At 65.2% G+C, this 56,326-nt stretch carries 55 protein-coding genes (2 of these 55 only partly in view); 17 read left to right on the top strand and 38 right to left on the bottom strand.

Going from position 1 to position 56,326, the window contains the following annotated elements:
• From G6N38_RS02350 to G6N38_RS02410, 13 genes are all read right to left on the bottom strand, one after another.
• Positions 1-282 carry the 5' end (the start) of an Rv1363c family protein gene (locus tag G6N38_RS02350; protein WP_163746075.1) on the bottom strand. It extends 438 nt beyond the left edge of the window, so 282 of the gene's 720 nt are visible here — the first part of the coding sequence; it begins with the start codon at positions 280-282; its stop codon lies off the left edge, out of view.
• Positions 279-986, bottom strand: coding sequence for an Rv1363c family protein (locus tag G6N38_RS02355; protein ID WP_163746076.1), 708 nt, complete (start codon positions 984-986; stop codon positions 279-281). The genes G6N38_RS02350 and G6N38_RS02355 overlap by 4 nt, the downstream gene beginning before the upstream one ends.
• 252 nt (positions 987-1,238) lie before the next feature.
• On the bottom strand, positions 1,239-2,660 hold the full coding sequence (locus tag G6N38_RS02360) for a FadD3 family acyl-CoA ligase (RefSeq protein WP_246228135.1): 1,422 nt from the start codon (positions 2,658-2,660) through the stop codon (positions 1,239-1,241).
• 32 nt (positions 2,661-2,692) lie between these two features.
• Complete coding sequence (locus G6N38_RS02365; protein ID WP_163746078.1) at positions 2,693-3,883, bottom strand: amidohydrolase family protein; 1,191 nt, start codon at positions 3,881-3,883, stop codon at positions 2,693-2,695.
• A gap of 45 nt (positions 3,884-3,928) precedes the next feature.
• Positions 3,929-6,328 (bottom strand): CaiB/BaiF CoA transferase family protein, encoded by a 2,400-nt coding sequence (locus tag G6N38_RS02370; protein ID WP_163746079.1) that lies wholly within the window; start codon positions 6,326-6,328, stop codon positions 3,929-3,931.
• 2 nt (positions 6,329-6,330) lie between these two features.
• The gene (locus G6N38_RS02375; protein ID WP_163746080.1) at positions 6,331-7,332 is read right to left on the bottom strand and encodes an enoyl-CoA hydratase/isomerase family protein; all 1,002 of its coding nucleotides are present in this window, start codon (positions 7,330-7,332) and stop codon (positions 6,331-6,333) included.
• Entirely contained in the window at positions 7,325-8,470 is a 1,146-nt protein-coding gene (locus tag G6N38_RS02380) for a M24 family metallopeptidase (RefSeq protein ID WP_163746081.1), read from the bottom strand. Before G6N38_RS02380 ends, G6N38_RS02375 begins: the two co-directional genes overlap by 8 nt.
• A complete protein-coding gene (locus G6N38_RS02385; RefSeq protein ID WP_163751750.1) occupies positions 8,460-9,629 on the bottom strand; it encodes a M24 family metallopeptidase in 1,170 nt (389 codons plus the stop codon). The genes G6N38_RS02380 and G6N38_RS02385 overlap by 11 nt, the downstream gene beginning before the upstream one ends.
• A 65-nt stretch (positions 9,630-9,694) precedes the next feature.
• Positions 9,695-10,861 (bottom strand): amidohydrolase family protein, encoded by a 1,167-nt coding sequence (locus tag G6N38_RS02390; RefSeq protein WP_163746082.1) that lies wholly within the window; start codon positions 10,859-10,861, stop codon positions 9,695-9,697.
• Positions 10,862-10,895: 34 nt separating this feature from the next.
• Positions 10,896-12,137: a cytochrome P450 gene (locus tag G6N38_RS02395; RefSeq protein WP_163746083.1), complete on the bottom strand. Its 1,242-nt coding sequence runs from the start codon at positions 12,135-12,137 to the stop codon at positions 10,896-10,898.
• 3 nt (positions 12,138-12,140) lie between these two features.
• Positions 12,141-12,335 carry a ferredoxin gene (locus G6N38_RS02400; protein ID WP_163746084.1) on the bottom strand — a complete coding sequence of 65 codons (195 nt, stop codon included), beginning with the start codon at positions 12,333-12,335 and terminating at the stop codon, positions 12,141-12,143.
• 3 nt (positions 12,336-12,338) lie between these two features.
• Positions 12,339-12,995 carry a TetR/AcrR family transcriptional regulator gene (locus tag G6N38_RS02405; RefSeq protein ID WP_163746085.1) on the bottom strand — a complete coding sequence of 219 codons (657 nt, stop codon included), beginning with the start codon at positions 12,993-12,995 and terminating at the stop codon, positions 12,339-12,341.
• Between the two features lie 46 nt (positions 12,996-13,041).
• Complete coding sequence (locus tag G6N38_RS02410) at positions 13,042-13,857, bottom strand: SDR family NAD(P)-dependent oxidoreductase (protein WP_163746086.1); 816 nt, start codon at positions 13,855-13,857, stop codon at positions 13,042-13,044.
• Positions 13,858-14,011: 154 nt separating this feature from the next.
• On the opposite strand from G6N38_RS02410, the gene G6N38_RS02415 reads away from it, so the two are divergent.
• The 4 genes from G6N38_RS02415 to alr all read left to right on the top strand — a co-directional run bounded on the left by G6N38_RS02415 (position 14,012) and on the right by alr (position 18,737).
• Entirely contained in the window at positions 14,012-14,923 is a 912-nt protein-coding gene (locus G6N38_RS02415) for a LysR family transcriptional regulator (protein ID WP_163746087.1), read from the top strand.
• Between the two features lie 105 nt (positions 14,924-15,028).
• Complete coding sequence (locus G6N38_RS02420) at positions 15,029-16,549, top strand: APC family permease (protein WP_163746088.1); 1,521 nt, start codon at positions 15,029-15,031, stop codon at positions 16,547-16,549.
• 24 nt (positions 16,550-16,573) lie between these two features.
• The gene (locus G6N38_RS02425; RefSeq protein WP_163746089.1) at positions 16,574-17,593 is read left to right on the top strand and encodes an aminotransferase class IV; all 1,020 of its coding nucleotides are present in this window, start codon (positions 16,574-16,576) and stop codon (positions 17,591-17,593) included.
• A 1-nt stretch (position 17,594) separates the two neighbouring features.
• Entirely contained in the window at positions 17,595-18,737 is a 1,143-nt protein-coding gene (gene alr / locus G6N38_RS02430; protein ID WP_163746090.1) for an alanine racemase, read from the top strand.
• Here the strand turns inward: alr and xylB are convergent.
• Positions 18,698-20,101, bottom strand: a complete 1,404-nt coding sequence (xylB, locus tag G6N38_RS02435) for a xylulokinase (RefSeq protein WP_163746091.1) — start codon at positions 20,099-20,101, stop codon at positions 18,698-18,700. The genes alr and xylB overlap by 40 nt on opposite strands.
• Before the next feature lie 219 nt (positions 20,102-20,320).
• Between xylB and G6N38_RS02440 the strand changes: the two genes are divergently transcribed.
• A complete protein-coding gene (locus G6N38_RS02440; RefSeq protein WP_163746092.1) occupies positions 20,321-21,502 on the top strand; it encodes a cytochrome P450 in 1,182 nt (393 codons plus the stop codon).
• Between the two features lie 34 nt (positions 21,503-21,536).
• Positions 21,537-22,376: a mycofactocin-coupled SDR family oxidoreductase gene (locus tag G6N38_RS02445; RefSeq protein WP_163746093.1), complete on the top strand. Its 840-nt coding sequence runs from the start codon at positions 21,537-21,539 to the stop codon at positions 22,374-22,376.
• Between the two features lie 54 nt (positions 22,377-22,430).
• On the opposite strand, the gene G6N38_RS02450 is transcribed toward G6N38_RS02445, so the two are convergent.
• The 8 genes from G6N38_RS02450 to G6N38_RS02485 are packed head-to-tail and all read right to left on the bottom strand — an operon-like array spanning position 22,431 to position 31,551.
• Positions 22,431-23,258, bottom strand: coding sequence for an alpha/beta fold hydrolase (locus G6N38_RS02450; RefSeq protein WP_163746094.1), 828 nt, complete (start codon positions 23,256-23,258; stop codon positions 22,431-22,433).
• Positions 23,255-24,253: a cyclase family protein gene (locus G6N38_RS02455; protein WP_407662903.1), complete on the bottom strand. Its 999-nt coding sequence runs from the start codon at positions 24,251-24,253 to the stop codon at positions 23,255-23,257. Before G6N38_RS02455 ends, G6N38_RS02450 begins: the two co-directional genes overlap by 4 nt.
• Positions 24,250-25,071 carry a coniferyl-alcohol dehydrogenase gene (locus G6N38_RS02460; protein ID WP_163751751.1) on the bottom strand — a complete coding sequence of 274 codons (822 nt, stop codon included), beginning with the start codon at positions 25,069-25,071 and terminating at the stop codon, positions 24,250-24,252. The genes G6N38_RS02455 and G6N38_RS02460 overlap by 4 nt, the downstream gene beginning before the upstream one ends.
• Before the next feature lie 2 nt (positions 25,072-25,073).
• Positions 25,074-26,381: an LLM class flavin-dependent oxidoreductase gene (locus tag G6N38_RS02465; RefSeq protein ID WP_163746095.1), complete on the bottom strand. Its 1,308-nt coding sequence runs from the start codon at positions 26,379-26,381 to the stop codon at positions 25,074-25,076.
• Positions 26,378-28,132 (bottom strand): FAD-binding protein, encoded by a 1,755-nt coding sequence (locus tag G6N38_RS02470; protein ID WP_163746096.1) that lies wholly within the window; start codon positions 28,130-28,132, stop codon positions 26,378-26,380. Before G6N38_RS02470 ends, G6N38_RS02465 begins: the two co-directional genes overlap by 4 nt.
• Positions 28,129-29,058, bottom strand: coding sequence for a 3-carboxyethylcatechol 2,3-dioxygenase (locus G6N38_RS02475; protein WP_246227640.1), 930 nt, complete (start codon positions 29,056-29,058; stop codon positions 28,129-28,131). Before G6N38_RS02475 ends, G6N38_RS02470 begins: the two co-directional genes overlap by 4 nt.
• Positions 29,006-30,685, bottom strand: a complete 1,680-nt coding sequence (locus G6N38_RS02480; RefSeq protein ID WP_163751753.1) for a bifunctional 3-(3-hydroxy-phenyl)propionate/3-hydroxycinnamic acid hydroxylase — start codon at positions 30,683-30,685, stop codon at positions 29,006-29,008. The genes G6N38_RS02475 and G6N38_RS02480 overlap by 53 nt, the downstream gene beginning before the upstream one ends.
• Positions 30,686-30,687: 2 nt before the next feature.
• A complete protein-coding gene (locus G6N38_RS02485) occupies positions 30,688-31,551 on the bottom strand; it encodes an alpha/beta fold hydrolase (RefSeq protein WP_163746098.1) in 864 nt (287 codons plus the stop codon).
• A 170-nt stretch (positions 31,552-31,721) separates the two neighbouring features.
• Here G6N38_RS02485 and G6N38_RS02490 point away from each other — a divergent pair, with 170 nt between their 5' ends.
• Entirely contained in the window at positions 31,722-32,423 is a 702-nt protein-coding gene (locus G6N38_RS02490) for an IclR family transcriptional regulator (RefSeq protein ID WP_163746099.1), read from the top strand.
• Between the two features lie 148 nt (positions 32,424-32,571).
• Positions 32,572-34,188 carry an FAD-dependent oxidoreductase gene (locus G6N38_RS02495; RefSeq protein ID WP_163746100.1) on the top strand — a complete coding sequence of 539 codons (1,617 nt, stop codon included), beginning with the start codon at positions 32,572-32,574 and terminating at the stop codon, positions 34,186-34,188.
• 50 nt (positions 34,189-34,238) lie between these two features.
• On the opposite strand, the gene G6N38_RS02500 is transcribed toward G6N38_RS02495, so the two are convergent.
• Positions 34,239-35,765: an AMP-binding protein gene (locus tag G6N38_RS02500; protein WP_163746101.1), complete on the bottom strand. Its 1,527-nt coding sequence runs from the start codon at positions 35,763-35,765 to the stop codon at positions 34,239-34,241.
• Between the two features lie 71 nt (positions 35,766-35,836).
• On the opposite strand from G6N38_RS02500, the gene G6N38_RS02505 reads away from it, so the two are divergent.
• Positions 35,837-36,553, top strand: a complete 717-nt coding sequence (locus tag G6N38_RS02505; RefSeq protein WP_163751754.1) for an enoyl-CoA hydratase/isomerase family protein — start codon at positions 35,837-35,839, stop codon at positions 36,551-36,553.
• A gap of 231 nt (positions 36,554-36,784) precedes the next feature.
• Positions 36,785-37,207, top strand: a complete 423-nt coding sequence (locus tag G6N38_RS02510; protein WP_246227642.1) for a hypothetical protein — start codon at positions 36,785-36,787, stop codon at positions 37,205-37,207.
• 25 nt (positions 37,208-37,232) lie between these two features.
• On the opposite strand, the gene G6N38_RS02515 is transcribed toward G6N38_RS02510, so the two are convergent.
• The 6 genes from G6N38_RS02515 to G6N38_RS02540 are packed head-to-tail and all read right to left on the bottom strand — an operon-like array spanning position 37,233 to position 43,058.
• Positions 37,233-38,441, bottom strand: coding sequence for a DUF1214 domain-containing protein (locus G6N38_RS02515; RefSeq protein ID WP_163746102.1), 1,209 nt, complete (start codon positions 38,439-38,441; stop codon positions 37,233-37,235).
• 10 nt (positions 38,442-38,451) lie between these two features.
• The gene (locus tag G6N38_RS02520; RefSeq protein WP_163746103.1) at positions 38,452-39,261 is read right to left on the bottom strand and encodes a sugar phosphate isomerase/epimerase family protein; all 810 of its coding nucleotides are present in this window, start codon (positions 39,259-39,261) and stop codon (positions 38,452-38,454) included.
• Positions 39,262-39,263: 2 nt separating this feature from the next.
• Positions 39,264-40,433 carry a sulfotransferase family protein gene (locus tag G6N38_RS02525; protein WP_163746104.1) on the bottom strand — a complete coding sequence of 390 codons (1,170 nt, stop codon included), beginning with the start codon at positions 40,431-40,433 and terminating at the stop codon, positions 39,264-39,266.
• Positions 40,430-41,557 (bottom strand): LLM class flavin-dependent oxidoreductase, encoded by a 1,128-nt coding sequence (locus G6N38_RS02530; RefSeq protein ID WP_163746105.1) that lies wholly within the window; start codon positions 41,555-41,557, stop codon positions 40,430-40,432. The genes G6N38_RS02525 and G6N38_RS02530 overlap by 4 nt, the downstream gene beginning before the upstream one ends.
• Positions 41,557-42,375: a TauD/TfdA dioxygenase family protein gene (locus G6N38_RS02535; protein WP_163751756.1), complete on the bottom strand. Its 819-nt coding sequence runs from the start codon at positions 42,373-42,375 to the stop codon at positions 41,557-41,559. Before G6N38_RS02535 ends, G6N38_RS02530 begins: the two co-directional genes overlap by 1 nt.
• A 41-nt stretch (positions 42,376-42,416) precedes the next feature.
• Positions 42,417-43,058, bottom strand: a complete 642-nt coding sequence (locus tag G6N38_RS02540) for a TetR/AcrR family transcriptional regulator (RefSeq protein WP_163746106.1) — start codon at positions 43,056-43,058, stop codon at positions 42,417-42,419.
• 89 nt (positions 43,059-43,147) lie between these two features.
• Here G6N38_RS02540 and G6N38_RS02545 point away from each other — a divergent pair, with 89 nt between their 5' ends.
• Together G6N38_RS02545 and G6N38_RS02550 are read left to right on the top strand one after the other, a co-directional pair.
• A complete protein-coding gene (locus G6N38_RS02545) occupies positions 43,148-43,648 on the top strand; it encodes a nuclear transport factor 2 family protein (RefSeq protein ID WP_246227644.1) in 501 nt (166 codons plus the stop codon).
• Complete coding sequence (locus G6N38_RS02550; protein WP_163746108.1) at positions 43,648-44,751, top strand: NAD-dependent epimerase/dehydratase family protein; 1,104 nt, start codon at positions 43,648-43,650, stop codon at positions 44,749-44,751. The genes G6N38_RS02545 and G6N38_RS02550 overlap by 1 nt, the downstream gene beginning before the upstream one ends.
• Positions 44,752-44,755: 4 nt before the next feature.
• On the opposite strand, the gene G6N38_RS02555 is transcribed toward G6N38_RS02550, so the two are convergent.
• Positions 44,756-44,992, bottom strand: a complete 237-nt coding sequence (locus G6N38_RS02555; RefSeq protein ID WP_163746109.1) for a hypothetical protein — start codon at positions 44,990-44,992, stop codon at positions 44,756-44,758.
• Positions 44,993-45,214: 222 nt separating this feature from the next.
• Here G6N38_RS02555 and G6N38_RS02560 point away from each other — a divergent pair, with 222 nt between their 5' ends.
• The gene (locus G6N38_RS02560) at positions 45,215-45,631 is read left to right on the top strand and encodes an Rv2576c family protein (RefSeq protein WP_163746110.1); all 417 of its coding nucleotides are present in this window, start codon (positions 45,215-45,217) and stop codon (positions 45,629-45,631) included.
• Here the strand turns inward: G6N38_RS02560 and G6N38_RS02565 are convergent.
• Positions 45,622-46,233 (bottom strand): TetR/AcrR family transcriptional regulator, encoded by a 612-nt coding sequence (locus G6N38_RS02565; protein WP_163746111.1) that lies wholly within the window; start codon positions 46,231-46,233, stop codon positions 45,622-45,624. The genes G6N38_RS02560 and G6N38_RS02565 overlap by 10 nt on opposite strands.
• Positions 46,234-46,372: 139 nt before the next feature.
• Between G6N38_RS02565 and G6N38_RS02570 the strand changes: the two genes are divergently transcribed.
• Positions 46,373-47,650 carry a cytochrome P450 gene (locus G6N38_RS02570; RefSeq protein ID WP_163746112.1) on the top strand — a complete coding sequence of 426 codons (1,278 nt, stop codon included), beginning with the start codon at positions 46,373-46,375 and terminating at the stop codon, positions 47,648-47,650.
• An 85-nt stretch (positions 47,651-47,735) separates the two neighbouring features.
• Here G6N38_RS02570 and G6N38_RS02575 read toward each other — a convergent pair whose 3' ends face one another.
• Entirely contained in the window at positions 47,736-48,143 is a 408-nt protein-coding gene (locus tag G6N38_RS02575) for a hypothetical protein (RefSeq protein ID WP_163746113.1), read from the bottom strand.
• A gap of 190 nt (positions 48,144-48,333) precedes the next feature.
• On the opposite strand from G6N38_RS02575, the gene G6N38_RS02580 reads away from it, so the two are divergent.
• From G6N38_RS02580 to G6N38_RS02590, 3 genes are all read left to right on the top strand, one after another.
• Positions 48,334-49,122: an Rv1363c family protein gene (locus G6N38_RS02580; RefSeq protein WP_163746114.1), complete on the top strand. Its 789-nt coding sequence runs from the start codon at positions 48,334-48,336 to the stop codon at positions 49,120-49,122.
• A 131-nt stretch (positions 49,123-49,253) separates the two neighbouring features.
• On the top strand, positions 49,254-49,700 hold the full coding sequence (locus G6N38_RS02585) for a hypothetical protein (RefSeq protein WP_246227646.1): 447 nt from the start codon (positions 49,254-49,256) through the stop codon (positions 49,698-49,700).
• 2 nt (positions 49,701-49,702) lie between these two features.
• Positions 49,703-50,149 carry an Rv2576c family protein gene (locus G6N38_RS02590; RefSeq protein ID WP_163746116.1) on the top strand — a complete coding sequence of 149 codons (447 nt, stop codon included), beginning with the start codon at positions 49,703-49,705 and terminating at the stop codon, positions 50,147-50,149.
• A gap of 3 nt (positions 50,150-50,152) precedes the next feature.
• Here the strand turns inward: G6N38_RS02590 and G6N38_RS02595 are convergent, their stop codons facing one another.
• The 6 genes in view from G6N38_RS02595 to G6N38_RS02620 are tightly spaced (at most 14 nt apart) and all read right to left on the bottom strand, a layout consistent with a single transcriptional unit that may run on beyond the window.
• Complete coding sequence (locus G6N38_RS02595) at positions 50,153-50,662, bottom strand: Rv2253/PknI dimerization domain-containing protein (RefSeq protein WP_407662905.1); 510 nt, start codon at positions 50,660-50,662, stop codon at positions 50,153-50,155.
• A gap of 14 nt (positions 50,663-50,676) precedes the next feature.
• Positions 50,677-52,371, bottom strand: coding sequence for an MCE family protein (locus G6N38_RS02600; RefSeq protein WP_163746117.1), 1,695 nt, complete (start codon positions 52,369-52,371; stop codon positions 50,677-50,679).
• On the bottom strand, positions 52,371-53,723 hold the full coding sequence (locus G6N38_RS02605) for an MCE family protein (RefSeq protein ID WP_163746118.1): 1,353 nt from the start codon (positions 53,721-53,723) through the stop codon (positions 52,371-52,373). The genes G6N38_RS02600 and G6N38_RS02605 overlap by 1 nt, the downstream gene beginning before the upstream one ends.
• On the bottom strand, positions 53,720-55,147 hold the full coding sequence (locus G6N38_RS02610; protein ID WP_163746119.1) for an MCE family protein: 1,428 nt from the start codon (positions 55,145-55,147) through the stop codon (positions 53,720-53,722). The genes G6N38_RS02605 and G6N38_RS02610 overlap by 4 nt, the downstream gene beginning before the upstream one ends.
• Positions 55,147-56,229, bottom strand: a complete 1,083-nt coding sequence (locus tag G6N38_RS02615) for an MCE family protein (RefSeq protein WP_163751758.1) — start codon at positions 56,227-56,229, stop codon at positions 55,147-55,149. The genes G6N38_RS02610 and G6N38_RS02615 overlap by 1 nt, the downstream gene beginning before the upstream one ends.
• A protein-coding gene (locus tag G6N38_RS02620; RefSeq protein ID WP_163751759.1) for an MCE family protein crosses the window boundary here: on the bottom strand, positions 56,229-56,326 show its 3' portion. 928 nt of this gene lie beyond the right edge of the window; only the last 98 of its 1,026 coding nucleotides appear in the window; the start codon falls outside the window, past its right edge; the stop codon is at positions 56,229-56,231. The genes G6N38_RS02615 and G6N38_RS02620 overlap by 1 nt, the downstream gene beginning before the upstream one ends.

Consider the following 56,326-nt stretch of genomic DNA (forward strand, 5'->3'; position numbering starts at 1 on the left):
ACGGTAGATCCACCAGTAGACGGAGGCGGTGCCAACGGCCGATCCCACCAGCAGCACCGCGAGCACCACTGCCGCGACCAAACGCCCGACACTGCGCCGCTCCTGGAACGCTTCGCCCGGTATCTCGACCGCGGCGTCGGACTCGTCGCCGTCGACGACCTCGTCGCCGTCGGCCGCCTTTTCGAGGTTGACCTTGTCGGCTTCGGTGGCGCCGATTTCCGTCGCGCCACTCTCGGTGATCTCGACCTCGGTTGCGTCGGCGTCCTTGTTTTCACTGCTCATGGCACGAACTCCACATTCGACATCTTGTATTTGTCCCCGTCGCGCGCCACTGTGACGCTCATCCGCCAGGCGCGCGGATCCTGATGTGCCCCATTAGCATTGGTCACTGTCGAGGACGCCGCCAACAACACCACCCCGGTGTCGCCGCCATCCTTCTCCAGCGCGGCCGACTTGATCGTCCCGACGGTCACCGCCTTGGACTGCTGGGCGGTCTGCACGAAATCGTCGGCACCCCTGGAGAAATCATTCTTAAAGGTGCCCGTCGACAGGTCGATCACGCGCTGGACGTCGTCCTTGGCACGGTTGTAGTCGATCGACAACAGCGCCGTCACCCCGGCACGCGCGGCGGCGATGAGCCGGTCCTGGTGCGCCCGTTGCGCCGCGACCTTCTGGTGCGCGACGATCATCATGCCCGTCACCACCAGAGAGCCGATGGCCACAACCGCGACGACCGCCACCGTGACCGCCACCCAACCTATCCTCGACCACCACCCACGGGGGGCAACCTCGACGTCATCGGCGAGGTCCCCGTCATCGGTGAGCTCGACATCCTCGGCTTCGTCTGCCGGAACCGGACCACGTAGCCGTGCCGCGGTGGCCTTGGCCCGGGCAGCTTCGGCTTCAGCTTCGGCCTGGGCAGCCTCGGCCTCGGCGAGCTCGGCCAGCACCTCCGAGACGGCTTCCTCGTTAAGGTCAGCCGCCATTGCACTCACACATGTCGTTCGCGTTCGGCACACGGCGCGTGACAACGTCTAGACGTCGCATGTCGAACTCCTCTCTGGTCCAAACATCCCGCCAGCGTACGGGCGGGGGCTGAGTCGTCCGTCACATGCACGGCCGCGGCGCAAAATCGAGTGAGAATGAGATTATCACCAAGCGATAAGCGACTCGGCCACACCGGCGCTAACCCCTCCTGAATTCCGCTCTTATAGTGCGGAAATGATATTTCCGTCTATTCACCGCAGCTGATCTTTCATGACCTTGCCCGTCGCATTGAGCGGCAGCGCGTCGACGAACACCACGAGCCGGGGCACCTTGAATCCGGCCATCCGGTCCTTAGCCCAGCTGATCAGCTCCTCCGCCGAGACATCGGCCTCGCCGGTCTCGGGCCTCTTGAGCACCACGAATGCCTTACCCACCTGACCGAGCCGTTCGTCGGGCACGCCGATGACCGCCGCCTGCGCAACGGCGGGATGCTCCATCAGGAAGCCTTCGATCTCGGCGGGGTAGGCATTGAAGCCGCCGACGATGAACATGTCCTTCTTCCGTCCGACGATCCTCAGCCGTCCGGACTCGGTGAAGCTGCCCAGGTCACCGGTGTGCAGCCAGCCGTCTGCGTCGATCGCTTCGGCGGTACCGACCGGATCGTCGAAATAGCCCTGCATCACGCTGTAACCACGCACCAGTACTTCGGCGTCATCGGCGATGCGCACCTCGACCCCATCGCACGGCAGACCGGCCGTAGTGGCGACATCTTCGAACGAATCCCCCGGCCGCGACAGCGTCGCCGTGCCCGCCTCGGTCAGGCCGTAGCCGGTGGCCAGCGTTTGGAACGGCAGCTCTTCGTGCACCCGCCGGACAAGTTCGACCGGGATGTCGGCGGCACCGGTCACTCCGGCGCGCAGCGTTGCCAGCTTGCTCTTGTCCGGCACCGCCAGCAGCGAGTGATACAGCGTCGGCGGGCCCGGCAGCATGGTGATCCGCTCGGCGGCGATCAGGTCGACGACGCGCTCGACGTCGAACACCGGTACCGGCAGCATCGTCGCGCCGCGCATGAACGACGCGAGACAGCCGGCCTTATAGCCGAAGGTGTGGAAGAACGGGTTCACGATCAGGTAGCGGTCACCGCGGCGCAGGTCCGCCAGGTCGCACCACTCGGCATACATCCGCAGGTTCTGCAGATGGTTCATCATCACGCCCTTGGGCCGACCGGTGGTGCCGGAGGTGTAGATGATGTCGGCGATATCGGTTCCGCTCACCGCTCGCTCGAACGGTCGGGCCGCCTCCAGGAACCCGGACTTCAGATCGATGGCGGGCACACTGGGCGGAGCAACGAAATCCTGCCCCAGGAAACCCTTCTCGATCAGCACCGCCTTGGCACCGCTGCGCGTGATGATATCGGCGGCCTCGGTCTGCTTGTAGCGCGTGCTGACCGGGACCACGACGCCGCCGGCAGTGAGCGCGCCGAACGCCGCGATCATCCAGTGCGCGGAGTTGGGTGCCCAGATCGCAACCCGGTCACCTTTGTCGACGCCACGCTCCGCGAATGCGCCTGCCGCGCAGCGCACCCGGTCAGCGACCTCGCTGAACGTGAGACGCAGCGGACCGTCGACGACTGCTTCAGAGTCGCCGAACCGGTCCGCCGCGCTCAGGACCATCTCGGGGATGGTCTCCCAATTACTTGCTGGCGTCACACCGTGACGAGGCGAGACAGGTTGCCGCCCATGATCTTTGCCTGATCATCACTGGAGAGATGCTCGAGGGCCTTGATGTAGAAGGTCGGCTCCGCCAACCCCTCCGGGTGCGGCCAATCGGAGCCGTACAGCACCTGGTCCACCCCGACGAGGTTGACCAGGTCGTCGATGCCGTCCTCGAAGAACGGGCTGACGTGGATCCGGCTCTTGACCATCTCGACCGGATCGCTCGGGAAAGCTTCGGGGGCCTTGCGGAACACCTCGGCCAGGCCGTCCAGCAGCGGGGTCATCCACTTCGACCCGGCCTCGACGATCGCGACCTTCAGCTTCGGATGGCGGTACAGCGCACCGTGAATCACCCACGACCCCACCGAGTCCTGGATCGGCCGCCACTCGTTGAGGATGCCCATCGCGTTGGTCTGGAACGGCAGCATCTCGGCGCTGGCACCGTCCCACTCGGAGGTGTACCGGGAGTAGCCACTGTCGCTGGAGTGCATGCCGACCAGCAGGTCGTACTCGACGACCCGCTCCCAGAACGGGTCGAACTCGGGCAGTGCGAACGAGCGCGGGCCACGGAAGCCGGGCACCGGCGCGGGCCGGACCAGGATGCAACGAGCGCCGCGCTTGACCACCCACTCCAGCTCCTCGATCGCCTTCTCGACGATGGGGAGGGTGATCACCGGGGTGGTGAAGATGCGGTTCTGGTAGTTGAAGCCCCAGACCTCATCGAGCCACTGGTTGAGTGAGTGGACGAGGACGTGGATCGCAACGGGGTCGTCCGACAGCCGCTCCTCGAGCAGGCTGGCCAGCGTCGGGAACATCAGCGTGCGGTCCAAACCCAGCTCGTTCATCACCTCGAGGCGGGGGCCGGGCTCGAAGAACGCCGGGATCGCGCGCATCGGCTCACCGAACAGTTCACGCTTGGTCTTGCCGTCCGGGTTGCCGTACTTGAAGTACTCCTCCCAGGCGCCAGGGCGGGCGACGACCTCGAAGGTCGGGTTGGGGATGTAATTGCTGATCTGACCGCGCAACGCAATCTTGGTGCGCCCGTTCACCTGCACGTACTGGACATAGTCCTTGTACTCCTTGGGCAGGAACTTGGTCATCGCCTCGGGCGGCTCGTAGAGGTGGTTGTCCGCGTCAAAGATGGGAAACGGGACGTCAACCCGCTCCGACAATTGCCCCATTGATTCCTCCTGATTGAGTCGTGAGAACGATATTCTCATTATGGACTAACCACAATACCCAGCGCCGATGACCCCCTCGGTTTCCAGCGCCGCGATGTCGTCGACCGACAGGCCGAGTTCGGCCAGAAGCTCGTGGTTGTGCTGGCCCAGCAGCGGCGCCGGCCAGGCGTGCACGGGGCGCGGCCCGCGGGACAGCTGGAAGGGCATTGTGGCGAACCGGGCCGGCGCGTTGACGGGATGGTCCAGCACCTCGAAAAATCCGCGCGCGGTGAGCTGCTCGAGCTCAGGCTGCCGGTGGGGTTGCATCACCTTGGCCACCGGAACGCCGGCCGGCCACAGGGTCGCGACGATCTCGTCACGGCTGCGTTGCCGGCACCAAGCACCCAGGTGCTCATCGATGACGTCCTCGCCGGCCCGCCGGCCACTCACGGTCGCCAGCTCGGGATCGGCCGCCCAGTCAGGATCACCCAGTGCCGCGCGCAGGGACTGCCATTGCCCGTCGGTGGCCACCGCGATCGCGACCCAGGAGTCGTCGCGACCGAACTCGTCGATCTCTCCTGCGCGGTAGAGATTTTGCGGCGACGCGGTCGGCCCCCGGTTGCCTGCCCGCTCCAACACCGCTCCGTACGCACTGAACTCGACGATCTGCTCGGCCGCGATGTTGAGCGCAGCGTCCACCATTGCCGCCTCGACGAGCACGCCCTCGCCCGTGCGACGCCGGTGCTCGAGTGCCAGCAGCACCGCGTTGAGCGCGTGCAGTCCGGCGTTCGGATCACCAAGGGAATACGGCTCGTAGGGATTGCGGTCCGGGTAGCCGGTGAGCCAGCTGATCCCGGCGGCCGCCTCGATGACGTACGCGAAGGCCGGGTTGTCCCGCCACGGACCGTCGAGCCCGAAGCCCGGCATGCGGACCATCACGACGTCAGGCCGGATCGTTTGTACGGCCGCGTAATCCAGGCCGAGGTGGTCGAGCACCCGCGGGGTGTAGTTCTCGGCGACCACATCGGCGGTGGCGATCAACCGGTGAAGGAGTTCGCGGCCACGTTCGGTGCCCAGGTCGAGCGTGATGTCCTTCTTCGAGGTGTTCAGCGCCGCGAAGATCGGCTGCTTCTCCCACCACTGGTCCTCGGTCACCGGCACGCCGGCGATCATCCGGGTGCCGTCCGGTCGGCGGGCCGACTCGACGTGGATGACGTCGGCTCCCAGCAGCGCCATCAGATGAGTGCACGACGGACCCGCCCAGAACGTGGTGAGGTCGACGACCCGAATTCCGCTCAGCGGCAGCCGATCCGCGGCGGTCCCGGCGTGACGTGGATTGCGCGGCGCGTTTCGGTACCGGTCGGTGTGTTCACCAAGCCGCGGTGCCGGCGACGGCGGGCGCAACGCGACGCCGGCGATCCGGTAGGGATGGGCCGGCTGCCGGAACCCAGCCGGATGGCGGACGAACGACCCACGGGCCGCGAAGTGTTCCAGCGACTCGACGGTATCGGGACTTGCCACCGGCGCGTTGGGGATGCGGAACGCCGTCGCGAGGTCGCGGACCTCGTCACCGGTGCGCTCGGCCATCCAGGCGTACAGATCCCCGGCTTTCTCGCTGGCCTGCTCGGTGATCGTCAGCGGTGCGCTTTCGTCGATCCAGTCCTCGTGCCCGGTCATGGCGCACAGGTCGAACCACTGCTGAGCGGTGCCACAGCCCACGTCAACCAGCCCGTCCTTGACCCGGGCGATGCCAGGAACCGTCAGCTTGCGGGTGTCGCGCCACGGCCGGCCCAGCATCTCGAAATAGGTCACCGGGTAATAGGTCAGACCCATGACGTGGCTTTCCAGCATCGACAAGTCGATGAGCTCGCCGCCACCACCGCCGAGCACTCGGATACGCGAAGCCAGAATCGCCGCGCTCGCATAGGAGCCCGACAGGTAATCGCCGACCTGTCCGCCGACGTACACCGGAGCGCGGTCCGGTGCGCCGCGCCCCAGCCCGACGATCCCACCCGACCACGCCTGCAGAGTGAATTCCGTTGCGGGCCGCCCACTCCAGGGTCCTTGCAGGCCGAACGGGGTGATCGCGGCCACGATCAAGTGCGGGTGCGCGGCGTGCACCGCGGCCGGTGCCAGCGTCGGATTGTCTGCCACCAGTGAGCCAGGCGACCACACCACGGCATCGGCGCAGGCCAGCAGCTCGTTCACCAACGCCACATCGTCGGCTAAGCCCGGATCGGCCACCACGCTACGCTTACCGCCGGCCAGGTAACTGAACAGCGCGCCGTCCTCCCCCGGGCCGATCGGCGCGCCCGAGGCCGACCACCGGCGCAGCGGATCCCCCTCGGGAGCTTCGACTTTGATCACCTCGGCGCCGCCGTCAGACAGCAACTTGGTGCAGTAACCGCCCGGGATCCCCGTCGACAAGTCGGCCACGACGAAACCTGTCAGTGGTGAGTCGGCCATGGCTATTTCTTCTTCTTGGTGTTGGTCTTGGTCTTGGCTGCGGTGTCCTTGGCTTTCTTGCGAGCAGACTTCGACAACCGCCACTCCGGCGGAAACTTCCTATCGTTGTCCTTGACCGCACCCGAGAGTCCGTCGTCGAGGGCCTCATGCATGTCGAAATCGTCCTCGTCGTGGGCGGCGGCGCCACCCAACGACTCGAAGGTGCTGCCGAGCAGGCTGCCCAGGTACTCGCCCTGGAACTGCTTGAAGACCTCGAAGAACATCTTCTGCTGAAAGACCGTGTCAGTGGGGCGGTTTCGCGCGCAGGCCAGCGCATAGCGGTCGACCTCGTCTTCGAGCTCGTCGCGCGCCACCACGCTGTTGAGGAAGTTGCACTCGTACATCTCGTCGGCGGTGAACGGCCGCCCGGTGTAGACCATCTCCTGGAACTTGCGGATGCCCATCATCTGGGTCCACCACCACATCCGCGGACCCCAGCCGTAATAGCGGAACGACGGATGGCCGAACAGTGCGTCGTCGGAGGAGATCACCAGATCGGCGTCGGCCGCCTGGTAGAAGTGCCAGCCGTAGCAGTACCCCTTGACTTCGAGGATCGAGATCTTCTTGAAGTCCTGCAGGGTGCGGATGCCCGACTGCGGGCTGGCGTACCAGGCGCCGACGGTGGCGCCGCGCCGATATGTCCCCTTGGGCGGATACTTCACCTCGCCGGGCGGGATCCGGAACTCCGAGAGCCGACGCTCCTGGTCCTCGTCGTTCTGCACTTCCATGAATTCGGGGAGGTCGGCACCGCTGCCGAGGTCCTCACCGGCGCCGCGAATCACCAGAACCTTCACCTGGTCGTCCACGCCGGCCTGATACAGCAGATCCGAATACCGCAGGCGCGCTGCGATAGTCGGTGCGTTGAGATACTCCGGCCGGTTGAAGGTGATAGTGGCGATCTTGGTCTTCGGGTTCTTCTCGTAGCGGATGATCTCCTCGGCCGACGGGCGCTGCGCCTTAGCCATTGGCTGGGCCGACGCTCGCCACGGCGCTCCACGCCGGACTAGACGTCAGAACCTCGCAACCGTCGGCGGTAATGAGCACGGAGTCGCGCCGGAACACTGCCCCGACACCGGATTCGAAGACGTACCCGGTCACGGCCAGCACCATGCCCGGTTCCAGCTTCTCGCTGGCCGCGGTGGCCGCCAGTTGCGGTGACACTACCGGCGAGTCGAATCCGACACCGAGACCGTGCGCGACAGGAACGACCGGAAGGGGTTCGCCGGCATCCTCATACGCCGCCAGCAGGCCCGCGTTGGCCAGGCCGGGGCGGCAGGCGGCGATCAACGCGGCATGCAGCCGATCGGAACGTTCGTACAGGGCGGGCGGGCCTGCCCCGACAGCGCCAACGGGCAGCGTGCGACCAACCTCGCCGATGTAGCCCCGATCCAGTACCGCGGAGGCGAAGGCGACAAGATCGCCGTCGTGGACTCGCTCGTCGCCGCGGACGCGCCGCCACGGGTGATCCTTGGCGGTCACCCACACGGCGTCCTGGTGGGCCGGTGTGCTGACCCCACCTGCCGACATCGCCTCCAGCAGAACCGCCGTCAGGTCCAGTAGCGACGCACCGGACTGTAGCTTCGCCGTTGCCGCGGCCAGGCCGACCTCGGCGACCCGGACCGACTCCCGCAGCGCCTCGATCTCCTCGGGTGTCTTGATCCGGCGAGCCGCCCCCATCGCGGCTTCGCCGTCGACCAGTTCAGCATTGGGGAATGCCATCGGCAGCAGCTGGGCGAAGCCCGGCGACAGGGCGTCGGAGCCGACCCGTTTTGCGGTGGCCGCACCGGGGATCTTCTTGAGGTTCTCGATGGTGTTCACCGGGTTCCACGCGATGCCGTAGAGGTTCTCGTGCGGGATATCCTCGGGGACGCCCTCATCCCAGGTGCTCAGCAGGTGCACCGCGCCGTTGCGCAGCAGCACGCACGACGGCGCAAACGGCCTGGTTCCGGCAACCCAGAGCTGTTGGGCGCCACTGACATAGCGGATATTGGATTGCCGGCCGAGAACCAGGATGTCCAGGTCGTGGGCGTCCATCTGGGCCAGCGCGCGCTCCCGCCGCCCGGTGCGGAGAGCGCGGTCGTCGCCCAGTACCTCAGTCGCCATAGGGCGAGTACGGGTAGTCGGTCAATTTGATCCAGCCTTCCTCGGTGATGACCACGATCTCCTCGCTGCGGTAACCGCCGGTGCCGTCCTCCCAGATCACGGGTTCCAGGACAAGCACCATGCCGGCCTGCAGCACGTAGTTCTCGTCGAACTCGTCGCCGAGATCAGTTCCGATCATCGGCATCTCGGCGGCGTTGACGCCGATGCCGTGACCAAGGTAGAAGTGCGGCAGCCACGGCTTCTTGCCGTCGTTGGCCGCTATCGCGGCGCGGGCCAGGTCCGCCGCGGTGGCCCCGGCGCGGGTGACCTCCTGCACGGCGGCCATGATGTCGCGCCAGCGACGGAAGTTGGCTTGCTGACTGGGATCCGGATCGGTACCGACCGTCCAGGTGCGTCCGAAGTCCGAACAGTACCCGCCGTAGGTGATCGACACGTCGGTCCACAGCACATCGCCGGAACGCAATTCACGCTCGGTGGACAGCAGCGGCAGCGCCAGATCGCCGTGGGTGGTCCACACTCCGTCAGCCTTGGTGTTAGGCATGACCTGCCAGATGGGTTCGAGCATGCTCGCCACCGCACCCAGTTCGAAGGCTCGCCGCATGAACTCGGCCGACAGGTCGATCTGGCGGATACCCGGTGCCAGCGCCCGCTGCACGTCGACCATCGCGGTGTCGGTGATGCGGACCGCCTTGTGGATGCAGGCGATCTCGTCGGCGGTCTTGACCGTCTTGGCCGCGCCAACGACCACAGCGGCGTCACCGGGTGTGCTGTCTCCGAACAGCCGGCTCTGCGCGCGGCGCATTGCACCGGTGAGCTCGTCGACGGCGATCGTGCTGCCACGCGGGATGAGCTCACCCAGCGTTGAAGCGAAATGCTCAACGCCCTCGTCGAACTCGACGTACACCGGCCCGTGTAGGTGATCGGCCGGCAGGTCGGTTTCTTCTGCGGCGCCTTCCCGGAACGGCAGGAACAGGTGCGGCGACGGATCGTTGGCAAGGACCAGCGCGACCGGGCGTTCGACGTGCGAGAGCCCGGCGTCGCCGAGGGGCCAGCTGGTACCGGTCGCATAAGTGACGGCGTTGTTGCCCAACAGAATCAGCGCATCGACGCCACGTTCGGTCATAGCCGTCCGCAGGCGCACACCGGTTTCGGCGCGCATCCGGGACCGGTCGGGTTGGTCCGGGATATCAGCGAGGGTCCGCAAGGGCCGGGTCAGCGACGTGGTCACTGGATACCCAGGAAGTTCTTGATGTTGGAGCTGCAAATCTTCGCCGCATTCTCCGGGCCGACTGCTTCGACGACGGTGGCCAGTGACTTCTCTGAGTAGCCGAAGGTTGACTCGTTGTGCGGGTAGTCAGACGACCACATCACGTTGTCCACGCCGATCTTGTCGATGAGCTCCAGGCCCAGCGGGTCCACCATGAACGATGCGCACATGTGGTTGTCCCAGTAGTAGCGCGGATCCTGGACCAGTTCGTGGTTGAACATGTGCCGGTAAGATGCCAACAGGTGCTGGGCGTCCTGTAATGCCGTTGGTACCCATGCGATTCCACCCTCAAACCAGCCGACACGCAGTTTCGGGTGCCGGTCAAGGATTCCAGAGAAGACATACTTGGCGAACTGTTCGCGGAACGAGTCGACATTGACCATCATCCCGACGACGACGCTGTTGTTCTCGCACGGCGTCTTCGGCGGGGTCTCACCGATATGGTGGGTGACGGGAACGCCCGAGTCTTCGATCTCGTCCCACACCGCATCCATCGATGCGGCGCCGTAGTCGTAGATGTTGCCGTTCTCGTCCTTGCCCGGGTTGAGCGGCAGCAGGAAGGTCTTGAGCCCAAGGGCTTTCAGCTCTTCGAGATTCTGACGGGTCCCCTTGGGATCCCACCAGTTGATCAGCCCGACACCGTAGAAGTGACCGTCGGACTGTTCCTGCAGATCGGCCATCACTTCGTTGTAGATGCGGAACACCCGCTCCCGTAATGACTTATCCGGGTAATGGAACAGTGCGAGCACGGCGTTGGGGAATGCCAGCTCCTTGTCGATACCGTCCTCGGCTAACTCGCGGACCCGCGCCGGCATGTCGTTGGTCGACGCCCCGGCCAGATCGTCGTACTGCATCAGGACCCGACCGAAGTCACCGCCCGTCCAGGACTTGCCCTTCATGCCGACCATGTAGGCACCGTCCTCGTACCAGATGCGTGGCGCCTGGCCCTTGAGGTCCTCGGGGAACTTCTCGTAGAAGATGTCCTGGGCCACCGAGATGTGGTTGTCGGCCGAGAAAACCTCAGTGCCGACCGGCAACCCGAAGTCGCCCGTGGCGTGACCCTGGCGGTTCTTGGGCGCACCGAAACCTTCCGGTGGGTAGAGCGTGGCAGTCAATGTAGACATCGTTGACACTCCATTCGATTTGGGCTGAAGAACGTCACCAGGTGACAGGAAGCTCGTAGACGCCGTAAGCGAGGCGGTCGTGCTGGAAGGGCACCTCGTCGAACGGGATCGCCAACGTCATGTCGGGCATCCGGCGCAGGACCGTGGGGAACACGATCTGCATCTCGGCGCGGGCGAGCTGCTGGCCGACGCATTGGTGCCGGCCGTAGCCGAATCCCAACTGCTGACTGGCATCACGGGTCAGGTCAAGCTTGCCGGGATCGGCGTAGGTGGCGGGATCCCAGTTGGCCGGCGCCAGATCGAGGATGACGCCTTCACCGGCCTTGATGGTCTCGCCCCCGATCTCGATGTCCTCGAGAGCGACTCGGCGCTGGCCGGTCTGAATGATCGACAGGAAGCGCATCAGTTCTTCGACCGCGTTTGCGATGAACTTCGGGTCATCAGAATCACGCAGCAGCGCAGCCTGTTCCGGGTTCTGTAGCAGTGCCAGCAATCCGATACCGATCATGTTGGCGGTCGTTTCGTGGCCTGCGATGAGTAGTCCGGTGCCCAGTTGCGCGGCTTCCTTGACGCTGATCTCGCCGGCGGTGACCCGTTCGGCGAGGTCGGACACCGCATCCTCGGCCGGTTCTTTCTGCTTCTTTTCCACCAGGTCGATCAGGTACTGGTGCAGGCTCATCGCGCCCTTCTGCATGGCGTCGGCAGCCGCGTAGCGGGCCAGCCCCGCATTGGCGTGTTCCTGGAAGAACTCGTGGTCCTCGTAGGGCACGCCGAGCATGTCGCTGATCACCCGCGTCGGCACCGGTAAAGCGAGCTTGCGGATCATGTCGACCGGCGCAGGCCCGGCCAGGATCTCGTCAATACACTCGTCGGTGACGTCCTGAATCACCGTGCGCAGCGTCTCCACCCGGCGGAACGTGAACGGTTTGGACAGCATGCGTCGGAATCGGGTGTGCTCCTCGGCGTCGGAGGTGAACACCGATCGAGGCCGTTTGTTCACGGTGGCCAGCATGTGTGCGTTCCAGTGCGGGAAGCCGGCAATCCGGTCGTCGACGCTGATTCGCGGATCCGCGAACAGTGCTCGGGCAGCCTCGTAGCCGGTGACCAGCCAGGGGGTACTGCCGTCCCAGATCCGCACCCGCGACAGCGGTTTGGTCTCGTTCATCTCGAGCATCGCCGGTGGCGGCGCGAACGGACATCCCGTCGCGCGCTCCATCGGGTAGTCCGGGGCGGAACCGGCCACCTCGGCCGGATCAGAAGTCAATGTGTCCGACATGCGTCACTCCTCGACGTAGATGGCCTGCGCGGGACAAGCCGCGGCGGCCCGGCGCGCATTGTCTTCCTGATCAGCTGGCGGGCTGCTGGTGAGCAGCACGACGACGCCGTCCTCGTCACGCTGGTCGAACACCTCGGATGCATTGAGCACGCACTGGCCCGAAGAGACGCACTTGTCCTGGTCGACGGTGACCCTCATTGTTCAGTCCTGTCGTGTCACTGGGGCCAGCCACAACCCGACGAGCGCATCGACAAGCCCGGCAGCGGCTGTACGCCAACTGGTTAGCGGCACGGACGCGCCCTCAGCCAGAGCCCGTTCGTATTCGGCACAGGTGTGCATCAACAGGTTGCGCGCCATGATGTTGCGTTCGACGCGGACGGGTCCCGGCAGCTCGGGCAGGCAGCGGTTGATGCTCTCCACGACGGTCACCAGCGTGGGCAATGTCAGCGCATCGCGGGTGACGGTCTTCTGGTAGGCCGGGTCGGCCATCACCTGTGCGGCGAACCGGGCGTACCACGTGGGGTTGCCCAACGCGGTCAGGTGATCCGTGAGGGGCAGCACCAGGCACTCCACCCAGGCGCGCAGGTCCGCTGAGGATCCCAGTGCGATGACCCGCTCTTCCCGGAGCTTCTCTACGGGGATGGCGTGCTTGTGCTCGATCGCGCGAACCAGGTCGGTCTTGGTACCGAAGTGGTAGCCGACGGCGGCGTTGTTGCCTTGCCCGGCAGCCTCGCTGACCTGCCGATTCGATACCGCGAAGACGCCATGCTCGGCAAACAGCCGCTCGGCGGCGGTCAGGATCGCTTCACGGGTGAGGCTGGCCCGATCCGTGCGGGTCCCTTTGGTCGCGGTGGTCATCGCTGGCCAGTCAACTCCGGCCACACTATTAAGTCAAGCGATTGATTTACGAATCCTGAGGCTTCTTTTTCTTCGGCACCGGCTTGCCGGCCGCAGTCCCGCCATCGACCGGCAGAACCGTGCCGGTGACATACGGCGAGCGATCGCCGGCGAAGAACAGAATTGCCTCGGCGACATCGGCGGCGGTCCCCTCCCGCTCCAGCGGTCGGTCAGCCCGCATGGTCGCCCGAATGCCGGCCTCGAACTTGGCGACCTGCTCGGCGTCCATGCCGTGTGCGGACTTCGACACGATGGCGGTCCGGATGTGGCCGGGCGCAAGACAGTTCACCCGGACCTCGTAGTTCGCCAGCTCAATGGCAGCGCATTTGGTGAAGTGGATGACCGCGGCCTTGGATGCCCGATACGTCATCACACCGCCGCCGGCCTGGATTCCACCGATGGACGTCAGGTTGATGATCGAACCTCCGCCGGAGCTCTTCATGTGCCGGGCCGCGTCTCTGGTGCCGGCCATGACGGCCTTCAGGTTGATGGCCATGATGTTCTCGAAGTCGGCCAGATCGTCTTCGAGGAAACTGCGGTGCATCGTCCCCGAGATCCCCGCGTTATTGACCATGACATCGATCCGGCCGAACTTCTCCACCGCGGTGTCGATCAGCCCGGTGATCTGCTCGGTGTCCGCGACGTCGGCAGGCACGAACAGTGCCTGCGGATCCCGGTCGGCCAATACCCGGCCCCGTTCGACGTCGACGTCACCGAACACGACGGTCGCGCCCTCGGCGAGGAACCGCTCGACAATGCCGGCGCCGAGTCCCGATGCGCCGCCGGTGACGACCGCGACCTTGCCTGCCAATTCGTTGCCCATGACGGCTCAATCCCTCTCGTCCGCACGCCGATCCGGCGGCGTTCGCAGTCAACTCGCTGCATCCGACCGAAGTCAAGCGGTTGATTTAAATGAGCACAGCGCACCGGAATGGACGCACACTGGAAGCTCTCAGCCATCGCCGACCCAGGAGATCATGACGAACGCCGACGTCACCTTGCGCCAGCTGCGGTACTTCGCCGTTCTCGGCACCGAACTGAATTATCGGCGCGCTGCCGACAAGCTGTTCATCACCCAGCCGGCATTGTCGACGGCGATAAAGCAGCTCGAGCACCAATTCGGAGTCGGGTTGTTCACCCGCAACACGCGCGAGGTCGCGCTGACCGACCTGGGTGCGGCATGGCTGCCCCAGGTGCAACAGGCGCTGGCCGGGGTCGATGCCGTGGTCGCCAACCTCGTGACAATGTCGGGGACCCAGCAGGGAGTGTTGCGGCTCGGCTATCTGATCGGCACAGGCGCCGACTTGTTGTTCCGGATCGTTCGGCATTTCGAGGCGGCCCATCCCGGCGTGGTCGTGGAACCCAGCGAATACGACTTCGCCGACCCCACCGCGGGTCTCGGCGACGGCAGCATGGAAGTCGCTTTGATCCGGCCGCCGGTGGATCTGCCCGAACACCGCATGCTGATGCTGGACGCCGAAAGCTGGGTGGCCTGCCTGCCGCGGGATCACCGGCTGGCCACCCGCGCCGAGATCGACATCACCGAACTGCTCGACGAGCCGATCGTGTGCGCTCCGATGACCGCCGGGGGCTGGCGCGACTACTGGTTGGCGATGGATGTGCGCGGCAACCGCCCGCCGTCCATTGCCGGGATTGCCGCCACCTACGAAGCCGAGACGACGATGGTCGCCCGTGGCCTCGGCATCAGTTTCACGACGTCGTCGGTGGCGCATTTCTACGATCGCCCCGGCATTGTTTACGTGCCGATCACCGGACGGCCGCCCAGCTATACGGCGCTGGCATGGCATCCCGGGCGGTTGTCTCCGCAGGCAGAAGCCCTGATTGTGCATGTTCAGGAACAGTGGAACTTCGGCGATGAGCACCGGTGATAAACCACGGTTATCAGTCCATTGAAATGTGGAACTTCCGAAAGTGCTGGCAGCGGGTTTTCCTGGCTTCAGTTGTTTGATGAGCCGCCCTGACCTGGAGTGACCATGACCGATGCGTTGAGACCGTCCACTCATTCGCCATTGCCACCCGCGTCCCATCCGGGAGAAAGCGAGGACGACCGGCTCGCGGACTTCGGCTACCGGCAGCGGCTTGATCGGTCGGTGGGCTCGCTCGCATCGTTCGCGATCGGGTTCGCCACCATCAGTGCCACCACCGCGGTGTTCACCGGCTTCGGCGCCGGCTACTTCACCGCAGGCGCGCCGTTCGTGTGGACGCTGCTGCTGGCCGGCGTGGTGTTCTCCCTGTGGGCGTTCATCGCCGCCGACCTGACGGCCAAGATCCCGCTTGCCGGCTACGCCTACCAATGGACCAGCCGGATCAACGGCGCCAGCATGGGCTGGTTCACCGGGTTCGTCGCGCTGCTCGGCTGGATCAGCGGCATGACCGGCGTTGGCTTCATCCTGTCGGGTTACCTGGGCGGCCTTTTCGGCTGGAACATGAATCAGAGCGAACAGATCCTCGTCGCCATCGCCGTGGTCTTCCTCTGCGTCCTCATCAACATCTACGGTGTGCGCTTTGCGACCATGGTCAACAACATCGGCGTGAGTCTCGAGCTGGTCATCACCGTCGGCGCCACGCTGTTGGTGGCCGCCATCGCGTTTTCGGCCCCCGAGAACCATCAACCGATCTCGGTGCTGTTCACCGGAGGACAATCGGGTGACAAGGACTCCTATGCGGTCGCATGGCTGGCCGCCGCACTCGGACCGTTCTTCGGCCTGATTGGGGTGGAGGCCGGTGCCGACGTCGCCGAGGAGACCAAGAACGCCCGCCACGTGGTGCCCCGAACCATGTTCTACGCGCTGGTCACTTCGATCGTCATTGAGCTGCTGATGTACATCGTCTACGTGCTCGCGATCCGGGACGAGGCGGCGGTACAAGCCAACTCGGCAGCGCCGATCGAGGAGATCATCAACCAGCAAGCCGGGCCGGTCGTCACCAAAATCGTTGTCGCGGTGGCATTGACGAACATTCTGGCCTGCCTGCTGTCCAACATCCTGGTGGCCACCCGGCTGACCTACTCGATGGCCCGAGACAACATGTTGCCGGCCTCGCACCTGTGGCGCCATGTTTCACCCAAGAGCAAGACGCCCACCTACGCCGTGATCGGACTGGGTTGCCTGTCGACCGTGCTGCTGTTGTCCGCACTGGTCAATGAGAAGGCGTTCAACTACATCCTGGGCATCGCCTCGCTGCTGTTTTTCTCCGTCTACATCCTGCAGACCATCGGGCTGCTGATCGGCGTGCGCAAGGGCACCATCCCACCGGGCGAGCCGGGCACCTTTGACCTGGGCCGGTTCCGCGTCCCGATCTACGTGACCGCGCTGATCGTGTTCCTCGGGGTGGCCGTAGCACTGGTCTTCCTGCCCCAGTTTGCCGGCAACGGCTGGGTATTCCTCGGCATCGTCGCGGTCGGGGGGCTCTGGTGGGGCACTGGACTGCGCAACCGTCTGCGCCGCGGCGATGCCGGATCGGACTTCGCCCGCACTCATCTCATCAACGACTAGTTATCCGAAAGGGACGTCAAATTCATGGCAATCAACACCGATCTCTCCACCAGCAACCTGGTCAGCGTCGAGCCCGGCGCCATCCGTGAGGCCACGCCGCCCGGCTCGGTGATCCAGTACAGCGATTACGAACTCGACTATTCAAGCCAATTCGCCGGCGGCGCCGCCTGGATCGAAGGTGAGTACATCCCGGCATCAGAGGCCAGAATCTCGATCTTCGACACCGGATTCGGGCACTCCGACCTGACGTACACGGTCGCCCATGTGTGGCACGGCAACATCTTCCGGCTCGGAGATCACTTGGACCGGCTGCTCGACGGCGCCCGCAAGCTGCACCTGGACGCCGGGCTGACCAAGGAAGAGCTGGCCGACATCACCAAGCGCTGCGTCGCACTGTCGGGACTGCGAGAGTCCTTCGTCAACCTGACCGTTACGCGCGGCTACGGAAAACGCAAGGGCGAGAAAGACTTGTCCAAGCTCAATCATCAGGTTTACATCTACGCCATCCCCTACCTGTGGGCGTTCCCGCCGGAGGAGCAGATCTTCGGCACCACCGCGATCGTGCCGCGCCACGTCCGCCGCGCCGGGCGCAACACCGTCGACCCGACCATCAAGAACTACCAGTGGGGCGATCTCACGGCGGCCAGCTTCGAGGCCAAAGAACGCGGCGCGCGCACTGCCATCCTGCTCGATGCTGACAACTGTGTGGCCGAGGGGCCGGGGTTCAACGTCGTGATCGTCAAGGACGGCAAGCTGTTCTCGCCGTCACGCAACGCGCTGCCCGGCATCACCCGCAAGACGGTGTTCGAGATCGCCGACGCCATGGGCATCGAAGCCACCCTGTGCGACGTCACCAGCCGCGAGCTCTACGACGCCGACGAGCTGATGGCAGTGACCACCGCGGGCGGGGTCACGCCGATCATCTCGCTGGACGGCGAGACGTTCAGCCAGGGCGAGCCCGGTCCGCTGACGGTGGCGATCCGAGATCGCTTCTGGGCGTTGATGGACGAGCCATCGCCGCTCATCGAAGCCATCGACTACTGAGGTGGCGGCCGTCGAGGCCGTGATCGACCTTGGCGCGATCGTCCATAACGTGCAGGTGGTGGCCGAGCGCGCGCGATCGGGCGTGATGGCCGTGGTCAAGGCCAACGGCTACGGACACGGCGCCACCCCGGTTGCGCGCGCCGCGTTGGACGCTGGCGCCGCCGAGATCGGGGTGGCCACCGTCGAGGAGGCGCTGGCCCTACGACGCGACGGGGTCAGCGCCCCGATCGTTGCCTGGTTGCACACGCCCACAACTGATTTCGCCGCCGCAGTCGCCGCCGACATCGAAGTGGTGGTGTCCTCGGCCCGCCAACTGGCCGAGGTGGCGGCCTGCGCCGAGGTCGTCGGCAGCGCAGCGACGATCGGGGTCAAGGTCGACACCGGACTCGGGCGCAACGGCGCCGCGTTGCCGGATTGGCCGGATCTCTGCGACACCGTGGCCAAGCATTCCGCGACCGGTGCGGTCGTGATGCGCACGGCGATGACACACCTGGCCAGGGGTGACGAGCCACATCACCCGCTCAACGACCAGCAGGCGGCGTTCCTGGACGCTTGTGTGGCCGATCTGGGCCGCGCGGGCGCTCCCGCCCAGGTAGTCCACATGTCGAATTCGGCTGCCGCCCTGACCCGACCGGACTTGTCACGCGACCTTGTGCGCGCCGGGATCGCCGTCTACGGACACACCCCCGTTCCGCAGCTCGGCGATTTCGGGCTGGCACCGGCGATGACGCTGACTGCCGAGATCGCGGTTGTCAAGAAAATCTCCGCAGGACAGGGCGTTTCGTACAACCACACGTGGGTTGCGCCGCGCGACACCACGATCGCAGTGGTCGCTTGTGGTTACGCAGACGGGATCCCGCGGGTACTGACCGACTGGTTGACCGTGGCAATCGACGGACGTCACTTCCGCAGCGTTGGGCGGATCTGCATGGACCAGTTCGTCGTCGACCTCGGACCAGGTAGAACCGAGGTGAGCGAGGGCGACCGGGCGGTGCTATTCGGTCCGGGTAGCTGTGGTGAAGCGACGGCAGCCGACTGGGCGCGCGCCGCGGGCACGATCGACTACGAGATCCTCTCGAGCATCCGCGGGCGCACCGCGCGGCGCTATGTGTCCCGAGCCAGGATCAACCGGCAGGCGTCCTGATAACGGTCCATGACCGCCGGGGTCGGCTCGGCGTCATAGACCACGGCCTGGCTTGTCGCCCACGTCGGCGGGACATCGCCGCCCGACAGCGTCCAGGCCGCCTGACGCGCGGCCCCGAGGGCAACGTACTCGCCCGGTTCAGGCACCACGACCGGCACCCCGAGCACGGCAGGCGCGATCCGCCGAACCGCTTCGGATCGCACACCGCCACCGACGATCATCACCCGTTCGGTGGCGATGCCCTGGTCGGCGATCTTGTCCAGGCAGAACCGCATCGAGGCGAGCAAACCCTCGACGGCAGCGCGGGCCACGTTGGCCGGCAACATGTTACGACCAGTCACGCCGTGCAGCGCCCCGGTGGCATCGGGCAGGTTCGGTGAGCGCTCACCGTCGAAATATGGCACCCAGACCAGCCCCTCGGCTCCGGCCCGCGCACTCAGCGCCAGGTCGGAGAATTCCTCGAAGTTCACGCCGAGCATGGCGGCGACGGCAGCCAGCACGGGCGCGCCGTTCAGCGTGCACACCAACGGCAGATACCGGCCGGTCGCGTCGGCGAAACCTGCGACCAGACCGTCCGCATCGTTGGGCACCGTATCGCCGACAGCGCTGACAACCCCGGACGTGCCCAACGAGATCACGCAGTCACCGACACGCGCACCCAGGCCCAGCGCGGCAGCTGCGTTATCGCCGGCACCGGGCCCCAGCAGGGCCCCTGCCAGAGTCCGCCCGGCCTCGTCGTGCGGTCCGAGCACCCGGGGCAGAGCAGGACTGCGGCCCCGCATCGCCGCGCTCAGCACGTCGGGCCGGTACTCGCCGGTGGCAGCGGCGAAATAGCCCGTGCCACTGGCATCGCTGCGGTCGGTACGTAATGCCGCGATGTCGGTGCTGTCGCCCAGTCGCCAGGTCAGGTAGTCGTGCGGCAGGCACACCGCCGCGGTCGCATCAGCGTTTCGCGGTTCGTGGTCGGCGAGCCAGCGAATTTTGGTAACGGTGAACGATGCGACCGGCACGACACCGATCTGCGCGGCCCACCACGACGATCCGCCGAATTCGGTCACCAGTTCCGCGGAGGCGTCCCCAGAACGGGTGTCGTTCCACAACAACGCGGGTCGCACCACCGCGCCCCGCTCGTCAAGGCAGACCATGCCGTGTTGTTGTCCGCCGACCGAAACCGCCGCCACATCGTCAAGGCCGCCGGCTTGCCCGATACTGGCCTGCAGCGCGTTCCACCAGTGCTCGGGGTCGACCTCGGTACCCGGCGGGTGGGGTGCGTTCCCCGACCGCACCACCGCTCCGGTGTCGGCATCGCAAATCACAACCTTGCACGACTGGGTGGACGAGTCGATACCAGCCACGAGCGTCATGGCTCGGCCCTCATCACCAGTCCTCAGTCAACGGCACTCCGCTATTCAACCTGTTCAGGGGCGGCTCAATCAAACAGACGAGAGCGGTTAACCGAGCGACTAGAGAACATTGTTCTCTCACTTGGCCAGCAAACCTGACGCAAACCGCATACGGCATTGACACGTTTTGAACGAAGCTGCAACAGTTGCTCACACCGCAGCCCATGGGAGGAACATCCGGTGACAATCAGTGCCGACAGGGATCTTCATTACGACCCCTATGACGTCGACCAGAACATCAATCCGTTTCCGATGTTCGCCCGGCTGCGCGAAGAAGCGCCGCTCTACTACAACCCCGATCTCGACTTCTACGCGCTGAGCCGGTTCGACGATGTCAACAAGGCCGTCATCGATCACGAGACATTCATCTCCGGCCGCGGCGCACTGCTGGAGATCATCAAGTCCGGAATGGAAATTCCCACCGGGACATTGATTTTCGAGGATCCGCCGATCCATAACATCCACCGCAATCTGTTGTCGCGTGTGTTCACCCCGCGCAAAGTTGCCGCACTCGAACCTCAGATCCGCGAATTCACCACCCGCTGCCTCGATCCGTTGGTCGGCACGGGTCGCTTCGACTTCGTCAACGACCTCGGCGAGCAGATGCCGATGCGGGTGATCGGCATGCTCCTTGGCATTCCGGAAGACCGGCAGCGACAGATCACCGATCACGGTGAGGCGACACTTCAGAAGAAAGAGGTCGACCTACTGGCCACCGGCGAGGTGTTCGCCGAGTTCATCGACTACCGACGTGACCACCCATCCGACGACATCATGACCGACCTGCTCAACGCCGAATTCACCGACGAGACCGGCACGGTACGGCGTCTGGCCCGCGAGGAACTGTTGCTCTATTTGACGGTGATCGCCACCGCCGGGTCGGAGACCACCACCCGGCTGATCGGTTGGGCCGGAAAGACACTGGCCGAATACCCGGATCAGCGTCGCGAACTGGCCGAGAATCCGGCCCTCATTCCGCAGGCGATCGAAGAGCTCCTGCGCTGGGAGCCGCCGGCACTGCAGATCGCCCGTTACGTCGCCCGCGACACCGAGTACTACGGGCAGACCGTGCCAGAAGGCTCGGCGATGCTGATGCTCGTTGGTTCAGCCAACCGCGATCACCGCCGCTTCGCTCCCGACGGCGACGTGTTCGATATTCACCGTGACCTCAAGTCGCACATGACCTTTGGGGCGGGTACCCACTTCTGCATGGGCAACGCCCTGGCCCGGATGGAGGGGCGCATCGCGCTCGAAGAGATCCTCAAGCGCTTCCCCACCTGGGACGTCGACTGGGCAGGCGCTGTGAAGTCCCAAACCACTGCGGTCCGCGGCTGGGATGCCATGCCGACGATCGTTACCTGACATCCACCAACTACGACAATAGGACTGAAGAACCATGGCAGGACGGGTAGAAGGCAAGGTCGCATTTGTCACCGGTGCGGCACGCGGACAAGGCCGCGCGCACGCGGTCCGGCTGGCGTCCGAGGGCGCCGACATCATCGCGGTCGATATCTGTAAGAAGATCGACACGGTCGACTTGATCGCCGCGTCCACGCCGGAGGATCTGGCCGAGACCGCCGATCTGGTCAAAGGCCACAACCGGCGCATCGTCACCGCCGAGGTCGACGTGCGCGACTACGACGCGCTGAAAGCAGCCGTGGACAGTGGCGTTGAGCAGCTGGGCCGGCTCGACATCATCGTTGCGAACGCAGGCATCGGCAACGGCGGCCAGACGCTGGACCAGACCAGCGAAACCGACTGGACCGCAATGATCGACATCAACCTGGGTGGCGTGTGGAAGACGGTCAAAGCCGGCGTGCCGCACATCCTCGCAGGTGAGCGCGGCGGCTCGATCATCCTGACCAGCTCCGTCGGCGGCATCAAGGCCTACCCGCACTGCGGCCACTACGTCGCCGCCAAGCACGGGGTCGTCGGCCTGATGAAGACGTTCGCGGTCGAGCTGGGCGCCAAGAACATCCGGGTCAATTCGGTGCACCCGACCAACGTGAACACCCCGCTGTTCATGAACGAAGGCACCATGAAGCTGTTCCGTCCCGACCTGGAGAACCCGGGCCCCGACGACATCAAGGTCGTCGGCGAATTCATGCACACGCTGCCGATCGGCTGGGTCGAGCCCGAGGATATCGCCAATGCGGTGCTGTTCCTGGCCTCCGATGAGGCCCGCTACATCACCGGTGTCCAGCTGCCCGTCGACGGCGGAAGCTGTTTGAAGTAGCTCCTGCCGGCGAGCTCGTCGACCATGTGTGGGCATCGAGCGGCTCGGGCCGGGCTAGTCGGTCACCCCGGCGAAGAACTTCAGCAGTAGGTCGGCCAGCACGTCGGGGCGCTCGATCTGCGGGCAATGACCGGCGTCGTCGATGACCGCCGAGCGGCCACCGGTGATCTGGCCGGCGATCTCGGCGGCCCACCCCGCCGGTAGCAGCTTGTCCCACGCGCCCTCCACCACCAGGACTGGAACGTCGATCCGCTCATACGCCCGCTTGCTCGACGGGGCCGGCGCAGCGTCCAGTCCCGGTCGGCGAAACCGCGCCGCCGCCAAGGATTCCCAGGCTCCTGGTGCGATGCTGGATTCATGGCGTCGCCGCACGTACGCCTCGTCAGCGGGGAACGAGGGATCGAAGAACAGCGCCTCCACGATGGCCTGCATCCCTTCGAGCGAGGCGTCATAGTCGTAGAGCGCGGCGGTGTGCCGGTTCTTCTGAATCTCGCCGCCACCGCAGATCGCAACCGCGCTGCGCACCGGCAGCACGGGAGCCGCCGAGGTGAGGTCCACCAAGATGTTGATGGCCCCCATCGAGTTGCCGACGAAATGTGCCGAGTCGATGCCCAGCAGCGCACAAAACCGGGCGATGTGTCGGATCCGCATGCCCCGTCCATCGGTGAAGTCGACCACCTTGGCGGAGTCCCCGAAGCCCAACATGTCCGGTGCCAGCACCCGATAGCGTTGCGAAAGAACCGGAATGACTCGCTCCCAGCTGATTTCGGCGCTTACGCCGAACTCGCCGCCGTGCAGCAGCACGACGGGCTCGCCCTCCCCCGCCTCGAGAAAATGAGTGGCCAGTCCGTTGACGACGATGGTCCGGTGTTGAATGTTCACTTGATCGCGATCGGGTTGATCGGCGACCCCACCGCCCCGGTGACGGACAGCGGCGGTGCGACGAGCTGGAATTCGTAACGGCCATCGGCCGCGCAATCAGCGGCCAACTCCGTGAGATTCCAGTACTCGCCCAGCATCAGACCCATGTCACGCAGACACAGCATGTGCATCGGCAGGATGGCACCGTCGACCCCCGACGCCGGATTCTCCACCATCAGGTTGTCGGCCGCCACCGCCGCCACCTGATGGTCGTGCAGCCACGATGCGCAGGTCCAGTCGAGTCCAGCACCCGGCTCCGTCCCGTCACCGGTCTCTACAAACCTTGCCCACCAACCAGTTCGGATCAGCACGATGTCACCGGGTTCTACACTCACGCCTTGCGTCTTGGCTGCCCTGTCGAGTTCGGCCGGGGTGATCGGCTCACCGAGCTCACAGAACGTCGGGACCCCGCGCAGTGTGACGATGTCGAGCAGGACGCCCCGCGAGGTGATGCCCAGGCCGGCGACCTTGTCGATGCCCAGGTAGTAGGCACCGAGGCTGGACACCGAGTCCGCGGGAAACCCGTTGTAGAGCTTGTCCTCGTAGTAGACGTGGGAGAGCGCGTCCCATTGGGTGGCGGCCTGCAGCGGCATGATGATCATGTCGTCGTTGAACCGCATCGGCCCGGCCTTGGTGTACCCGCCCAGCTGCACGGCCGACGGATTGCGCAGCCATTTCGGCCCGTACTCCATCAGTGTGTTGGCGTCGCCGCCGTCGATCGTCATCACGTGGGTGGGATTTTGCCGGTACTGGAACGCGCCCTGCGGTCCCGACGAGCCGAAGTCGACGCCGAGTGAAAACACCTTGCCGTGCTCGACCGTTGCCGCCGCCTGCGCGATCTTCTCCGGCGTGATGAAGTTCAGCGTGCCGAGTTCGTCGGCCTCACCCCACCGGCCCCAGTTACGGACGTCGTCGGCGACCCGGCGGAAATCGCTCATATCGGCCACGCGGGTCATCCCTTCTCATAGTCGGCAGCTTGGCGCGCCGCGATATTGCCGCCGTCGGCCCAGATGACCTGTCCGGTGATGTAACCGGCGGCCTTGCTGCCCAGGAATACCAGCACCGCGGCCTGCTCGGCGGGGTTGGACACCCGCCCGAGCGGTTTGGGGATGTCATCGAGCAGGCCCTGCCCGTAGGCCGACCGCAGCTGGTCGAGAATCGGCGTCTCGGTCACACCCGGTCCCGTGCAGTTGATCCGAATACCGTTGGCGCCCAGCCGGACGGCATTGCTCACCGTGTAGCCGATGATCGCCTCCTTGGACAGCCGGTAGCCGCCGTCGGCCAGCGCGTCGGGATGGTCGTGACACCACGCAATGCCCTCGGCCATCGAGCCCGTCGTCAGCAAACCCGCGGCCTGCGGCAGGTTCTCACGGTAGTTCGCCGCGGCCAGGGACGACACGCAAATGACCGACGCGCCCTGGCCCAACGTAGGCAGTATCGCTTCGGTGAGATGCCGGGTGCCCAGGAAGTTGATGGTGACCACCTTTACTGGGTTGCCGATTCCCGAGGACACTCCGGCCACATTGAACAGCACATCGACCGGGCCGCTCACCGAGGCGACGGCCCGATCGATCGAACCGGGATCGGCCAGATCGACCTCCACGAACGTGCTCAGCTCGACCGTGTCGGGCGCCGGGGATCGCAGATCAAGGCCGACCACTTCGGCACCCAGATCGGTGAGCTGCCCGCACAGCTGAGCACCGATTCCCGACGCGCAGCCGGTGACCACCACACGACGGCCGTCATACCGCAACAGATCGTCGATAGTGGACACCGTCACTTGGCTTCCCGCTTGTCCTTCTCCAACTGTGCGGCCTTCACGCGACCCTCGTTGATCTCGGCCATCGCCTCGGGAATCTCGCCGGCGGTGAACTTTCCACCCCGGCCGGTGGGCAGGCCGCCGAAGGAGTAGGTCTCGTCGAAGATCGGGGCCTCCGAGGGCTGCCGGCGCGCCTCGACCTTCTCGACCACCGGCGCCAGCCGCTTGGCTTTGTCGGCAACGGCTTTGGCGTCCCGCTCGATGAACTCGGGCAGGATCTCCTTGCCCATGATCTCGATGGACTCCATCGTGCCCTGGTGGCTACGCGGGTTGAGCAGCAAGATGATCTCGTCGACACCGCTGGCCTCGTAGCCGCGCAGGAACTCCCGCACGGTCTCCGGCGAGCCGATGGCGCCGCGCCCCGGACCGTAGGCCAGGGTCGGGTCCTCCTCGACGGCCTTCTCATACAGTTCCCACACGCCGGTGCGGCCGGGGGTGTGCATGCCGGTCAGGTAGTAGTGCATGATGCCGAACGAGAAGAATCCGCCGCCGATTCCGATCCGTTTGAGAGCTTCCTCGTCGGTCTTGGCCACCATCATCGACAAGTCGCCGCCGATGGCCAGGATGTTGGGGTTGATGGCCGGGGTGACGGGCGCGCCCTGCTCCTCGAATTCCTGGTAGTAACCGGCCACCCGCTCCTTGAGCGCCTCGGGGCCGGTGTAGGCGAAACTCAGTGCACCGATAGCCTTCTGCGCTGCCATTTGCACCGATGACGGACGGGTGCAGGCCACCCACACCGGCGGGTGTGGGTTCTGCAGCGGCTTGGGGATCACGTTGCGGGCCGGCATCTCGACATGCTCGCCCTTGAAGCCGGTGAACGGTGCCTCCGTCATACAGCGGATGGACACCTCCAGCGCTTCTTCCCACATGGTGCGCTTATCGGCCGGGTCGATGTCGAAGCCGCCGAGCTCGGCGACCGATGAACCTTCGCCCGTACCGAATTCGACACGGCCGTTGGACAAATGGTCCAACGTGGCGACGCGCTCGGCGATGCGGGCTGGGTGGTTGATCGGCGGTGGCAGGTGCATCACGCCGAAGCCGAGCCGGATGTCTTTGGTCCGCTGGCTGGCCGCGGCCAGGAACATCTCCGGCGCGGTGGAGTGGCAGTACTCCTCCAGGAAGTGGTGTTCGGTGAGCCACACGGTGGCGAACCCGGCCTTATCGGCGGCCTCCACCTCATCGAGGCCATGCTGGAACAGCTGGTGCTCATCGTCCTCCGACCATGGCCGCGGCAGCGGGAACTCGTAGAACAGCGAGATTTTCATGCGGTTACCTCTCGATCAGAGTTATGGGAGATGTGTTCTGCTGCGACGTATCCGAACGTCATCGCGGGTCCGATGGTGGCGCCGGCACCGGCGTAGCTACGGCCCATCACCGCAGCCGATGCGTTCCCAGTGGCGTACAGCCCATCGATGACTGTGCCGTCCTCGCGCAGCACCCTGGCGTGCTCGTCGGTGAGCAATCCTCCGGACGTTCCCAGGTCGCCGAGGATGATCTGGAAGGCTAGATACGGCGCCTTGCCCAGCGGCGCCAGATTGGGGTTGGGCAGCGTCGGGTCGCCGTAGTAGTTGTCGTAGGCGCTGTCGCCCCGATTGAAGTCGTCATCGTGGCCCTTGCGGGCGAGTTCGTTGAACCGGGCAGCGGTGCGCTGCAACGCGTCAGCCGGGACACCAATCTTGGCAGCTAGCTCACCGAAGGTGTCGGCGACGACGACGATCCCGGAGTCCAGCCACGCCTGCGGGATCTTGCGGCCGGTGGGCACCGGCGCGAACGGCACTTTCGGGACGGGCAGATGGCCGCCCACCACGTACCGGTGGAACGACGCGATGTCGGTGACCAGCCAGCACGGGATGTGTTCAACTCCAGCCTTCCCGTCGCTTCGCTCCCCCAGACCCTGCTGGCCCTCGATCATCGCGTGCGCGAAATCCATATAGGGCGCCGCCTCATTGATGAACCGCTTCCCGGCGCCGTTGATCACGAACTGGGCGGGCATCATCCGCTCGTTGAGCATGAACTGCAGGCGTCCGTCGGGCCAGCACATGGCGGGAAACCACCACGCCTCGTCGAGAAGATCGGTGGCCGCGCCCACCTTCTCACCGGCTCGGATACCGTCGCCGGTGGCCGCGGGATTGCCGAAGCTCCAGTCTTTTTCCAGCACCGGGAGGTGCTCACGACGCCACGCCATATCGTGGTCGAACCCGCCGGAGGCCACCACCACACCGCGCCGGGCGGCGACCCGCAGCAGCTTGCCGTCCCGTTCGACCACGGCACCGACCACCCGTCCTTCTGGGCCGTCCACATCGGTGATCAGTTCGGTCATGGGCGCCGACAACCAGAGCGGGATGTTCTTCTCTTTGAGCGCCAGCCGCATCCGCGCCATCAGCGACTGACCGATCGCGGCCATCCGGTCGCCGAACACCCGGGCCCGGAACATCCGCCAGATCAGCTTCAGCAGCACGGCCTTGCCCCGCCAGTTCTGCCGAACCTGATAGAACAGCCGAAGATCCTTGGGCGCGAACCAGATTCCCTTCGGAGCCAGCGCCAACGGCGCAAGCAGGTTCTGCTCTTCGTCGCCGAGCTTGCGCAGATCGATCTCGGGCACGTTGATGGTGCTGCCACGCTCGGACCCGCCGGGCAGCTCGGGGTAGTAGTCGGCGTAGCCCGGCTTCCAGACGAACTCGAACCAGCTGCTGGACTTCTCCAGGAACTCCATCATCTCGGGGGCGGTGTCGACGTACGCGCGCAGTCGTTCGTCGCTGACCAGACCGCCGGTGATGGTCTTGAGGTACATGAACACCTCGTCGGGGTCCGGCGAGTATCCGGCCTTGCGTTGCGACGGCGCACCGGGCACCCAGATACCGCCGCCGGACAGTGCCGATGAACCACCAAATTTGGGCGACTTTTCCACGATCAGGGTGTCCAGTCCGAGCGCCTCGGCGCGTAACGCCGCGGTCATCCCGCCCGCGCCCGATCCTATGACGAGAACATCGACCGTGTGATCAAAGGACTGTCTCATGCCGGCACCGCCGTCCGGATCGCGAAGCCCGCGATCAGCTCGGGAGCAGCGCGGTAGTAGCGCTGCTGTGTCTGGTAGTAACCCCGGGCCGCCAGCGCGGCGAAAGCCGCTACCCAGGTTCGGATCTCATGGGCCGAATTACCGGCCTCGCGGGCAATCCAGTCGTTGCTCCAGCCGTCGACCTCGGCGAGCCGGTTGGTGTCGATCAGATCCAGTAGACCGTGGTCCCAGTCCGGATTCAGCGGCTGCAACGGGCTCTCCCCGTGCGCGAAATCGTGCGCCGCGGCCATCACGGCCTCTTGCCGTGCCGCTCGCCCTTCCGGCGACATCGGCGCCCCACCGACTATCCGTTCCAGTGCGGCCGGTGGCGCGGTCGCCAACGTCGGCACCGGCGGATCATGCGACAACCCACCGGATCCGACGATCAGCACCCGCATGTCCAGGGTGTTCAGGTAGCCACCGATCGCGGCGCCCAGCGCCCGGGTGCGCTTCAGCGGCCCCAGCGGGGTGGCCACCGAGTTGATGAACACCGGGATGATAGGAGGCGAGGCCGCGCGCAGATTCTCGGACCCAAAGAGCACCTCGAGCGGCTGCATTGTGCCGTGATCGACGTCCATGGCCGCCGATAGGGACACATCGACGTCAGCTTCCCATACCGCGGCGGCCATGGCGTTGGCGATATCGGCGGGCACGTTCAGCGGCCCGGCATGGGTGCCGTAGTCGCCGACGCCTTGAGCCGCGGTGCCGATACAGAAGGGCGGCATCAGCCGATAGAAGAATCCGTTGTAGTGGTCCGGGGAGAAGACGACCACGAGCTCGGGGTCGAAATCCGCCGCGAAGGACCGGGTTTCGGCGAGCTGGGTGTTGATATCGTCAAGCAGTTCCGCCGACGGGCCGGGAAGGTTCAGCAGCGGACTGTGCGACATGCAGCAGAGGGCCAGTGGCATCGGTGCCTCCTCCCGGGGTGAGGGTGAGCTTGTCGAGCAGGGCCGCACTCAGCTCGGGTGCGCGTTGGGCGATGCACGCGCCCGCGATGCAGCGGTCGGGTCGCAGAAACATCACGGATTCTTCGTGGCTGTCGAACCAGGCTTTCAGTGCTCCGGTGCGGTCGCCGACCACCACGACATCGGGGTCGTCATGGCCGGTCCAGTTCAGCTGGGTGGTCGGACGCAACGCCACGAAGACCGCGCCCAGCGCCTTCCAGTCGGCGAAGGCCTTCTCCCCCAGCAGTTGCCGCGGATTATTGCTCCAGCACACAAAAGCGAACCAGGGGCCGATGACATCGTCGAACAAGACGTTCTGCTGATACCGGGTGTCCACGCGGGGCTGGATGAACAGCGTGCCGACCGCCGAGGACGGCGAGCGTGGCTCGCTGTGCACCACCGCACCCTGTTCGTAGCGCGGCATCGGCTTAAAACGCATCTCCAGGACGTAGCGCTTCAATGTGGGCACCAGGGAGGCCGCGCGGATGAGCGCATCCCGTGCGCCTGCGATCCGTGGGTTGGTCGGCGAGATCACCTTGCCCACCGTGGTCGACAGGTCGATCATCGCGCGAGCGTGCTTGCGGCGCTCGACGTCGTAGCTGTCCAGCAGCGCATCGCGGGCCTGCCCGTTGACCACCGCCGCCAGTTTCCAGCCGAGGTTGGCGGCATCACGGATGCCGCTGTTGTAGCCCTGGCCCTGCCAGACCGGCATCAGGTGGGCGGCGTCCCCGGCAATCAACATGCGGCCCTTGCGGAACGAACTGGCGATACGGGAATGGTGGGTGTACAGCCGGCGGCGGATGATGTCGACCTTGGCCGGATACGGCACCAATCGGGAGAGCATCTGTGCCACGAACGCGGGATCTTGTGCCTGCTCGTCGGTTTCGTGTCCGTGGATCAGGAATTCGAAGCGCCGGATGCCGTGGGCGATAGCGATCGAGACGTAGGGCCGCACCGGGTCGGCGCCGACTTCACTGTTGGGATGTCCCAGCGGGTCGTTGGCGATATCGACGACCAGCCACCGGGTCGACGACGTCGTGCCGTCGAAGGACACCCCCATCAGGCGGCGGGTGGCACTGCGTCCACCATCGCAGCCGACGACGTAGCGGGCGTCGACCTTTCGCGGCCCACTGTTCGCCGGCGACATCTCTACGGTGACACCATCGGCGGTCTCGGTGATCGACGTCATCGGGTGACCCCACGCCACCTCGACATGGTCGAATCGGTCGAGGCCCTTGGATAGTTCGGCGTCGACCAGGGGCTGCACGAACCCGTTGCGCTTGGGCCAGCCGAACCGCGCGTCGGGTGGAGCCATCTCGGCCAGCAGCCGGCGCTTGCCGTCGTAGAACCGCAGGATCTGATTGGGCACGGTGTGCGACAGCACCGCGTCCACCAGTCCGATCGCCTGGAAGGTGCGCAGACCCTCGTCGTCGAGCCCCACCCCGCGCGGGTAGTCGATCAGTGCGTCGCGCTCGTCGACCACCAGGGTGCGGACCCCCTGCAGGCCAAGCACATTGGCGAGGGTCAGGCCGACCGGTCCGGCACCCACCACGACGACGCCGAAACTCATGCTCACCGGCCCAGCAGGAAGTCGATATGCAGGCGGTTGAACGTCTTGGGGTCCTCGTATTGCGGCCAGTGGCCGCAGCCTTCCATGACTTCGAAGCGGGCGCCCGGGATCATCTCCGAGATACGCCTGCCTTCATCGGTGTCGGCAGTCGGGTCGTCACTGGTCCACAGCACCAGCGTCGGCGCGGTGATGGCACGATAGTCACTGGGGCTCATCAGATTTCGCTGCCGGATCTCGGGATCTTGCAGCGCCATGATGTCGCGCATGGCCGCGACGAATCCGGGCTGCCGGTATATCCGCTGCCGGCTGGCGACGATGTCGTCGTAGTCCTTGGTCTTGTCGGCCATCAGCCACTTGATCCTGGCCTGGACGGTGTCCCAACTCGGATTCTCCGCGGCAGCCATCGACAGTGTGATGATCCGCTTCATCACCTCTGGGTCGGCCTGCGAACCACCGGCGGTGTTGAGCACCAGTCGCTCGAGTCGGTCGGGGTGATCGACGGCGAAGCGCGAGGCCACCCACCCGCCCAACGACTCACCCGAGAGGTGGGCGCGCCCGGCTCCGATGGTGTCGAGGACGGCTGCAAGGTGCTCGACGTAGTGCGGGATCTCCAGCAGATGCCCGGGCTTGTCGGTGTAGCCGTGCCCGAGCATGTCGATCGACCAGGTGGAGAAATGTTCGGCGTGCGCCTCGATATTGCGCACGTATGCCTCGGCATGGCCGCCCGATCCGTGCAGAAGCACCAGCGTGGGTTTGGCCGGATCACCGGCATGCAGGTAACGCGTTCGTACGCCGCCGGCATCCAGATAGCCCTGTGAGAACACAGCGCCCTGCAAATCGCTCCAGACGCTTTCGAACTCCGGCACCCCGTGGCCCCTATCGTCGGTGATAATGGGATTCTCGTTTTTGTAAGCAGTATGTGTAATTATTGAACTATGGTGTGCGATAGTTTAAGAGCATCACTCTCGCGGTGCTGTCTGTCAAGGCACTTCGGGGTGGTTCGCACCCGATTTCGCACCTCAGGCACGGGGACGGCATGACGCAGGCACACACCAAGAGCCCGGTCAGCGCTGCGCCGGGGTCACAGACCCTGGCCCGCGGTTTGCACGCATTGCAGCTGGTCGCGGAGGCGAAAGGTGGGCTGACCATCCAGCAGGTCGCCGACCACATCGGGGTGCACCGAACCATCGCCTACCGGCTGCTGAGCACCCTGGCCTCCTATCGGCTCGTGGCCAAGGCCGAGGATGGGCGGTTCCGGGCCGCGGCCGGCCTTGCGGCACTGGGGGCGTCATTCGACAACAACGTCCGCGAACTGTCGCTGCCGACCCTGCGCGGACTCGCCGACGAACTCGGAACAACGGTGTCGCTGCTGGTCGCCGAGGGCGATCAACAGGTCGCGATCGCGGTCATCGTGCCCACCCGGGTTTCCTATCAACTGTCCTTTCATGAGGGCAGCCGCTGCCCACTCGACCGGGGTGCGGCCGGGGTCGCGCTGCTGGCCAGCATGCCGCCGCGGCCTCACGAACGTCCGCTGGTGACCCGCGCACGTGAGCAGGGTTGGATCATCACCCACGGCGAGGTCGAGCCCAACACCTACGGCCTGGCGGTTCCGGTTCACCGGCCCCCCACCTCGCCGCACACCTGCATCAACCTGATCTCGCACCGTGAGGACCTGGTACTGCACGGGAGGGAAGCGGCCATCACCGCAGCCCAACGACTTTCGGCCATCCTGAGTTAAGCACCCCGCTGAACTGGGCAAACACCGGCTTGGACGCTTGACACTGCGCGATCGGTCTCATTAGCGTGACAACAACGAACACCTGCGCTCTACCTACGCGCACACCAATTTCTTTGTGCAGCAATGGCAGTGAAGTGAGGAGCCGGCGATGGCGGACACCTGGGACGAGGGAGTCGATGTCGTCGTGCTGGGAACCGGCGCGGCCGGCCTGACGGCCGCGCTGGCCGCCAGTGCCGAAGGCGCATCGGTGGCGGTGTTCGAGAAGGCGCCGACGGTCGGCGGCACCACCGCGGTGTCGGGCGGCATCGTCTGGATTCCCGCGCACAACCGGGCTGCCGGCGGCGAGCTGAGTGTCGCCGATGCGCTGAAATACCTTGAGGCCCAATCGCTCGGCGTCATGGACCATGATCTGGTCGAGACCTTCGTGCGCACAGGACCGGCGATGCTGGACTACGTCGAGACCCACAGTGCGCTCCGGTTCGAGGTCGCCGAAGGTTTCCCCGACTACAAGCCCGAGCTGCCGGGCGGGCAGCCTGGTGGCGGACGGTCGTTGAACGCCAAGCCGTTCGACAGAGCGACGGTGGGCGAATGGGCCTCGCGGATCACGTCGTTCCCGATCGACTTCAGCAACGTCGGTATCGACGCCGAGACACGGGCCCGCATCCACGCCGCCGTCGACGATATGGATGGTGACTACTGCGTCGCGGGTGCCGCACTGATCGCCGGCCTACTCAAAGGCCTGCTGGATCTCGGGGTCACGCCGGTGACCAAGGCTCGCGCCGTCGAGCTGATCGGTTCCGCATCCGGCATCACCGGAGTACGGATTATGCTGGACGACAATAGTATTCGAGTACGGGCCGACAAGGCGGTGATCCTGGGAACCGGCGGATTCGAGTGGGATCAGCGCCTGGTCGAGGCCTACCTGCGCGGGCCATTGCGCGGGCCGGTGTCACCGCCGAACAATACCGGCGACGGCCTGCGGATGGCCATGGCGCACGGCGCCGACCTGGCGAACATGGGTGAAGCCTGGTGGGTGCCGGTCATCCAGATCCCCGGTGACACACTCGGCGGCAAACCGCGCAGTCGCAGTGTGCGATTGGAGCGCACCAGGCCGCGCAGCATCATCGTCAACCGGGCCGGGAAGCGCTTCCTCAACGAAGCCGGCGAATACAACTCGATGTCGGGACCGTTCCACCAGCTCGACCCACGCGCCGGTTACATCAACGACCCGGCGTGGATCGTGTTCGACGCCCAGCACCTGAAGCAGTACGGCTTCCTGGGTATCGAGCCGGGCGGCGTCGCCCCCGACTGGTTCAACGAATCGACGACCCTGGCCGAACTGGAAGCCAAGACCGGGATCGACGCCGACGGGCTGACCACCACCCTGGCGGCCTGGAACGGCGCCGTCGCGCAGGAAGTCGATCCCGAATTCGGCCGCGGTGCAAGCGCATACGACGGGTACTGGGGCGACAACTCGGCAGCCACGCCAGCGCTGCAGACCCTCGGCCCGCTGGACACCGCGCCGTACTACGCCGTGCCGGTGGGGATCGGCGCGATGGGTACCAAAGGCGGACCCCGCACCGACGGTGATGGCCGGGTGCTGCACGTCAGCGGTGAGCCGATACCTGGACTCTTTGCCGCGGGTAACGCCATGGCCGGCGTGACCGGACGGGCATACGGCGGAGCCGGCGGAACACTCGGGCCGGCAATGGTATTCGGCTACCGGGCCGGCCTTGCCGCGGCAGGCAAGCCTGCTCCTCGTTGACTGAGAACTGTGGCCGACAGTTCGGCCGAAATCTCGGCCTCAGCGCTCAATCAACGCAAATTATTGCGCACCAGGTATTTCTGGACCTTGCCGCTGGCGGTGCGCGGATAGTCGGCCACCTCGTGCAGCTCCTCGGGCCATTTCTGTCGTGCCGCGCCGCAGCTCTCGAAGTGGGCGCGAACCTCCTGCAACGTCGGCATGCGGTGGCCCTCCTTGATCCGCAACACTGCCGCGGTGTGCTCGCCGAGGCGGACGTCCGGCGCGGACACCACCACGGCTTCGGCCACCGCGGGCATGGTGAGCAACAGTTCCTCCACCTCGAGTGCGCTGATGTTCTCCCCACCGCGGATGATGACATCGGCCTTGCGGTCGGTGATGGTCAAATAGCCGTCCTCGTCGAGGACGCCGATGTCACCGGTGTGGTACCAGCCGTCGTCATCGAAGGCCTTCGCGGTCAGCGCGTCGTCGGTGTAGCCCAGGCACAGATCCGGTCCGCGGGAAAGGATCTCGCCATCCTCGGTCAGCTTCATCTCGACACCGGGTCGGGCGTCACCGTCGGTGAGTAAGCGCTTGTCCTCGGGGGCATCCGGCCGTGACCCGGTGATCGACGGGTGTTCGGTGCTGCCGTAAGACCGGAAAACGTGCACGCCCCGATCGGCCAACCGGCGAGTCACCGCGGCCGGTACCGTCGAGCCACCGAGCCCGACGTGTCTGATCCGATTCATGTGCGACTCGGTGAACTTCGGATGGTCAAGCAGGCTGGTGACAAAGTACGGTGGGCCGCCACCAATCGACATGCCCTCCGATTCCATCAATTCCAGCACCCGGCCCGGATCCCAGACGTCGGTCAGGTCGATGGGGGCGCCCTCGAGCACGGGGATCAGGAATGCCCCGACCATGCCGATGAAGTGGCCGACCGGGGTGGCGGTGATCTGCCTGCCGCGGTCAGGCGCGTAGTTCTCCAGCAGCTGGCGGGTCTCGAAACCCAGCGTCTGGTGGCTGTGGATCACGCCCTTAGGGTCGCGGGTCGTCCCAGAGGTGAAGGCGATGAGCGCCGGGCTGGCCGGATCGGTGTGCAGCTCGCCTGCCATCGGCTCGGCGGCCAGCAGGTCGTTGAAGTCTTTTCCAACCAGTCCCACGATCGGGACGTCAGCGCACAGGTCCGGGTGGAACGTCATATGACCGAAGTGCTCGGTGGTGATGAAGACCTTTGGGCGTGCCGTGCCGATGATATGGGTCAGTTCCTTGCGGCCGTAAAAGTGCACGACCGGGACGACGACGGCACCCAGGAAGGCCGACGCCCAGAACGTCACCGCGGCCTCGACCCAGTTCGGCAGTTGGAAGGCGATGACGTCGCCCGGCCCGACACCGCGAGCACGCAGGCCGGCGGCCAGCCGGCGCGCGGCGTCCTCGACGTCGCGGAACGTGCCGCTGAACGGGTGCACCGCCGAGTGCACCCAGAACCCCGTATCGGGGTTGGCCGTCAGCCCTCTGGCTAGCAGCTCACCGAGGGTGTCCGGCGTCCACCAGCCCTCATCGATGTAGCGTTTGCTGAGCTCAACCGGGATATTTCTCAACTACCAGCACCTCCGCCTGGCGATGCTATTCTCCTGCATCGAGAATGCCAATACCGAAATTGGAGAACTATATGGTCGACCTGGAGTGCAGCGACGGTCTCGTGGTCCTCACGATCGACCGGCCGCATGCCCGCAACGCGATCGCGCTCTCGACCATGGGCGAACTCGAAGAGGCGCTCGACGCCGCAGCCGGTGCGGAGGCCCTCGTGATTCGCGGCAGCGGTGATCGGGCGTTCGTGTCCGGCGGCGACCTCAAAGAGCTCGCCGCACTGCGCACCACCGAGGAGGCTGCCGCAATGGCGTCGCGGATGCGCGCGATCTGTGACCGCATCGCGAGCTTCCCCGCCCCTGTCATCGCCGCACTGAACGGGCACGCGCTCGGCGGCGGGGCCGAAGTCGCCGTTGCCGCCGATATCCGGGTTGCCGCCGACGACGTGAAGATCGGCTTCAACCAGGTGTCCCTGGCGATCATGCCGGCCTGGGGCGGCGCCGAGCGGCTCGCCGCGTTGGTCGGTAAGAGCAAGGCACTGCTACTCGCGGGGTCGGGCACGGTGCTCACCGCAGGCGAGGCCGAACGGTGGGGGTTGATCGACCGGGTGGTCCCCCGCGACTCATTCGACGACGAATGGCGCACGCTGGCACGGTCGTTGGCCAACCGGCCGGCCGGTCGGATCAAGCGGGTGATCGCCGGCGTGACGCCCGCCGAAGCCATCGACGCGTTCGCCGAACTTTGGGTGTCCGACGAACACTGGGCCGCCGCCGACCGGGTGATGAACCGTGCCAAATGACGGCGCCGCTCACCGGTCCCTGGCGCCGCGTTCGGTGAACGCCGAAAAGTCGAGTAGTCGACTACCTGCTTCGCAGCTGGTCGCTCCCTATACGGTGTATCGCCGGGGGAAGCCGTTCTGGCGATACGACGAGGAGCCCTTATAGCGACGGAAAGCTCGACGCAATTACGGCTGCTAGCCAGCATCGATCCCCGGCTGTGGGACACCATGTTTCCGCCTCAAACACGCTTTGTGAGCACGCCGCCGACACCTCTACTCGCCTCGAACAGCGATTTTCAGTTGCAGATTCAGCTCGCTGTCTGCGATCTCACCCGTCGCATTGCGGATGCCGCGGCGGCCGCTAGCGCACAAGGTGGTGACGGCGCGGCCGTCATCACGCGCACGGTCGACGCCTGGGTGCGCGTCGATGATCGGGACGGCGATGGGCGGGTACCGATCACGTCGTTCTTCCCGCCACTGTGGTCGGTCGCCCTCCCCCGACTGACGCGACCGAACGACCTTGTCGACCTGGTCCCGGCCTTCGCCGCAGCGGCCTGGTCTTTCATCGTGATCGCCAGAACGATCCGCGACCGATCACTGAACCAAGCGATTCACGAGGCCATCGACACGATCCTGAGCAGAGCCGAGACAATCGCCGCCAGCACCTGCCACTGAGCAAATCAGCGGATGAACCGGCTGATCACAGCGGGAACCTGCTCCGCACTCCGTTGAATCGCTCCCATAGCGCAGCGGTGCGTTCAGAACTGGTGACCCGCTTGGTATCCGGCGGAAGCGCCTCGTCGAGCTGTGCAAGCCCGACAAGCCGGGTGCTCAATTCTGCGGGCTGCCCCCCGAGCATGTGCCGGTAAGTGAGGTTGCCGCGTTCGAAGCCCTGGGTGTCCAGCCAATTGTGGACGCCGGGGTCGTCGCGGGCCAGCACCAACCGCACCTTGCCATCGCTGTCGGTCGCCGCGCGGCTCGGCGTGTAACTCACCGGACGGTAGAGGAAATCCATACTGGTGAAGAACGCGCCCATGTTGGTGACCATCCACAGGCCTTCGTGGGCGTCGAACTCGACGATGAGCGCCTCGTCAGGCGCCAGTTCCCAGTACATGTTCACTGCGGTCCGACCGCGTTTGCCGTCTGCCTGGCTGGCATCCATCACGGGAAATTGATTCGGACGCTGGCAGTCGACACCGCCGTAGCTGAATGGGAATTCGGGCCAGCTGGTCATCAGGCCGGTGACGAAATCACCCGCCCAGGCAAAAGCGCCGACCATCTCCGCGGCCGTCGGCAGCGGCTTGGGTTCGGTCATGTCGACCCGCTCGATGCGCAGTTGCCCGGGCCGCTCGTCCCACCCGTCGAAGCCCTGGCGGATGAACAGCTTGCGCGACTCGGCGGTGGTCGGCAGCCAGTTCGGGTCGCGCTCGGCTCCGCCGATGTACAGCTCGAAGGTGCCATCCGGCTGGACGTGGAGTTGATCGCCGAACACATTGGCCTGCGGCACATCGCCGAACGGCTCGTGTAGGACGTGCGGACCGGCCGCACGGGCACCCTGCACGGTGATATTGAAAAACTTTGCGGTCCCCCGTGTTCCACTGATCCGGTACGTCGACTCACCGTCGATCCAGGCCTGCTGATAGGTGAAATCAGCACAGTCGCCACCGAGTTTGCGGGTGGGGTTGCAGAACGCGTGGATGCTCGGATAGCGCGGATCGCGGGTCTCCAGCGCGAGATCGAAGGCCTGGCCCAAATTCTGGGTGAGAAAGCGGAACGCATCGGAGCGCTGGATGTCAGAGGTCGCGTTGAGATCCTTGAACGCCTGCTTACCCGCGGCCTTCAACCGGTCGCAGAACTCACCCCATGCGCGGTCGAGCGCCGCGTCGTCCGCACCATCGCCGAACGCCACTGGACTCCTCCTATTCTGCGCCGCCGAGCCGATCGAGCATCGCACCGACCACTTCGCCGCCTCGCCGGGCGGCCGCCAATCTTCCCTCCGCGTCAATGCGCGGCCCGAGCAACTCCAGGTCGAAACCGAACCGATAACCGTCGGCCAAGGACTGGGCCACAACGGCTTCGATGGGAATCACACCGTCGCCGGGCACCGCGCGAGCAGGCAGTGCGCGATCGCCCAGCACATAGTCGCTCAACTGGATGAGGCGTGTCCGTGGAAGTGCCGATCTCAGCAAGCCCGCAAGGTCGGCCTCGGCCCAGCAGTGAAAGAGGTCGATACAGATATCGAGGCCGGCCAGCTCGGCGAGGGTGATGGTGTCGCGCAGGCTGTGCGCCAGATGGATGTCGGCATACAGGCTGGACGCATTCTCGACGGCCAGGCTGACGCCGGCCTGAGATGCCTCGCGCACACAGGGCTCGATCGCCTGAGTGAGATTCTCGGCCGCCTGCTCCCAGCTCAAGTCCCCGCGTCCACCGGTGAGCATATAGACACAGGTGGCTCCGCTGGCGGCGGCGGTCTCGATCAACCGGGACAGCGCGGCGCGGGCCTCGTCGACGTCCCGCGCCTCGGCCGGCACCCGCCCTGACCCGAACAGGTGGTAGATCGCGTGAATCAGATAGTCACCGCACTCCAGAATGCGCCGAAACTCGGCGTCGAGGAGTTGTGTATCGATGACACTGACGCGCCGCACACCGAGGTCGAGCCAATTGCGCTGTAATTCAGCGGGACTCGACCCGAGGAAGGTGACATCGTGGACCGACACCCGCTCATGCATCGTCAGTCCCGTTTCTCGATGCGGACACCGAACCGCTCCCGGAACGGCGCGAACTCGGCGTGTAGATCATCGAGGTCTTCACCGATATCGGTCAGCAGTGACGTGGAGTATCCGAACTTGCCGTACCTATCGCCACGATTGCCGGCCAGGTAGTCCCGCATGGCCGCCTGGGCGTCACTGGTGAGATCCCGTCCGCAGAAGGCGTAGTAGCTGCGCACCGCCCCGATCGGGTCGGCGATGAAGTCGGCATACGGGATGTGCATGATCCGCGGATCGTCCACCATTGGGGACGTCATCGTGTTGGCGATGCTGGCCCTGGTCATCTCGAGGTGCTTCTTGGCCTCGACGCGCAGATCGATCGGCCCGACGATGCCGTCGAGGATATCGGCCATCATCATCGTGCGCGATGCGGCGACCTGCACCGGGTCGCGATGCAGCCAGAGCAGATTGGCATCGGGATAGGTGTCGAAGAACGCCTCGAGCCGAAATCCGTGGAAGCCCTTCAGCACCCAGTACCTGGGCTCCCGGTTGTACTGGAACTGTTGCAGCATCGCTTTGTGGATTCGGTATTGCGCACTGGGATCCGTCGGCAGCCCGCCCACCAGTGTCTGCATCGGCACCCGCCACCACGCGGTGGGCGTCATCACCCGAAAGTCGAAGGCCCAGGCGCGTTCATCCTCGGGAAGGCCGTCGCCGAGCATGTCGTTGTAGGGGTGGCTGCGCAGCCATTTGGGCATCTTGGCATTGATCTCGCGCCAGTCGGCGTCGGCGTGGGCGCGGCGTCGATCATCCGGGCCGGCCAAGCCGGGCGGCGGCGAAGGGTACATTACCTCCCAGAACCGCAGCGCTCGCCCGTGCGGATCCACCGACATCAGGGCATGCATCAGTGTGGTTCCTGAGCGTGGTTCACCCGTCACGAACATCGGCCCGTCGATCACCTCGTCAGCGATCGGAAAGCGGGTCCGGTCGGCGAACAGTTCCAGCCGCGAGGTCAGCAGCCAGTGACACACCCGCTCAGCTTCGGCAATGCCGTTGGCGTCCAGTCCGATACCGTTGAGGTGGCCAACGGCCACGGCGAACCGCTCGGGCAGGGTCGGGTCGCCGAAATCGTGGTGCCCTATCTCGGCTTGAGCTCGGGCCAGTAGAGCGGCCGCGTCCAGTCCCACGGTCATGACTGTCCTTTGCACAACGTCAACAACTCGTCTTCCGTCCTGCGCACATTGGCTCCCGACGCGGCGGCGAATTCCAGACCGGCCATCGTGCTGTAGTCCAAGATCTTGGGGACCCGAAGTCCGGCATCGACATACGACTTCACGATCCGCGCCACCTCGGTGGGCGTGCCATGCGGAACCACTGCGAGAATCGCCTCGGGATCGACACGACCCAGGAAGTCGACGATGCGTTCCCTGGTCATGGTCGCTGGGTTGATGGCGTGGAACCCGCCCCAGTCTGCGCCCATCGGATGGTCGAATCCGAAGCGGCGCAGAACGCCTGCCGAGACCTGCAGGAGAAAGCTGGCGACCAGTGGCGCGCGGACGATGCGCTCGATCGCAGCCTCGTGCTCGCCGATCAGGCACACCTGCACAAAGCACGGGGTGATCGCCATCGGGTCACGTCCGGCGTGTTCGGCCGACTGGCGCACCGTACCGAGCATCTGGGCGTACTGCTCGGGGGTCCACGCGCCCGCCGGCCACCAGCCGTCGGCGTAGCGTCCCACGATTTCGAGCATCCGCGGCCCGCTCGCGCCGATCCAGATCGGCGGGAGCCGGTCGGCATAGGGCTCGGTGTCCAACCGGGCGTGCTCGAGGTGGTAGAACTGGCCCTGGAAATCGACCGGCCCCGGACTATCCCACAGCAGTCGAATGACTTTCAGCGCTTCCTCGAAGCGGCTGACCGGCTTGGCGAACTCGAACCCATACGGCACGACGTTCTCGGTCTCGCCGCTGCCGAGGCCCAGGATGAACCGCCCCCGGGACAAGTGATCGACGGTCAGCGCGCTCTGGGCGAGCAGGGCTGGGTGGCGACGTACGGTGTCCACAACACTGGTGGCCAGCCGCACATTCGAGGTGAGCACGGCCGCGGCCGCGGCCACCGCCATGCCGTCGAGATGGCGGTGGGGGGACGGCGACACGGTGGCCAGGTCGGTGAATTCCGGTGTCCACAAGGCATCCGGCCAAAAACTCACCATGTGATCGGGCAGCCAGACCGAGTGGTACCGGCCGCTATCCAGATCGGACAGACACGACAGATCCAGGGGAAGGGTCGTGCGCAGGAAGGCGGCGGGCGAGACGTCCATCAGTGAAAGGCTTCCTCGCCTTCCACTTTGGTGCGGTGCAGCAACCGCCCCGATGCGGGATCGTAGGGCGTGGCCCGGTGCATGGTGCCGGTGTTATCCCAGATGACCAGGTCGCCAACCGACCAGGTGTGCCGGTACACGAACTCTGGCCGCGTGGCCCAATCCCGCAAGCGGACAAGGAGTTCGACGCTGCGCCTGAAGTCCATATCCACCACGTGACGCGCCGTACATCCCAGTACCAATGACTTGCGTCCGGAGCGGTGATTCCACACCAGCGGCAGCTCGCGATCGCCGATCGCCATCATCGTCCGCAGCGTCGTGAAGCTCGGTTCGGGCTCGTAGTAGAAAAGCGTGTTCCACGCCGCGTGCATCACCCGCAGTGATTCCAGCGCCTGCTTGTCGGCACCGTCGAGCGCATCGTAGGCCGCATAGGTATTGGCGAATTCGGTGTCGCCACTGCCGTCCGGGCACACCACCTTGCTGGACAACAGCGAGGCACGGATCGGCACGTCGTTCATGGTCCCGTCGATGTGCCAGTACAGCGAGCCCAACAGGTAATCGGCGAGCTCATTGATGTTCGTGTCGAGCGTGACGGAGTAGACCTGCTCGCCGGTGCGCTCGGGGGCGAAAGTGCCCAGTGTCCTGGTGAATTCGACCTGCTCGTCATCACTGAAACCGATCTGTGGAAAGACCAGCACACCACGGTGTTCCAGCAGTTCGCGCAGCGCCTCGGAGTGGACGCCGCTGAGTAATTCGGCCTTGGACGCTGCGACTTCGGAGGCGATATTGGGTTTGATGTCGGCGACCGACAGCGTCATTGCCACGCATTAACTATACCCGAGCGTAAAGTTAAGCGGAACTATCGGGGCAACACGCCCTGCAGGAAGAGGTCGACCGCGTGCAGCAGCCGGCGCTGTTCCTCCTTGCGACTGCGATAGAGGCCGAAATCGGCCAGCCGGGCGGGCAAGACCTCGACCATGGCCAGGAAGTGCTCGGCGGCCAACTCGATGTCGGCGACCGCGATGGTGCAGGCCTCGGCATGGCGGGCAAGCAGATCCATCACCTGTTTTTGGCGGGCCGCCCAGCCGAGTGACTCAGCGGACAGCCCGAATTCGGGAAATCGATGCGCTTCGTTGCGCGCGATCTTGTGCAGCTGGACGATATCGGGATTGAGTGCTTGGCGAAGCGCACCCTGCCCGAGGGCCACCAGAGCCGTACGCAGATCCTCGTCCTGCACCGTGGTCGGGGTGTCGACCTGCACGGCCCGGCTGAACGCCCACGGAATGACGTCGAGGAACACCGCACGCTTGTCGGGGTAGCGGGCATACAACGTGGGTTTGGTGATCCCGGCGGCGTCGGCGATCGCGACCATCGTCGTGGCGTCGTAACCGTTCTCCAGGAATGTCTTGACCGCGGCTTCTCTCAACCGGTGATGAAGAGCCGCAGCCTCAGCCTGCGTGGGCCGACCGCCCCGCCGCTCTGGAGACGCAGCCTTTGCCATTCGCGAGAGTTTACGTCGCCTGGCTATCACATCGGGTGCGGCCGTATCAGATCGTCACTCGTGGGCGGTCCATTCGTTAGCCTATGCCGGTGGCCGAACAGGATTCGTGGGCTGACGTCGAGGCAATCAAGCAACTCAAGGCGCGCTATTGCCGCCTGCTGGACACCAAGGACTGGGCAGGCTGGCGCGAGCTCTTCACCGACGACTTCGTCAGTGACACCACCCCGTCCGGCGGAGTGCTCATCACGGGCGCAGACGAGTTCGTGGCGTTTCTCCGGTCAACACTGGGCAAGCGCTCACAACCCACGGTGCATCAGGTGCATGCCCCAGAGATCGAGCTGACGTCACCGGCCACGGCCACGGGCGTCTGGGCGCTCAACGACATTGTGCGGCTGGCCCCCGGGATCAACCTCGCGGGCTACGGCCACTACCACGAGACCTACGAGAAGGTCGGCGGTCAGTGGCGGATCAAGACGTCCACCCTGACCCGGCTGCGTGAAGATGTTTTCAATCCCATCTTCTCCCTACGGATTTCACCACGCCTGCGGGACTCAGCGGCGCGCCTGGCACGAAAGCGAGGCATGGTGTGATGGAGCGACACACAGTTCTGGTGACCGGGGCGTTCGGTCAAGTCGGTTCACGCTGCGCCGACATCTTGCTCCAACGGGGGCACACCGTCATCGCAACAGATCTGCGGACGCCGGCAACGGAGACCGTTGCGGCGCGGCTGGCGGCTGCCGGGCACGCCGGGACGCTGCGGCCGGTCTACGCCGACTTGCTCGACCCACAGTCCGTTGGCCGACTGGTCAGCGAGCACCCACCCACCGCGATCGTGCATCTGGCGGCGATGATTGCCCCGACCTCCTATCGCAACCCGAAGCTGGCCCGGCGGGTCAACGTCGGCGGCACCGCAACCCTCGTCCAGGCAGCCGCCGCACTGTCCGAACCACCGATCGTGCTACTGGCCTCCAGTGCATCGGTGTACGGCTCGCGTAATCCCTATCGCCACCCCGAACTAATCACCCCGCAGACACCGGTGAATCCCATTGACCAGTACGGCGAGGACAAGGTGCTCGCCGAGAAGGCGATCACCGACAGCGGGTTGCCGTACGCGCTGCTCCGGCTGGCCGGTGTCATCTCCCCGGACGCCGCGGGCAGCATGAACGGCGACTACCTGGTGCTGATGCGGGCGACCCCGGGCGACAACCGGTTACACACCGTCGATGCACGAGACGTCGCATTGGCCTTCGCCAACGGCGTCGAACGCGCCGAAGCCATCGCGGGCAAGGTCCTACTGATCGGTGGAGACGAAACCCACCTGCACACGCACCGCGATGTGGAGGACGACATGATGGCCGCCATGGGGCTGGGGCGGCTGGGGGCAGGCGCCAGCCTGCCCGGTGATCCCGACGACGACCAGGGCTGGAGCTTCACCGGCTGGTTCGATACGGCGGAATCACAAGCGCTGCTGGACTTTCACGTGCACCCTTGGCCCGAGACGGTGGACTGGGTGGCCGGGTCTCAGAGCAGCGTCCTGCGCAGCGGGCTCGGGCTGGCAGGCCCACTCGTCCGGCCCGTGATGCGCCTGGCGCTGGCCGCTCAGCGGAGACGGGAGGGCCGCGGGCGCTATGCCGATCCGTGGACGTTCATTGCCGGCAAGTACGGACCAGAGGTCCTGGCCGCCCGCAGCTGAGAAATCACCTCGGGAATTCGGCGATCACCGATTCGCCGAACTCGGCGATCGATTCGGGTGCCGCGAAATCGGCGAACCAGACGTAGAATCGCTGCGCCCCTTGATCCCGCAGCCGGCTGAAATACTTGATGAGGTCGTCCGCGCGCCCACACACCAGCCCCGGCCCGAGATGCCCCCAACGGCGCCAGCTCTTGTCGGTCACGGCATCGGCGTCGGCGCTCTGTCCGATAAAGCCGACCATCTGCTGGACCGATGCACAGCCATCAGACGCGCTCGGCGATCGTCGCGGTGCCCATGCATGATGACCGCGTCGAGAATGAGCGCGTCTCTGATGTCTCGCCCCCTCCATTGGAATGCAGCTTCGCCAACAGTGAGAATAACGTTCTCGCCGCGCGTGTCAATGAAGGGGCCGCGTGGTGGGACAAACGCCGACCGCAAAGACTCCGCCATGCAAAACTGAGCCATGAGGTTCGTCCAGTTGGGGTCGGCGATGGCCCTGGCAGCGGTATGTGTGGCGGGTTCTTCAGCCCCGGCCGGTGCCGACGAAGGCGTAATGCACCAGGTCACCTACAGCGTGTTTGCCGAGCAGCCGTTCCGGGCTGCCGACATCTACTACCGGGATACCGAACCGGCGAACTGGTCGGACTACAGCCACGACCCGTACGTCTTCAGCCCCAAGGTCGAGGCCGACGTCGGGCCGACCCAGAAGTGGGTGCTCAACGTCCAGCTAGCCAATCCCGAGGAATGGGCCATGGTGGCGGCTACCAGCGGGCTGTCGAAGACTCCGCCGAATTTTCACTGCGTGCTCGCCGTGGACGGGGTCGTCGTCGCGGAGAACTCCGGCGCCAAGGGCGCGCTCTGCTCACTGCGTCACTGGTGAGCTGAGTCGTCCGCCGATTGTGGCGGGCCCTCCATGACGGTCAGGTACTTCTCGACGAGTTCCATCGTTTCGGCGTGCCCCGCTGTGACGCCGAGCGCCTCGCCCAGCATCACCACCGTCGACAAGCCGGTCAGCAGAATCGACCAGACCACCGGCGGCACCTCGGCGGGCAACACCCCGTGCCGGTCCAGCGCGGCGACGAACACCTCGCGCTGCTGTTCACGGAAGCGTTCCGCGTAGCGAGACATCTCGGCACGGAGCACCTTGCGGTGGTTGGCCAGCGCGGCCATCTCCATCGTCAACCGACTGGCGTCGGGGTTGATCCCGAATCGCCATAGCGCCCACAGCGGTTGGGGCGAGGCCAGCGCAAGCTGGTGGGCTTCCATGCCCTGGTCGGCGTAGCGGCGGAAGACCTCGAGGAACAGGTCGTCCATCGTGCGGAAGTAGTAGTGGACCAACTGCGGTTTGAGGCCCGCCTTCTCGGCAACCCGACGCGAGGTCACCGCTGCGTAACCCTCTTCGATCAGCAGCTGTTCGGCGGCGTCGAGCAGTACCAGGCGATTTTTCGCGTCGGGCGCTCCGATCCGTCGCGCCGATGCCATCTGCCACCTCGTTCTCGTTTAAGCGCCGATTGAACACGCCGATAGTACGTGGGCCAATGGGATCCATCCTTGACCACGCACTTTACGCCATGCTAAGCAGGTGCACAGCAATCAGCCCGCTCGGAGGATAAACACGCTCATGACCGACTTCGCCACTGTTGACTTCCTCACCGATCAGTCGCTGGTCCCCGACCCCTACCCGTACTACGACTACCTGCGGGAGAAGAGCCCCACAGTACGGCTGGAACCGCACGGCTTCGTCGCCGTCACCGGGTACGAAGAGGCTCTCGAGGTCTACAAGAACCCCGAAGATTTCTCGAACATCGTCGCCCTCGGTGGCCCCTTCCCTCCCCTGCCGTTCACTCCCGAGGGTGACGACCTGAACGCGCAGATCGATGCTCACCGCTCGTACTTTCCGATGAACGAGCACATGGTGACCATGGACCCACCCGATCACACCAAGGCCCGCTCGCTGCTCAGCCGTCTGCTCACCCCCAAGCGACTCAAGGAGAACGAGGACTTCATGTGGCGGCTGGCCGACCGCCAGCTCGACGAGTTCATCTCGCTGGGGCACAGCGAGTTCCTGGCCGAATACGCAAAACCCTTCTCGCTGTTGGTGATCGCCGACCTGCTCGGCGTCCCCGAGGAGGACCACAAGGAGTTCCGCACAGTGCTCGGCGCCGATCGGCCGGAAGCCCGGGTCGGCTCGCTGGATCATGGGTCAGTCGGCACGAATCCACTGGAGTTCCTGGACGAGAAGTTCAGCAGCTACCTCGAGGAGCGTCGGCGCAATCCCCGCGAAGACGTGCTGACCGAGCTGGCAACCGCCAAGTACTCCGACGGGTCCACCCCGGAGATCATCGACGTGGTGCGCACCGCAACCTTCCTGTTCGCTGCGGGCCAGGAGACCACCGCCAAGCTGCTGTCCGCGGCCATCAAGGCGCTGGCCGAGCGGCCCGACCTCCAGCAGAGCCTGCGTGACGACCGCAGCCTGATCCCGACCTTCATCGAGGAGTCGCTGCGGCTGGAAAGCCCGGTCAAGAGTGACTCGCGGCTGGCCCGCCGGACCTCGAAGGTCGGCGACATGGAAGTGAAGGCCGGCACGGTGGTCATGGTGCTGCCCGGCGCGGCCAACCGCGATCCGCGGCGTTTCACCGATCCCCATGAATTCCAGGTTCGGCGCCCCAACGTCCGCGAGCACATCGCGTTCGGTCGTGGCGCGCACTCATGCCCCGGCGCTCCGCTCGCGCGGGTCGAAGGTCGGGTGTCGCTGGAACGCATGCTGGACCGAATGGGCGAGATCACCATCGACGAGGAATTCCACGGACCAGCCGACGACCGCCGGTATAGCTACGAGCCGACCTACATCCTGCGCGGGCTCGCCGATATCCACGTCCGGTTCACCGGCAGGGGCTGAGAGATAGGAACGAGGACGGCGATTTCGGCGCGCAGAACGCCGCTAGGCGAACGAGAGCGCGCCGAAATCACTCAACAGATGAGGTTTACGCGTCGCCTTGCACCCAGCGGGTCCTCCCGCCGGTCGCGACACACGACAGGAACATCCCGTCAGGCGCCTGCGCGACGGAGTTCTCATAACCGCTGCAGTCGGCGTCCAGATTCTTGATGCCCACCATCGGCGGTGACCGGAAGTACCGCGGCTCGTAGCGCCGTGGCGACCCGCAGAAGATCAGCCGGCCCCAGTCGTTTCGGGTGTCGACACCAAACACGTAGTAGGTCGTGTTGTCGCATGGGGCACCGAGTTCGACTCCGGGCGTGATGCCCGGAGTGCAGAACGCGTCATTGCACTCATTGGCATTGATCGGCGTCACCGCGGGGTCCGCGGAGGCCGACGCCGGCATCAACAATCCGGCCGTCAGGAGTGCAGCAAGAACTGGCACGGTCGATCGCACTCGAATACTTTCGCATACTCGGTAAGCGAATTCTCCGGCTCAGAAAAGAAACCGGGACAAAAACCCCCGCGCTCGCGCTCGCGTTACCCAGCGGACAACCCGGAACCGAGTGGAACTGCCGCTATGGAATGCTGGCCGGCAGTGCTACCGTCGCGCTTCGCCATGCGACCGTGATGGACGAGGAGGTCCCATGCCGGGCAAAAGTGAGTCCGAGGCACCCGACGCCGACGATGCCGTTTCCGCCGAGGCAGCCGAGGCCGCAGCCGCTGCGGCCGAGGAGCGCGCCGAGGCCGCCCGTGCTCGGGCAAACGAATTGCGCCGCAAGCTGGAAGCCTCCCGCGACGAGACACCGGTACCGCCGGAAACAGCCGAAACAGCCACCGAGCCCGAGTACCGGGACGAACCCGAGGACGCGGAATCGCAGGCCGAGCCCGTCGATACCGAACCGGCCGAGCCCGCGACGGATATCTGGCCGAAGAAGAAGCGCGGCGTGCGCCTGACGACCGTGGCCGCCGTCCTTGCCGCTCTGGTGGTCATCGCCGCCCTGCTGGGCACAAGCGGATCCATGCTCTGGCAACACCGCAACGCCAATCAGCTACAGCACCGCGACGCCGAGTTCGCCGCGGCCGCCCGCCAGGGCGTGGTCAATCTGATGTCGCTGGACTACACCCATGCCAAGGAAAGCGTCCAGCGCGTCATCGACGGTTCGACGGGCAAGTTCAAGTCGAACTTCGAAGACGGTTCCGGCGACCTGATCAAGGCGCTGCAGGACGCCAAGGTCGTCACCAAAGTCACCGTCAACGATGCCGCCGTCGAATCGATGGACAAAGACTCGGCGACCGTCCTGGTCGCGGCGACCTCTCAGCGAACCGGCCAGGACGCCCCGAAGGAAGATCAGCAGCCTCGAGTCTGGCGTGTGGTCGTCAGCCTGGTGCGCGAGGGCGATCAGGTGAAGATGTCGGATATCGAGTTCGCCTGACGGCGACGTAACCTGCCAAACCCGTTCTCCGGACAGCCCAGAGATAGTATTCTCCGATCACGAGAATGCCAATCTCGCAGCCTATGCAGCTTGGCTCAAAGGTGGAGGCAGCCGGTTTGAAGTCCCTCGCAATGACCACGGCGCTGATCACGGCTGCGGTGACTCTGGCTCCACCCGCGGCTGCCGAGATGAATCTGGGCAACTACGAGCTGAACATGCCGGACCGCAGGGACTTCCACACGTGGGTTTGGTCAGCGGTGACCCCGTGCAAAGTGCCGAACACAAACACCGCCATCCCCCACTGCATTCACATCCTCACGCTGCCGCGCCCGATCGCGAAGGCCGTCCAGAGCGATGCTGACGCGCCACTGATCAACGGCCAGTACACCTTTGCCATCGACGACCCGTTCGGCCTGCGCTGCGGTGATATCTACTACGGCCCGACAGTTCCCACCCATGACGTCTATACCTGGGACGCGACGACTCTTGCCGGATCGATGGTTTCGACATTCGACGCCGGATGCGACGGTGCCCCCGGCGGCAGCCTCACCTACCCGTTCACCCTGACCCGGATGTGACCATGCGAACCACATCACGGATTTGCGCCGTCGCCTTCGCCGTTGTTTGCACCGCAACCGGTCTCGCCTCGCCGGCTCTGGCCGATGACCCGCCGCCGGGCGATCCTCCCCCACCACCGGCATTCAACGTGCGTTACACGGTCACCGCGGACAAGCCCGTCAATGCCGAGATCTATTACCGGGATACCGATCCGCCCACCTTCTCCGACTACAGCCACGACCCGTACGTGTTCAGCCCCAACACCGAGGCCACCGTTGGACCAGGCAAGCCGTGGGTACTCGAGGCGACTCTGACCGATCCGATTCAGTGGGGCATGGTGATTGTTCAGGCCCAAGGCGCGCTGCCCCTAGCAGCAGCCGGATTCAACTGCACCATGGCGATCAACGGCGTTGTCGTGAAGACGAATAGTGGGCCCAAGGGCGCACTATGCTCGCTTCGGAATTGGTGAGCGCTACAACTTCTTCATGTAGAACGGCATCGAGATCACCGGCCACTGGTTACGGCCACACGAGCCGCTCGGGCCGATAACGCGGTTCTGGCCGGTGTATTCGTCCGAGGCGGTGTCATAGTGGCCATCGCTGCCCACCGGATAGATCTTGTACTCCTGGAAGCCCTCGATCGCAGCCCCGTCAGCGCAGAATCGCCAGTTCGGGATGGTGCGCTTGACGTACCACAAACTGTTCGTGGTGTAGATCGGAGCGGCCCAGCCCGCGTCACTCTGCACGGTGCCACTGCATTCGGTGGGTGAGATGCAGGTGGTCGAAATGGTCCAGACGCTGCGTTCGGACGGCTGGTCCTCGTATCGGTCGTTGACTTTCGCCCACTCGCCGTTGGACGACACCGCGAATGTCCCGTTGATACCCCAATTCTGGTCCGCCCCAGCGGGTGCGACGCAGTTGAGCCCGGCGAACGTGACGGCCGCACAGACGGCCGTCACCGCGTGCAATCGATTGATCGGCATCGACATACCCCCTTTCAGCTCTGCAGCATGTCCTGCCAAGTCGTTGCCGGCTTGGCCAAGTTGGTCTGACGGTAGAGCGTGCCGTCACTGCCCATGTACTGGCCTGTGCGCCGGTCGTACTTGGCCACCTGCACTGCCGGCATCCGCTGATTACTACCGCCGTAGGCGCTCGGCGCAGCCTGCGGCACACCACTATCTGCAGGCGGAGGCGGCTGATCGGGCGGCGGACCCGGCAGGTTGATCGGCGCGGGGCCGATACTGCCCTCCGGACCCGGTGGCGTCACCGGTGGCGTCTGATAGATGGGCTGGCCTGGCAGCAGCGGCCCGGGCCCGGTGCCGGCAAAGTTCGGCGGCGGTGGATCCACCGGTGGCGCACCCGGCGGTGGCGCGCTCACACCGGGTGGCAGTGGCGTGCCCTGTAACGGCCCAAAGATGTTGGAGTCCGGCAACGCTCGGCTATCAATCGGAATGCCCTGGGCAACCAGGTTCGGGTCGATCGGGTACGGGCCGAGAACGTGCTGGCGTTGCGCCAGCGGCTGGAAGCCGGTGGGGTCGTTGCAAAGTTCAACCGTCGGGGCCCGCTTGCCGGGATGTTCCATGCACGGATAGTTGCGGGCGCCGCGGACCGCCACCGGGGAGTCCTGCGGCAGCTTGCAATACAGGTTGTCCGGTGTGTCGATGACCGATGTGTCGGCGGGGTTGCGCCACGACGACGGCGGGAGGAAGCCGACCGTACACGCGGCGGGATCGCCGAGACCCAGCGAGAAGTCACCGTTCGGCAAGCCGGTGGGGTTGTTGGTCGGGGCGTACGTCTGAATCTGTGCGACGAATGGCGGCACCAGAACCAACAGTTGCTCGATCGACGGGTTATACGTCAAGCCGATCTGACCGAACGTGGTCAGGTTCGCCAAAAGCACTGGCAACGTGGGCTTTATCTGCTCCAACAGTGTTGACGTCTCCTGGGCGAACCCGGGACCGTTGCGCAGGATCGACCGGAACTGCGGGTCGTTGTTTGCGACCTGCTCGGTGACGCCGGCCAGGCTGGCCGCCCAGGTCCGGATCGAATCGGTAGTCATCTCCTGCGCCCCGAGGAACGGCCGTGAATCATCGATCAGGGCACGGGTGTTGTCCGATATCCCGTTCGCATCCCTGGTGATAGTCGCCCCGGAGTCGATCAGCGATCCGAAGTCGTAGCCGGTCCCGTTGAAGGCCTGGTAGGACTCGCCGAGCAGCTGGCTCAGCTTCTCCTTCGGAATGCTGTCCACCAGCTTGCTGACCTGGTCGAGCATCGGCCCCACCGATTGCGGGATGGACGTGTTACCAACCGCGATGACCGATCCGTCTTGCAGGTAGGGCGCTTTGTTGTTGCGCGGCAACAGTTCGACGTACTGCTCGCCAACCGCCGACATGCTGCGCACCTCGGCTTTGAGGTCAGCGGGGATCTTCGGCGATGTGTCCAGCGACAACGTTGCCTGGGCGCCGCTGTCGGTCAGGTCGATCGAGGTGACCTTGCCGACCTGCAGACCCCGGTAGGTCACGTTGCTGAACTTGTAGAGGCCGCCGGTGGCGGGCAAGTCAAGCTTGACGGTGAGACGTCCCAGTCCCAGCAAAGTGGGAACTTGGATGTAGGCGAACAACATGATCGCCACACCGACGACCGAAGCGATCGTGAAGATGATCAGCTGAGTCCGGACGAAACGCGTGAGCATTAGCCGCCCCCTCCCGTCGGCGGAGCCGCCGGCATATTGACCGGCGGATCAGAAGGTGCGCCAAAGGGTCCGGCGAAGATCGGCTTGACCCCCGTCGCGGCGAGTTGCGCCTCGGTATAGATCTGGGTACCGGGGGCGGAGATCGGCGCGGGAGGCACCAGGGGCAGAATCGGGCCGATATCCACGACCGCTGACGGTGGCGGCGCCTGGGGCGGTTGATCGTCGAAGGCGTCCGGCGGTGGCGGGGTGACCCCGGTCTTGAGCGGGTCGTAGGTGTAGTTCAGGTAGACCGGATCCCCCGGCGCCGGAATGAGCTGGGCGCCTTCCTGTCCCCACCGGGTGCCCAGGAACAACGTGCGCTTCAACCGCGGGACGGTCAAGTCGATGATCGCGAACAGGTTGTAGTAGTCACCGCGGATCGCACGATCCATGAAGCTCTGAGTGAACGGGAAATGAATCGCGTATTCGAGCAGCGCATCCAGATCCGGGCCGACGTCGGCGAATGCCTTGAAGGCCGGTTCCAGGTTCTTCAGATTCGCCACCAGATCGGCCTGCGACTCACTGACCAGCCGGTTGGCGGTGTCACTGAACGTGCCGAGCTTCTCCAACGCGGTTGTCAGCGTTGGCCTCTCCTTGATCAATACGTCGATGGCGGGCGGGATCTTCACCAGCGCTTGAGCAAGGTCATCGCGCTGACCGGCGAACGTCGAGGACAACCGGTTGAGCGACTGGATCGCCGAGATGATGTTGTCGCGCTGACCATCCAGTGTCCCGACGAAGGTATCCAGCCGGGTGATCAGGTCGCGGAACTGGGCCTCGTTGCCACTGACCGCCGTGCTGAAGTTGTGGATCACGTCGCCGATCTGACCGAGTCCGCCACCGTTGACGACGGCGGCAAGCGATGCCAACGTCTGCTCGGTTGTCGGATAGCTCGAGGTCGCGTTGAGCGGAATCGTCGCGCCCGGGCTGAGGGTGCCGCTCGGGGTCTGCCCGATCGGGGTGTTCAAGGACAGGTGCATGGAGCCCAGCAAGCTGGTCTGTCCGACACTGGCGACGGCGTTGGCAGGCACCACGATATCGGGCTTGACCGAGAACTCCACGTCGGCGTGCCAGTTTTTGACCGTCAACTTACGCACGCTGCCGACGACGACGTCGTTGATCATGACTGGCGAATTCGGTTCCAGTGTAGCGATATTCGCTATCTCGGCGTGGTAGATGCTGGCATCGGAGCCGCGGCCCACCGCACCGGGTAGCGGTAGCGAGTTCACCCCCTGGAACGCACAGGCACTGGTGGTGATCGCGACGCAGGAGCCGATGATCACCGCTCGCCGCAAGGACTTTCCGCCGCTCATGGCGTCCCTCCTGCTTCTGCCGGCATCGGGGCGCCGGGCGCCGGACCGGGCGCGGCCCCCGTCGGATTCAACATGCTGGGCAGCGACGAGATCACGCTCGGAATCTGGGCGGGTGCTCCGCCGGGCAGCAGTTGGGCAGCCCCTGGTGGCGTCTCCCCTGGCGCTCGTCCGGTGAACGGCGCCGGGCCGGGAGCCACACCCTGGTAAGCCGAGATCGCCGGTGGGGTCTCCGGCGGGCCCGGGTTCGGGCCACCGGCGCCGGGCGCGAGGTTCGGCTCGGAGTAGATGAGGTCATCCGGGTTGGCTGCGGGCATCAAGTACGGGTCGATACCCAACGGCAGGTAGTTGAAGTTCAGCAGGCGCAGCGCCGGGCCCAGATACTGCTGGCACAGCTTGGCCGTTTCCGGTGCGGTGGTGTTCTCGATCGCACCGATTGCCCCGCAGACGAACTCGGTCGGGTTGGAGAAGTTGTTCAACACGAACTGCCCCACCGGGCTTCCTGCAGACGGGCTGTAGATGTTGTAGGCGTTGGTCAACGCGTTCGGCGCGATATGGAGAACGTTTTCGATCTCCATCTTGTTGTCGAGCAGGTTCGTGGTGACGTTGGTCAGCCGCTGAATCTGCTCCGAGGTCTGGTTGCGACTGCCGGCGACGAAACGCTGGATGTCGACGATCGCCACCGACAGATTCTTCAGCGCGGCGTCGAGATCAGACCGGTTCCCGTCGATCACGCTGGTCAGCGTCGCCAACCTGTTCTGGAATGACACCACCTGCTCATTGCTGTCGCGCAGGGTTGTGATGAAGGTCTGCAGGTTCTTGATGATGTCGACGACGTTGCCGCTCCCGTTGGCAAGGACGCGGGACACACCGGCCAGCTCGGTGATGGTCTGGCGAAGCTTGTCGCCGTTTCCGTCGAGAGCGTTGGCGGCACTATCGATGAAGCGGGACACCGACGTGCCCGACACCCCGCTCTGTGGCCCGAGATCGGTGGCCAGCTTCATCAGTTGCTCTTTGACCTCATCCCACTCCACCGGTATGGCGGTGCGGTCCAATGGGATTACCGCGTTGTCGGCCATCTTGGGCCCCACGTTGTTGCGGTAGGCCGGCGCCAGTTGCACATAGCGGGCCGCAACCAGGTTCTGCGCCACGATCACCGCCTTGGCATCGGCAGGGATGGGCACGTCACGGTCGACGTCGAGCACCAGCTTGGTCTGGGTGCCCTCCGGCTCGATCGCCTTGATTGTGCCGACCTTGACACCCGATACCCGCACGTCGTCACCCGGATAGATACCGGTGGCCGTGGTGAACACCGCCGAGATCGTCCGCGGACCGAAGAAAACGCTGTGCACCAGGAAGGCCGCGCCCACAACAAGCAGACCGGCCAGGGCGACTGCCAGCACCTTCACCAAACGTGTTCGGCCCATCAGCGTGAACCTCCCGGAATCCCGTTGTAGGGCAGCGGCAATTCGGCCCGCGGCCCAGCGGTGTCCGCCGGCTGGCCGGCGTTGACACCGCGCCGGAATCCGAATGCGTAATCCATGAAGGGTTGCAGCAACTGCGCCGGCTGCAGGTTCGGCACGTAAGCGTTGTAGTACGGGCCGTTGGCCAGCGTCTCGCCCTCCGACAGGATGAACTTCTTCACGTTCGGAAGCATCTTGGCGATGTTGTCCTTGTTCTTCTCCAGCACGGCGACCACCGAATTGAGCCGCTGCAGCGTCGGAGCCAAGGTCTTCTCGTTGTCGGAGACCAGACCAGTCAGCTGCTGCGACACCGCGGCGGTATTGGCCAGGAGGTCGACGATCGCCTCGCGCCGGTCGTTGAGCACCCCGAGCAGATCGTTGGCGTTGAGGATCAACGTGTTGAGCTGCTGGCTGCGCTGCCCCAGCACGGTGGTGACGTCGGCGGCACTCTTGAGCAGGCCGGCGAAGTTCTCGTTGCGACTGTTGAGTGACCGGGACAGGCGGCTCAGGCCATCGAATGTCGGTCCCAGCTTGGGCGCCAGTTGGTCGATCGTTGCCGACAGCGTGTCCAGCGACTGGTTGAGCGAGGCGGTATCGGTACCCGCCGTGTTGCTGGTCAGATCGCTGACGGCCTCGGTGAGTGAGTAGGGCGACGAGGTGCGGGTCGTCGGGATCACATCGCCGGCGCGCAAGCTTCCACTGCCCGCCGATTCGAGGGTGATCACCCGCTCACCCAACAGAGAACCGGTGCGGATGTGCGCGGTGGTTTGCGACCCCAGTGGGTACCTGCCCGCGGTGGTGAAGGTGACCAACGCATCACCGTTGTCCAACGCGACATCGGTGACCGAACCGACTTTGATTCCGGAGATCGTCACGTCGTTGCCGACCGTGATGCCACCGGCTTCGCTGAACAACGCCTGATGGCGGACCGACGTGGCCAGCTGGACCAGCCGTTCGGGCTGCAGCCCGACGGCGATGACGAGCATGATCAGGACGGTGCCGACGAAACCGGCGCGGAACAGATTTGAATCGCGATATTTCAGCATTAGGGCTCCGAACACCTACCGGATTCTTGTTTGATCATCGGGAAAACCCCGGTCCGTCCCTGGAGATCGGTGACACGGATAGCCAGGCCGCAGATGT

This window comes from Mycolicibacterium helvum (assembly GCF_010731895.1).
Classification (GTDB): Bacteria; Actinomycetota; Actinomycetes; order Mycobacteriales; family Mycobacteriaceae; genus Mycobacterium; species Mycobacterium helvum.

What these genes read in the sequence shown, in the direction of transcription:
- G6N38_RS02355 (WP_163746076.1), bottom strand. Translation starts at nt 986, where the DNA reads ATGGCGGCTGACCTTAACGAGGAAGCCGTCTCGGAGGTGCTGGCCGAG.
- G6N38_RS02360 (WP_246228135.1), bottom strand. Translation starts at nt 2,660, where the DNA reads ATGGTCCTGAGCGCGGCGGACCGGTTCGGCGACTCTGAAGCAGTCGTC.
- G6N38_RS02365 (WP_163746078.1), bottom strand. Translation starts at nt 3,883, where the DNA reads ATGGGGCAATTGTCGGAGCGGGTTGACGTCCCGTTTCCCATCTTTGAC.
- G6N38_RS02370 (WP_163746079.1), bottom strand. Translation starts at nt 6,328, where the DNA reads ATGGCCGACTCACCACTGACAGGTTTCGTCGTGGCCGACTTGTCGACG.
- G6N38_RS02375 (WP_163746080.1), bottom strand. Translation starts at nt 7,332, where the DNA reads ATGGCTAAGGCGCAGCGCCCGTCGGCCGAGGAGATCATCCGCTACGAG.
- G6N38_RS02380 (WP_163746081.1), bottom strand. Translation starts at nt 8,470, where the DNA reads ATGGCGACTGAGGTACTGGGCGACGACCGCGCTCTCCGCACCGGGCGG.
- G6N38_RS02385 (WP_163751750.1), bottom strand. Translation starts at nt 9,629, where the DNA reads ATGCGCGCCGAAACCGGTGTGCGCCTGCGGACGGCTATGACCGAACGT.
- G6N38_RS02390 (WP_163746082.1), bottom strand. Translation starts at nt 10,861, where the DNA reads ATGTCTACATTGACTGCCACGCTCTACCCACCGGAAGGTTTCGGTGCG.
- G6N38_RS02395 (WP_163746083.1), bottom strand. Translation starts at nt 12,137, where the DNA reads ATGTCGGACACATTGACTTCTGATCCGGCCGAGGTGGCCGGTTCCGCC.
- G6N38_RS02400 (WP_163746084.1), bottom strand. Translation starts at nt 12,335, where the DNA reads ATGAGGGTCACCGTCGACCAGGACAAGTGCGTCTCTTCGGGCCAGTGC.
- G6N38_RS02405 (WP_163746085.1), bottom strand. Translation starts at nt 12,995, where the DNA reads ATGACCACCGCGACCAAAGGGACCCGCACGGATCGGGCCAGCCTCACC.
- G6N38_RS02410 (WP_163746086.1), bottom strand. Translation starts at nt 13,857, where the DNA reads ATGGGCAACGAATTGGCAGGCAAGGTCGCGGTCGTCACCGGCGGCGCA.
- G6N38_RS02415 (WP_163746087.1), top strand. Translation starts at nt 14,012, where the DNA reads ATGACGAACGCCGACGTCACCTTGCGCCAGCTGCGGTACTTCGCCGTT.
- G6N38_RS02420 (WP_163746088.1), top strand. Translation starts at nt 15,029, where the DNA reads ATGACCGATGCGTTGAGACCGTCCACTCATTCGCCATTGCCACCCGCG.
- G6N38_RS02425 (WP_163746089.1), top strand. Translation starts at nt 16,574, where the DNA reads ATGGCAATCAACACCGATCTCTCCACCAGCAACCTGGTCAGCGTCGAG.
- xylB (WP_163746091.1), bottom strand. Translation starts at nt 20,101, where the DNA reads ATGACGCTCGTGGCTGGTATCGACTCGTCCACCCAGTCGTGCAAGGTT.
- G6N38_RS02445 (WP_163746093.1), top strand. Translation starts at nt 21,537, where the DNA reads ATGGCAGGACGGGTAGAAGGCAAGGTCGCATTTGTCACCGGTGCGGCA.
- G6N38_RS02455 (WP_407662903.1), bottom strand. Translation starts at nt 24,253, where the DNA reads ATGACCCGCGTGGCCGATATGAGCGATTTCCGCCGGGTCGCCGACGAC.
- G6N38_RS02465 (WP_163746095.1), bottom strand. Translation starts at nt 26,381, where the DNA reads ATGAAAATCTCGCTGTTCTACGAGTTCCCGCTGCCGCGGCCATGGTCG.
- G6N38_RS02470 (WP_163746096.1), bottom strand. Translation starts at nt 28,132, where the DNA reads ATGAGACAGTCCTTTGATCACACGGTCGATGTTCTCGTCATAGGATCG.
- G6N38_RS02475 (WP_246227640.1), bottom strand. Translation starts at nt 29,058, where the DNA reads ATGTCGCACAGTCCGCTGCTGAACCTTCCCGGCCCGTCGGCGGAACTG.
- G6N38_RS02480 (WP_163751753.1), bottom strand. Translation starts at nt 30,685, where the DNA reads ATGAGTTTCGGCGTCGTCGTGGTGGGTGCCGGACCGGTCGGCCTGACC.
- G6N38_RS02490 (WP_163746099.1), top strand. Translation starts at nt 31,722, where the DNA reads ATGACGCAGGCACACACCAAGAGCCCGGTCAGCGCTGCGCCGGGGTCA.
- G6N38_RS02495 (WP_163746100.1), top strand. Translation starts at nt 32,572, where the DNA reads ATGGCGGACACCTGGGACGAGGGAGTCGATGTCGTCGTGCTGGGAACC.
- G6N38_RS02505 (WP_163751754.1), top strand. Translation starts at nt 35,837, where the DNA reads ATGGTCGACCTGGAGTGCAGCGACGGTCTCGTGGTCCTCACGATCGAC.
- G6N38_RS02520 (WP_163746103.1), bottom strand. Translation starts at nt 39,261, where the DNA reads ATGCATGAGCGGGTGTCGGTCCACGATGTCACCTTCCTCGGGTCGAGT.
- G6N38_RS02525 (WP_163746104.1), bottom strand. Translation starts at nt 40,433, where the DNA reads ATGACCGTGGGACTGGACGCGGCCGCTCTACTGGCCCGAGCTCAAGCC.
- G6N38_RS02530 (WP_163746105.1), bottom strand. Translation starts at nt 41,557, where the DNA reads ATGGACGTCTCGCCCGCCGCCTTCCTGCGCACGACCCTTCCCCTGGAT.
- G6N38_RS02535 (WP_163751756.1), bottom strand. Translation starts at nt 42,375, where the DNA reads ATGACGCTGTCGGTCGCCGACATCAAACCCAATATCGCCTCCGAAGTC.
- G6N38_RS02540 (WP_163746106.1), bottom strand. Translation starts at nt 43,058, where the DNA reads ATGGCAAAGGCTGCGTCTCCAGAGCGGCGGGGCGGTCGGCCCACGCAG.
- G6N38_RS02550 (WP_163746108.1), top strand. Translation starts at nt 43,648, where the DNA reads ATGGAGCGACACACAGTTCTGGTGACCGGGGCGTTCGGTCAAGTCGGT.
- G6N38_RS02555 (WP_163746109.1), bottom strand. Translation starts at nt 44,992, where the DNA reads ATGGTCGGCTTTATCGGACAGAGCGCCGACGCCGATGCCGTGACCGAC.
- G6N38_RS02560 (WP_163746110.1), top strand. Translation starts at nt 45,215, where the DNA reads ATGAGGTTCGTCCAGTTGGGGTCGGCGATGGCCCTGGCAGCGGTATGT.
- G6N38_RS02565 (WP_163746111.1), bottom strand. Translation starts at nt 46,233, where the DNA reads ATGGCATCGGCGCGACGGATCGGAGCGCCCGACGCGAAAAATCGCCTG.
- G6N38_RS02570 (WP_163746112.1), top strand. Translation starts at nt 46,373, where the DNA reads ATGACCGACTTCGCCACTGTTGACTTCCTCACCGATCAGTCGCTGGTC.
- G6N38_RS02580 (WP_163746114.1), top strand. Translation starts at nt 48,334, where the DNA reads ATGCCGGGCAAAAGTGAGTCCGAGGCACCCGACGCCGACGATGCCGTT.
- G6N38_RS02585 (WP_246227646.1), top strand. Translation starts at nt 49,254, where the DNA reads ATGACCACGGCGCTGATCACGGCTGCGGTGACTCTGGCTCCACCCGCG.
- G6N38_RS02590 (WP_163746116.1), top strand. Translation starts at nt 49,703, where the DNA reads ATGCGAACCACATCACGGATTTGCGCCGTCGCCTTCGCCGTTGTTTGC.
- G6N38_RS02595 (WP_407662905.1), bottom strand. Translation starts at nt 50,662, where the DNA reads ATGCCGATCAATCGATTGCACGCGGTGACGGCCGTCTGTGCGGCCGTC.
- G6N38_RS02600 (WP_163746117.1), bottom strand. Translation starts at nt 52,371, where the DNA reads ATGCTCACGCGTTTCGTCCGGACTCAGCTGATCATCTTCACGATCGCT.
- G6N38_RS02605 (WP_163746118.1), bottom strand. Translation starts at nt 53,723, where the DNA reads ATGAGCGGCGGAAAGTCCTTGCGGCGAGCGGTGATCATCGGCTCCTGC.
- G6N38_RS02610 (WP_163746119.1), bottom strand. Translation starts at nt 55,147, where the DNA reads ATGGGCCGAACACGTTTGGTGAAGGTGCTGGCAGTCGCCCTGGCCGGT.
- G6N38_RS02615 (WP_163751758.1), bottom strand. Translation starts at nt 56,229, where the DNA reads ATGCTGAAATATCGCGATTCAAATCTGTTCCGCGCCGGTTTCGTCGGC.